The organism is Mesorhizobium sp. P2_D1, assembly GCF_056404455.1.
Window position 1 is genome coordinate 1 of the sequence record NZ_JBFUDZ010000017.1, and the last position, 56484, is coordinate 56484.

At 64.0% G+C, this 56484-nt stretch carries 55 protein-coding genes; 21 read left to right on the forward strand and 34 right to left on the reverse strand.

The genetic code is table 11. The annotated features are described in order from the left end of the window. Window positions 1–128: 128 nt before the first annotated feature. The 4 genes from AC1D0I_RS14520 to AC1D0I_RS14535 form a co-directional block, all read right to left on the reverse strand. Complete coding sequence (locus AC1D0I_RS14520) at window positions 129–1313, reverse strand: amino acid ABC transporter substrate-binding protein (protein ID WP_477395869.1); 1185 nt, start codon at window positions 1311–1313, stop codon at window positions 129–131. Window positions 1314–1358: 45 nt separating this feature from the next. Further along, the gene (locus AC1D0I_RS14525) at window positions 1359–2006 is read right to left on the reverse strand and encodes a hydrolase (RefSeq protein WP_477395871.1); all 648 of its coding nucleotides are present in this window, start codon (window positions 2004–2006) and stop codon (window positions 1359–1361) included. 134 nt (window positions 2007–2140) lie between these two features. Beyond that, complete coding sequence (locus AC1D0I_RS14530) at window positions 2141–2518, reverse strand: nuclear transport factor 2-like protein (RefSeq protein WP_477395873.1); 378 nt, start codon at window positions 2516–2518, stop codon at window positions 2141–2143. 179 nt (window positions 2519–2697) lie between these two features. Next, on the reverse strand, window positions 2698–3579 hold the full coding sequence (locus AC1D0I_RS14535; protein ID WP_477395874.1) for a helix-turn-helix domain-containing protein: 882 nt from the start codon (window positions 3577–3579) through the stop codon (window positions 2698–2700). A gap of 368 nt (window positions 3580–3947) precedes the next feature. Here AC1D0I_RS14535 and AC1D0I_RS14540 point away from each other — a divergent pair, with 368 nt between their 5' ends. The 3 genes from AC1D0I_RS14540 to AC1D0I_RS14550 all read left to right on the forward strand — a co-directional run bounded on the left by AC1D0I_RS14540 (window position 3948) and on the right by AC1D0I_RS14550 (window position 7084). Beyond that, window positions 3948–4829 carry an EamA family transporter gene (locus AC1D0I_RS14540; protein WP_477395876.1) on the forward strand — a complete coding sequence of 294 codons (882 nt, stop codon included), beginning with the start codon at window positions 3948–3950 and terminating at the stop codon, window positions 4827–4829. A 108-nt stretch (window positions 4830–4937) separates the two neighbouring features. Further along, window positions 4938–6329, forward strand: a complete 1392-nt coding sequence (locus tag AC1D0I_RS14545; protein WP_477395878.1) for an NfeD family protein — start codon at window positions 4938–4940, stop codon at window positions 6327–6329. Continuing rightward, window positions 6326–7084: a slipin family protein gene (locus tag AC1D0I_RS14550; protein WP_095091267.1), complete on the forward strand. Its 759-nt coding sequence runs from the start codon at window positions 6326–6328 to the stop codon at window positions 7082–7084. The genes AC1D0I_RS14545 and AC1D0I_RS14550 overlap by 4 nt, the downstream gene beginning before the upstream one ends. A gap of 44 nt (window positions 7085–7128) precedes the next feature. On the opposite strand, the gene AC1D0I_RS14555 is transcribed toward AC1D0I_RS14550, so the two are convergent. Further along, entirely contained in the window at window positions 7129–8058 is a 930-nt protein-coding gene (locus AC1D0I_RS14555) for a LysR family transcriptional regulator (RefSeq protein WP_477395880.1), read from the reverse strand. Window positions 8059–8155: 97 nt separating this feature from the next. Here AC1D0I_RS14555 and AC1D0I_RS14560 point away from each other — a divergent pair, with 97 nt between their 5' ends. Next, window positions 8156–9166, forward strand: a complete 1011-nt coding sequence (locus AC1D0I_RS14560; protein ID WP_477395882.1) for a zinc-dependent alcohol dehydrogenase family protein — start codon at window positions 8156–8158, stop codon at window positions 9164–9166. A gap of 225 nt (window positions 9167–9391) precedes the next feature. On the opposite strand, the gene AC1D0I_RS14565 is transcribed toward AC1D0I_RS14560, so the two are convergent. From AC1D0I_RS14565 to AC1D0I_RS14590, 6 genes are all read right to left on the reverse strand, one after another. Beyond that, a complete protein-coding gene (locus AC1D0I_RS14565) occupies window positions 9392–11686 on the reverse strand; it encodes a xanthine dehydrogenase family protein molybdopterin-binding subunit (protein WP_477395884.1) in 2295 nt (764 codons plus the stop codon). Then, window positions 11683–12666 carry an FAD binding domain-containing protein gene (locus AC1D0I_RS14570; protein ID WP_477395886.1) on the reverse strand — a complete coding sequence of 328 codons (984 nt, stop codon included), beginning with the start codon at window positions 12664–12666 and terminating at the stop codon, window positions 11683–11685. Before AC1D0I_RS14570 ends, AC1D0I_RS14565 begins: the two co-directional genes overlap by 4 nt. Further along, window positions 12663–13142 (reverse strand): (2Fe-2S)-binding protein, encoded by a 480-nt coding sequence (locus AC1D0I_RS14575; protein WP_184875278.1) that lies wholly within the window; start codon window positions 13140–13142, stop codon window positions 12663–12665. The genes AC1D0I_RS14570 and AC1D0I_RS14575 overlap by 4 nt, the downstream gene beginning before the upstream one ends. 174 nt (window positions 13143–13316) lie before the next feature. Beyond that, window positions 13317–15575: a xanthine dehydrogenase family protein molybdopterin-binding subunit gene (locus tag AC1D0I_RS14580; protein ID WP_477395888.1), complete on the reverse strand. Its 2259-nt coding sequence runs from the start codon at window positions 15573–15575 to the stop codon at window positions 13317–13319. Then, window positions 15565–16623 (reverse strand): FAD binding domain-containing protein, encoded by a 1059-nt coding sequence (locus AC1D0I_RS14585; protein WP_477395890.1) that lies wholly within the window; start codon window positions 16621–16623, stop codon window positions 15565–15567. Before AC1D0I_RS14585 ends, AC1D0I_RS14580 begins: the two co-directional genes overlap by 11 nt. Continuing rightward, window positions 16620–17117: a (2Fe-2S)-binding protein gene (locus AC1D0I_RS14590; RefSeq protein ID WP_477395892.1), complete on the reverse strand. Its 498-nt coding sequence runs from the start codon at window positions 17115–17117 to the stop codon at window positions 16620–16622. The genes AC1D0I_RS14585 and AC1D0I_RS14590 overlap by 4 nt, the downstream gene beginning before the upstream one ends. 289 nt (window positions 17118–17406) lie before the next feature. On the opposite strand from AC1D0I_RS14590, the gene AC1D0I_RS14595 reads away from it, so the two are divergent. From AC1D0I_RS14595 to AC1D0I_RS14620, 6 genes are all read left to right on the forward strand, one after another. Continuing rightward, the gene (locus tag AC1D0I_RS14595; protein ID WP_477395894.1) at window positions 17407–18018 is read left to right on the forward strand and encodes a TetR/AcrR family transcriptional regulator; all 612 of its coding nucleotides are present in this window, start codon (window positions 17407–17409) and stop codon (window positions 18016–18018) included. Window positions 18019–18022: 4 nt separating this feature from the next. Further along, entirely contained in the window at window positions 18023–18259 is a 237-nt protein-coding gene (locus AC1D0I_RS14600; protein WP_477395896.1) for a hypothetical protein, read from the forward strand. A gap of 107 nt (window positions 18260–18366) precedes the next feature. Continuing rightward, complete coding sequence (locus AC1D0I_RS14605) at window positions 18367–19119, forward strand: DeoR family transcriptional regulator (RefSeq protein WP_477395898.1); 753 nt, start codon at window positions 18367–18369, stop codon at window positions 19117–19119. A 102-nt stretch (window positions 19120–19221) separates the two neighbouring features. Further along, window positions 19222–19395 carry a hypothetical protein gene (locus AC1D0I_RS14610; RefSeq protein ID WP_477395900.1) on the forward strand — a complete coding sequence of 58 codons (174 nt, stop codon included), beginning with the start codon at window positions 19222–19224 and terminating at the stop codon, window positions 19393–19395. Window positions 19396–19412: 17 nt separating this feature from the next. Beyond that, entirely contained in the window at window positions 19413–20801 is a 1389-nt protein-coding gene (locus AC1D0I_RS14615) for a sugar ABC transporter ATP-binding protein (protein ID WP_477395902.1), read from the forward strand. Further along, window positions 20798–21802, forward strand: coding sequence for an ABC transporter permease (locus AC1D0I_RS14620; RefSeq protein WP_477395904.1), 1005 nt, complete (start codon window positions 20798–20800; stop codon window positions 21800–21802). Before AC1D0I_RS14615 ends, AC1D0I_RS14620 begins: the two co-directional genes overlap by 4 nt. A gap of 56 nt (window positions 21803–21858) precedes the next feature. Here AC1D0I_RS14620 and AC1D0I_RS14625 read toward each other — a convergent pair whose 3' ends face one another. Then, window positions 21859–22005, reverse strand: coding sequence for a hypothetical protein (locus AC1D0I_RS14625; RefSeq protein WP_477395906.1), 147 nt, complete (start codon window positions 22003–22005; stop codon window positions 21859–21861). On the opposite strand from AC1D0I_RS14625, the gene AC1D0I_RS14630 reads away from it, so the two are divergent. The 4 genes from AC1D0I_RS14630 (at window position 22004) to AC1D0I_RS14645 (ending at window position 25694) form a co-directional block, all read left to right on the forward strand. Next, window positions 22004–23038 (forward strand): substrate-binding domain-containing protein, encoded by a 1035-nt coding sequence (locus AC1D0I_RS14630; RefSeq protein ID WP_477395908.1) that lies wholly within the window; start codon window positions 22004–22006, stop codon window positions 23036–23038. The two genes, AC1D0I_RS14625 and AC1D0I_RS14630, sit on opposite strands and share 2 nt — an antisense overlap. 191 nt (window positions 23039–23229) lie before the next feature. Next, window positions 23230–24228, forward strand: a complete 999-nt coding sequence (locus AC1D0I_RS14635) for a bestrophin family protein (RefSeq protein WP_477395910.1) — start codon at window positions 23230–23232, stop codon at window positions 24226–24228. A 135-nt stretch (window positions 24229–24363) separates the two neighbouring features. Continuing rightward, window positions 24364–24837 carry a carboxymuconolactone decarboxylase family protein gene (locus AC1D0I_RS14640; protein WP_477395912.1) on the forward strand — a complete coding sequence of 158 codons (474 nt, stop codon included), beginning with the start codon at window positions 24364–24366 and terminating at the stop codon, window positions 24835–24837. Then, on the forward strand, window positions 24837–25694 hold the full coding sequence (locus AC1D0I_RS14645) for a sigma-70 family RNA polymerase sigma factor (protein WP_477395914.1): 858 nt from the start codon (window positions 24837–24839) through the stop codon (window positions 25692–25694). Before AC1D0I_RS14640 ends, AC1D0I_RS14645 begins: the two co-directional genes overlap by 1 nt. 36 nt (window positions 25695–25730) lie before the next feature. Here AC1D0I_RS14645 and AC1D0I_RS14650 read toward each other — a convergent pair whose 3' ends face one another. The 4 genes from AC1D0I_RS14650 to AC1D0I_RS14665 form a co-directional block, all read right to left on the reverse strand. Further along, window positions 25731–26003, reverse strand: a complete 273-nt coding sequence (locus tag AC1D0I_RS14650; RefSeq protein ID WP_095091279.1) for a hypothetical protein — start codon at window positions 26001–26003, stop codon at window positions 25731–25733. A gap of 142 nt (window positions 26004–26145) precedes the next feature. Continuing rightward, window positions 26146–27150 carry a zinc-dependent alcohol dehydrogenase family protein gene (locus AC1D0I_RS14655; protein ID WP_477395916.1) on the reverse strand — a complete coding sequence of 335 codons (1005 nt, stop codon included), beginning with the start codon at window positions 27148–27150 and terminating at the stop codon, window positions 26146–26148. Next, window positions 27147–27422: a hypothetical protein gene (locus tag AC1D0I_RS14660; RefSeq protein WP_477395918.1), complete on the reverse strand. Its 276-nt coding sequence runs from the start codon at window positions 27420–27422 to the stop codon at window positions 27147–27149. The genes AC1D0I_RS14655 and AC1D0I_RS14660 overlap by 4 nt, the downstream gene beginning before the upstream one ends. Before the next feature lie 229 nt (window positions 27423–27651). After that, a complete protein-coding gene (locus AC1D0I_RS14665) occupies window positions 27652–28404 on the reverse strand; it encodes a DUF899 domain-containing protein (protein ID WP_477395920.1) in 753 nt (250 codons plus the stop codon). A gap of 453 nt (window positions 28405–28857) precedes the next feature. On the opposite strand from AC1D0I_RS14665, the gene AC1D0I_RS14670 reads away from it, so the two are divergent. The 3 genes from AC1D0I_RS14670 to AC1D0I_RS14680 all read left to right on the forward strand — a co-directional run bounded on the left by AC1D0I_RS14670 (window position 28858) and on the right by AC1D0I_RS14680 (window position 31699). Beyond that, a complete protein-coding gene (locus AC1D0I_RS14670) occupies window positions 28858–30078 on the forward strand; it encodes a helix-turn-helix domain-containing protein (RefSeq protein ID WP_477395922.1) in 1221 nt (406 codons plus the stop codon). A 46-nt stretch (window positions 30079–30124) separates the two neighbouring features. Beyond that, window positions 30125–30757, forward strand: coding sequence for a Vgb family protein (locus tag AC1D0I_RS14675; protein ID WP_477395924.1), 633 nt, complete (start codon window positions 30125–30127; stop codon window positions 30755–30757). 111 nt (window positions 30758–30868) lie between these two features. Beyond that, on the forward strand, window positions 30869–31699 hold the full coding sequence (locus tag AC1D0I_RS14680) for an aldo/keto reductase (protein ID WP_477395926.1): 831 nt from the start codon (window positions 30869–30871) through the stop codon (window positions 31697–31699). A 50-nt stretch (window positions 31700–31749) separates the two neighbouring features. Here the strand turns inward: AC1D0I_RS14680 and AC1D0I_RS14685 are convergent, their stop codons facing one another. After that, window positions 31750–32295, reverse strand: a complete 546-nt coding sequence (locus tag AC1D0I_RS14685) for an autotransporter (protein WP_477395928.1) — start codon at window positions 32293–32295, stop codon at window positions 31750–31752. Window positions 32296–32397: 102 nt separating this feature from the next. Here AC1D0I_RS14685 and AC1D0I_RS14690 point away from each other — a divergent pair, with 102 nt between their 5' ends. Continuing rightward, the gene (locus tag AC1D0I_RS14690) at window positions 32398–33150 is read left to right on the forward strand and encodes a GntR family transcriptional regulator (protein WP_477395930.1); all 753 of its coding nucleotides are present in this window, start codon (window positions 32398–32400) and stop codon (window positions 33148–33150) included. 19 nt (window positions 33151–33169) lie between these two features. Here the strand turns inward: AC1D0I_RS14690 and AC1D0I_RS14695 are convergent, their stop codons facing one another. Next, entirely contained in the window at window positions 33170–33475 is a 306-nt protein-coding gene (locus tag AC1D0I_RS14695; protein WP_095091288.1) for a hypothetical protein, read from the reverse strand. 420 nt (window positions 33476–33895) lie between these two features. On the opposite strand from AC1D0I_RS14695, the gene AC1D0I_RS14700 reads away from it, so the two are divergent. Beyond that, the gene (locus tag AC1D0I_RS14700; protein ID WP_477395932.1) at window positions 33896–35398 is read left to right on the forward strand and encodes a helicase HerA domain-containing protein; all 1503 of its coding nucleotides are present in this window, start codon (window positions 33896–33898) and stop codon (window positions 35396–35398) included. 123 nt (window positions 35399–35521) lie between these two features. Here the strand turns inward: AC1D0I_RS14700 and AC1D0I_RS14705 are convergent, their stop codons facing one another. The 16 genes from AC1D0I_RS14705 to AC1D0I_RS14780 form a co-directional block, all read right to left on the reverse strand. After that, complete coding sequence (locus AC1D0I_RS14705; RefSeq protein ID WP_477395934.1) at window positions 35522–35803, reverse strand: hypothetical protein; 282 nt, start codon at window positions 35801–35803, stop codon at window positions 35522–35524. Between the two features lie 27 nt (window positions 35804–35830). Next, window positions 35831–35989 carry a DUF1127 domain-containing protein gene (locus tag AC1D0I_RS14710; RefSeq protein WP_477395936.1) on the reverse strand — a complete coding sequence of 53 codons (159 nt, stop codon included), beginning with the start codon at window positions 35987–35989 and terminating at the stop codon, window positions 35831–35833. Window positions 35990–36120: 131 nt separating this feature from the next. Further along, window positions 36121–36420: a DUF4242 domain-containing protein gene (locus AC1D0I_RS14715; RefSeq protein ID WP_477395937.1), complete on the reverse strand. Its 300-nt coding sequence runs from the start codon at window positions 36418–36420 to the stop codon at window positions 36121–36123. Between the two features lie 193 nt (window positions 36421–36613). Further along, the gene (locus AC1D0I_RS14720) at window positions 36614–38413 is read right to left on the reverse strand and encodes a winged helix-turn-helix domain-containing protein (protein WP_477395939.1); all 1800 of its coding nucleotides are present in this window, start codon (window positions 38411–38413) and stop codon (window positions 36614–36616) included. A gap of 297 nt (window positions 38414–38710) precedes the next feature. Beyond that, window positions 38711–39781: an adenylate/guanylate cyclase domain-containing protein gene (locus AC1D0I_RS14725; protein ID WP_477395941.1), complete on the reverse strand. Its 1071-nt coding sequence runs from the start codon at window positions 39779–39781 to the stop codon at window positions 38711–38713. A 3-nt stretch (window positions 39782–39784) separates the two neighbouring features. Then, on the reverse strand, window positions 39785–40279 hold the full coding sequence (locus tag AC1D0I_RS14730; protein WP_477226802.1) for a Rab family GTPase: 495 nt from the start codon (window positions 40277–40279) through the stop codon (window positions 39785–39787). 13 nt (window positions 40280–40292) lie between these two features. Further along, window positions 40293–43268, reverse strand: a complete 2976-nt coding sequence (locus AC1D0I_RS14735; protein WP_477395943.1) for an OmpA family protein — start codon at window positions 43266–43268, stop codon at window positions 40293–40295. A 94-nt stretch (window positions 43269–43362) separates the two neighbouring features. Next, the gene (locus AC1D0I_RS14740; protein ID WP_095091773.1) at window positions 43363–44028 is read right to left on the reverse strand and encodes a hypothetical protein; all 666 of its coding nucleotides are present in this window, start codon (window positions 44026–44028) and stop codon (window positions 43363–43365) included. Between the two features lie 528 nt (window positions 44029–44556). Beyond that, window positions 44557–45543, reverse strand: a complete 987-nt coding sequence (locus tag AC1D0I_RS14745) for an ABC transporter permease (protein WP_477395945.1) — start codon at window positions 45541–45543, stop codon at window positions 44557–44559. Between the two features lie 88 nt (window positions 45544–45631). Beyond that, complete coding sequence (locus AC1D0I_RS14750) at window positions 45632–46606, reverse strand: ABC transporter permease (RefSeq protein ID WP_477395947.1); 975 nt, start codon at window positions 46604–46606, stop codon at window positions 45632–45634. Further along, window positions 46603–48177, reverse strand: coding sequence for a sugar ABC transporter ATP-binding protein (locus AC1D0I_RS14755; RefSeq protein WP_477395949.1), 1575 nt, complete (start codon window positions 48175–48177; stop codon window positions 46603–46605). Before AC1D0I_RS14755 ends, AC1D0I_RS14750 begins: the two co-directional genes overlap by 4 nt. A gap of 213 nt (window positions 48178–48390) precedes the next feature. Continuing rightward, a complete protein-coding gene (locus AC1D0I_RS14760; protein WP_095091300.1) occupies window positions 48391–49425 on the reverse strand; it encodes an ABC transporter substrate-binding protein in 1035 nt (344 codons plus the stop codon). A gap of 163 nt (window positions 49426–49588) precedes the next feature. Then, window positions 49589–50503 (reverse strand): sugar phosphate isomerase/epimerase family protein, encoded by a 915-nt coding sequence (locus AC1D0I_RS14765; protein ID WP_477395951.1) that lies wholly within the window; start codon window positions 50501–50503, stop codon window positions 49589–49591. 139 nt (window positions 50504–50642) lie between these two features. Beyond that, window positions 50643–52181 (reverse strand): mannitol dehydrogenase family protein, encoded by a 1539-nt coding sequence (locus AC1D0I_RS14770; protein WP_477395953.1) that lies wholly within the window; start codon window positions 52179–52181, stop codon window positions 50643–50645. Further along, entirely contained in the window at window positions 52178–52960 is a 783-nt protein-coding gene (locus AC1D0I_RS14775) for an SDR family oxidoreductase (RefSeq protein WP_477395955.1), read from the reverse strand. Before AC1D0I_RS14775 ends, AC1D0I_RS14770 begins: the two co-directional genes overlap by 4 nt. A gap of 78 nt (window positions 52961–53038) precedes the next feature. Continuing rightward, window positions 53039–53926, reverse strand: coding sequence for a MurR/RpiR family transcriptional regulator (locus AC1D0I_RS14780; protein ID WP_477301660.1), 888 nt, complete (start codon window positions 53924–53926; stop codon window positions 53039–53041). Window positions 53927–54050: 124 nt separating this feature from the next. Between AC1D0I_RS14780 and AC1D0I_RS14785 the strand changes: the two genes are divergently transcribed. Beyond that, the gene (locus tag AC1D0I_RS14785) at window positions 54051–55235 is read left to right on the forward strand and encodes a Gfo/Idh/MocA family protein (protein WP_477395957.1); all 1185 of its coding nucleotides are present in this window, start codon (window positions 54051–54053) and stop codon (window positions 55233–55235) included. 93 nt (window positions 55236–55328) lie between these two features. Beyond that, the gene (locus AC1D0I_RS14790) at window positions 55329–56315 is read left to right on the forward strand and encodes a L,D-transpeptidase (RefSeq protein WP_477395959.1); all 987 of its coding nucleotides are present in this window, start codon (window positions 55329–55331) and stop codon (window positions 56313–56315) included. Window positions 56316–56484: the final 169 nt, after the last annotated feature.

Consider the following 56484-nt stretch of genomic DNA (forward strand, 5'->3'; position numbering starts at 1 on the left):
CGGTTACGCATGGAATGAATTGGAATTATTGGGTTTTGCGCGATGCAGCATGATCGCCGGCTTTTTCGTGGGTTGCCCGCACGGTTCGCTCCTCCCAAAGCCCAACGGGAAGCCGCAAGCAAAGCCCTTCACCCGGCAGAGCGGGCTTGCGCATAGGGAAAGATCAGCTCACCGGAGGCGAAGTCTGGTGGCGACACCACGATCTGCCTCGATCCGTTGCGGAACTGGCCAGCCTCATGGCCGGAGATGCCTTGGAACTGAACCTGGAGGACGCGTGGCCGCGCCCATTCGCCGTTCACCCCGAAGCGGACGGCGCCCATGACGGTGTCGAAGATCGCTTCGCGCGTGTATGCCGACAGGGCGGCGTCGTCGAAGCCGCCGGTCGCCTCGATTGCCTGGGCAACCACCTGCATCTGCGCAAAGGCGAGCGGCGCCATATAGTGCCCCAAGAGGTCGACGCCGGCATCGCCGGCTCGCGCCTGGTAAGTGTCCAGAAACTCCTGAACGCCGGGGAACATCATCCTGGAGACGGGGACCCAATATTCGTAGTTGACGAAGCCATTGAGCAGCGGGCCGAGCGCCGTCTTGACCGCCGTGTTCTGCGGCCCGATCATGCCGGCGCCAACCATCTTCGGGCGGAACCGGTGCGCATGGATGGCGCGCACCAAGTCGATCGAATCCTGAAGGTATGAACACAGAAACAAGAGGTCGCAGCCACTCTTGGCGACGGCATCAAGGACCGGCTTAAAATCGGTTGTCGTCAGCGGATAAGTGGCCTCATGAACGATGCTGAAGTCGTATTTGTCGGCGTTTGCCTTGGCGCCGAGAATGGGATTCCTGGAAAATTCCGCGTCGGCGGATAAGAGCGCCATCGTCGCGGGCCGAGGCCTCTGCTGCGCGGCGAGCGCGAAAAAGCCTTCGGTCAGTGCCGCGTTCGGATCCGGCCCGGTCGGGATCATGGCGAAATAGTTGGGATAGGCGAGCGCGTTGACGCCGAGGCCCATCAGGCCGACGAAGAAGCGCTGCCGTTCGATGATCAGCGGCATTGCCGGCAAAACCGTGTTGGTGCCGTAGCCGCCGATGACCAGGTCGACCTTGTCGTCGTCCATCATCCGCTTGTAGAGGCCAGGCACGAGCGAGGCGTCACCATGGTCATCGTGGCAGACGAGTTCTACAGGGCGGCCGAGCAAGCCGCCCCGTCGGTTGGTGTCTTCCCGCCAGATGTCATGCGCGAGCTGCGCCGACCGGCTGTTGCCCGCGAGCGGGCCGGTCAGCGACAGGCAGTAGCCGATGCGGATGGGCGCGGCGGACATGGCTAGCCTTTCTCGAAGTACGGGCCTCTTGACGTGCGGGCCTGTTCAGGCGCCGGCTTTGGCGCGGGTGGCGAGCAGCTGCATTTCCCAGGCGAAGGCGACGCCACTGGCACCGCCATGTTCGGCTACGACGCCGGCGACACCGGCGGCCGTGTCTTCGCGGGCCCAGTCGCGCTGCCATTCGCCCAGCACCGCCATCCAGGTGATCGGCACTGCGCCTGCGTTGACCATGCGGCGCACGGCCATGTCATGCGCCTCCAGCGAGACGCCRCCTGAGGCATCAGTGACGATGAACACGTCATAGCCTTCGCCCAGCGCCTGGATCGCCGGCATCGCCAGGCAAATCTCGGTGTAGAGCGCGGCGAGCACGAGCTGCTTGCGTCCGCTCTTCTTCACGATGTCGGTGACTTTGGGGTCTTGCCAGGTGTTGATAAAGGTGCGGTCGATCGGTTTCTGCTCCGGAAAGACATCCTGCAGCCCCTTGATGATGTAGCCGCCGCGCTCCTCGAGCACGGTCGTCAGGATCGTCGGTACATTGAAGACCTTGGCCGTCTTGGCCAGGCCAACGACGTTATTGACGACTATCGTCGGTTCGTGGCTGTTGAGATTGGTGAACTGATACGGTTGATGGTCGATCAGCACCAGGATGCTGTCTTCGGGGCGAAGCAGGGCTTCGAGGCCGGTTTTGGGCATGGGAAACTCCTTGGATCTGCGGGCGACTGGTTAAAGCGCGTCGTGTTGAAACGGCTCCAGTCGACGCGCTTTAAGTTTCTGTTTTTTGTGCATGTCGTTGTCCCAAACCGCTGCGCACTTTTGGGCGACATGCATCAGGCGCCGGCGGGATCGAGAAAAACGTAAAGGGAATGGATGAGGTCGCCCTGGAAATGCGCGACATCAGTGCCGGTCACGGCGACGGGACCGTTGGGCGGGCCGGATTGCCAGCGCAGCCGCCCGATGCCGTGGTGACCGACGGCAGGGCCGGTCGCCGTGAAGACGAAGTCTGCCGGCAGGCTCGACAGCAGCGCTTCCACCGCCTGATTGATAGCGATATGGCCCGTTGCCGCCGCATGCGGTTCATATAGCACCGCGTCGTCGGCATAGATTTTTGCAATGGCGCTCATCCGGCGGACGGCATCGCGCTCGCCGAACACGCGGGCAAGGTTAGCCTGCATCAGGGCATCATAGTCGATCGGTTCTGCGGTCATCTTCCACCTTCCGGATCAGGAGTTCCGGGGAGGCGGATGTCGCAAAGTGCTCAATCCGATGTCTCGCCTGCCCGGTCGAGGGACTATTGCTCCATCATAGGGCGCAACGCACTGTTCGATCCTGCTATTTCCAGCCTGAATCCGCTGTCGCCTTGCGATCGGCCGCTGTCACGTTGCGATCAGCTTTTGCGGTCGCGCCGCCACGTCGCCGGGGTCGCGCCGATGAGCTTGCGGAACGTGCGTCCAAAGTGCACGGCATCGGCAAAGCCGGTGGCCTCGGCCACCTGGTCGAGCGTGGCGCGGCTGTCGATGAGCAGTGCCTGCGCGCGCCGGATGCGGGCGTCGAGTTGCCAGCGATACGGCGCCATGCCGGTCGAGGCCTTGAACGCCCGACTGAAGTGCGATTGCGACAGGCCGGCCAGTGCCGCCAGCCGCACGAGGTCGACACGCTCGGGCAGGTGCGCATCGAGATGGTCGATGACACGCCGAAGCTGCCAGGGCGCCAGGCCCTTGGCGTCGGCGCCGGGCTCCAGCGGATCGACGAACAGTCGCGCCATGATCGCCACGGTCAGCCCATCGCCGTAGAGCTGCGCCGACGGATCGGTGTCGTTCACCACCTCGGCGAGCAGCTTGACCAGGGTCCAGATGCGGTCATCGGCAAAACGCAGCCGCGGCGTCGAGACCGCTTTGCGATCGAACCGGGTAGCCAGCCTTTCGTCCATGGCGGCGAAATCGAACATCAGCGTGGCGTCTCGAACGAAGCGGACGTCGGCGCTATAGCCCCACATCTCCATGCCGGCAGGGGCGAAGTCCATGTGCCTGGGCCTGTAGCCGGCGGGGCAAGGCTGGTTCTCGCGCAGCCGTGGTTCACACGGGCTGCCGACCTCTTCCAGCAGGGCAATTAGGCGGGTCTCCGTCCCGTGGGGAAATTGGTGAGCCACCCTGCCGGAGCCGCGCCATTCATTGACGTCGAGAGAAACGCCGTTCCAGGCCCGCCGCGCTGTCGACAGGCTGAGCACATTTTCGGGCAGAGGTGCGACGGCGTCGACGCGGGCGAGCACGGATCAAATCCTCCTGATGTCGAGAAGACCAGCCCTATGTAAGCGATGGAGCCTAAACCATAAGCGCCGTTGCGGCGAACACAGCGTCACCTGGTTCCACGGGCCGGCATCGGGCAACCGGCTCTTCCACCACGCCGGCAACCGCGGATCACCCCGCGGATGGCCGTCTGAGGTTCAAGGCCGGAGATCGTCGACGTCAAGACCGGCCCGCGGCTGGCATCGAGGCTGGCGACACCAGTGACCGGTTGGCGGTTGCCGGCGCCTTGCCCCATCAAGACGTCGGCGCTGTCTCACGACAGTCCGGCGCGTTCGGCCTATCGCGATGCCGCCAGGCGGGTTTGGTCCGGCGGCATGGAGGATGAGCCAAAGTGACATCGACGCCGGTTGCCCGTCGCGAAGCGGCCCCCTTGCCGATCGCCGCACTGATGGGCGCCATGGTGTCGATCCAGATCGGTGCCACCTTCGCCAAGGGCCTGTTCCCGCTGATCGGCGCGCAGGGAACGACGACGCTCAGGCTTGTCGTCGGCGCGCTGATGCTGATCGCCGTGCTGCGGCCGTGGCAGATGCGACCGTCGCGCGCCACCATGCCATGGCTGATCGCTTATGGCGTGACGCTGTGCGCGCTCAACCTTCTGTTTTACGCCGCGCTCGCCACCATTCCGCTCGGCATAGCGGTGGCGCTGGAGTTCTCCGGCCCGCTGCTGGTGGCGACGTTGACCTCGCGGCGTGCCAGCGACTTTGCCTGGATCGGGCTAGCGGTGGCCGGCATCTTGCTGTTGTCGCCTTTCGTCCATTCGCTGCAACCGCTTGATCCGACCGGGGTGATGCTGGCGCTGGCGGCCGGCGGCTTCTGGGTGCTCTACATCGTGCTCGCCCAGAAGGCGGGTGCTGAACTCGGCTCGCGCACCACAGCCTATGGCATGGCGATCGCAGCCGTGCTTGTGCTGCCCTTCGGTGCAGCACAAGCGGGAACCGCGCTGCTCGAACCGTCAATCCTGACCAGCGCGCTGCTCGTCGGGCTGTTCTCCAGTGCGCTGCCCTTCTGGCTGGAGATGGTGGCGCTGACCAGGATGCCGGCCCGCATCTACGGCACGCTGACCTGCCTCGAGCCCGGGCTGGGCGCGCTGGCCGGCTTCCTGTTCCTGCACGAAAGCCTGACGGCGCCGCAACTGGCCGGCATCGCCGCGGTGATTGCCGCCGCCTTCGGCACCGCGCTGACGTCGCGGCCGCCGGTCCCGTCACCGGAATAGCTCCCCACAAGGGAGATTGTGCGCTCAGCCGCGTTCGCATTCGCCGACGTCGCTCTCCTCTTGGACTTCGCAAAATACAACCCATATTGAATCCACGGAGCTTTGAGCGTGACCTTCGCGCGGGTGGCCCTTTTTGCCGCGGCCTTCGTCGCCGCAGCTGTCTTTTCTCCCTTCTCTTCGGCCGGGAGCGAGAAGGTTGCGCTGAGCGTCGCAATCGACGGCGCCATCGGGCCGGCAAGCACCAGGCAACTTGAGGAAGCGCTTGATGTAGCCGCCAAGCGGGGCGCCGAAGTACTCATCCTTCAGATCGATACACCCGGCGGGCTGGTCACCTCGATGCGCGAGATGATCGCCGATATCCTCGCTTCACCGGTGCCCGTCATCGGCTATGTCGCGCCGGCCGGTGGCCATGCCGCCAGCGCCGGCACCTATATCCTCTATGCCACCCATGTCGCGGCGATGGCGCCCGGCACCAATCTGGGTGCGGCGACGCCGGTCGAGATGGGCGGGCTGCCGTCGCTTCCCGGCGGCGACAAGGACAAGAGCGACAAGAACGACAAGGGCGACGAGAAGGACGCCACCGGGCGGCCGGCAGGCGATGCGATGATGGCCAAGGTGACCAATGATGCGGTTGCCTTGATCCGCTCGCTGGCGGAACTGCGTGGGCGCAATGGCGACTGGGGCGAGAAAGCCGTGCGCGAAGCGGCGAGCCTTTCGGCCAGCGCGGCGCTGCAGGAACATGTGATCGACTTCGTCGCCCACGACACCACCGAGTTGTTGCAACTGGCCGATGGGCGGACCGTCGATGTAGCGGGCAGGAAAGTGGTTCTGGCGACCAAAGGACTGCCGGTCGAGACGCTGGAACCTGGCTGGTTCATCCAGCTTCTCTCCGTCATCACCGATCCGAACGTCGCCATCATCCTGATGCTGGTCGGCGTCTACGCCATCATCTTCGAGTTCACCAGCCCCGGCGCGGTGGCGCCCGGCGTCATCGGGACCATCTGCCTCGTGCTTGGGCTCTATGCACTCAATCTCCTGCCGATCAATTATGCCGGCCTCGCCCTGATGCTGCTCGGCGTCGCCTTCCTCGTCGTCGAGGCCTTCAACCCCACCGTAGTGCTTGGACTCGGCGGCGTGGCCGCCTTTCTGCTTGGCGCCACCGTGCTGCTCAAGACCCAAGGTCCGGGCTTCGCCGTGTCATGGGCCGTCATCGGTCCCGCCGCCGCGCTGACGCTTGGGCTGGCGCTGCTGACGGGCACCTATGTCTGGGCGGCGCGCAAGAGCCTGCCCCGTGTCGGCGGTGAGGCCATGCGCGGACTGCCGGCCCAGATTCTCGACTGGCAGGGCGGCGAGGGCCATGTACTGGCCCAGGGCGAGCGCTGGCGGGCGAAGGCCGACGAAGCCATCGCACCCGGCGACAGCGTCGAGGTGACCGATGTCAGCGGCCTCGTACTGACCGTGCAGCGGCGCGACGCCGGAAGGAATGGAGCAAAGAAATGAGCATCGGTTACGTGGCCTATCTGTTGCTTGCGCTGGTCGTGGTCATGTTCCTGTCGGCGGCCATTCGCATCCTCAGGGAATATCAGCGCGGCGTCGTCTTCACGCTCGGTCGCTTCACCGGGGTCAAGGGTCCCGGTCTCATCATCCTCGTCCCCTTCATCCAGCAGATGGTCAAGGTCGATCTGCGGGTGGTGGTGCAGGATGTGCCGCCACAGGACGTGATTTCGCGCGACAACGTCTCTGTGAAGGTCAACGCGGTGCTCTATTTCCGCATCGTCGACGCCGAACGGGCGATCATCCAGGTCGAGGACTTCATGGCCGCCACCAATCAACTGGCGCAGACCACGCTGCGCTCGGTGCTCGGCAAGCACGAGCTCGACGAAATGCTGGCCGAGCGCGACAAGCTCAACAGCGATATCCAGGAGATCCTCGACCAGCGCACCGACGCCTGGGGCATCAAGGTCTCCAATGTCGAGATCAAGCATGTCGACCTGAACGAGAGCATGATCCGCGCCATCGCCAAGCAGGCCGAGGCAGAGCGGCTGCGCCGCGCCAAGGTGATCAACGCCGATGGCGAGCAGCAGGCGGCGGCCAAGCTGGTCGAGGCGGGCAAGATGCTGGCCGCCGAGCCGCAAGCCATGCAACTGCGCTATTTCGAGGCCCTGCACGACATCGCCGGCGAGCGCTCGTCCACGGTTGTGTTCCCGCTGCCGGTGGACCTGCTCAGCCAGTTCATGAAGCAGCAGGGAAAGTAGGGAGGAGCGTGTAATCATCCCCCTTTTGTGGGAGACCGGCGGCCTCACCGCAGCCAGGGCGGATCCGGCGCGAAGCGCTGGCCGATCCAGTCCGCGAAGGCGCGGGTCTTGGCGGCTTGTCCCTTGGCTGAGGGCGTGACGACATAGACCGCGCCTTCGTCGGCCAGCGTCCAGTCCTTCAGGATTGGCACCAGCCGGCCGTCGGCGAGCTCCCGGCCGACCAGCCAGTCGGTGCTCATCATCAGGCCGACGCCTTGCACGGCAGCCTCGACCAGCACCTCGGCGTCGTCGGAGACCAACGGCCCGGAAACCTCGACGCGCACGTGCCGGCCCTCGCGGTCGGTCATCTCCCAGGCCGGAAAGGTCTGGAAGCCGCTGAAGCCCAGGCAGGAATGTTCGAGCAGCGCCTGCGGTGTCTCCGGCCTGCCCCTTCTGGCGAGATAGGAGGGGGCGGCGCAGAGCAGCCGGCGCCGCGTCGCCACCTTGCGCGCCACCAGGCGCGAATCCTCCAACGCTCCGAGCCGCACGGCGACGTCGAAATTCTCGGCGACCAGATCGACGAAGCGGTTGGAGAATTCCGCCTCGATGCGGACATCGGGAAATTCGGCAAGGAATTGAGGCAGCAGCGGCCCGATCCACATGCGCCCGAATGTGCCGGGCAGCGCCAGCCGGAGCAGGCCGCGCGGGCGGCCGCCGGCATGTGCCGACGCGGCGGCCTCGGCCTCGTCGACAGCGGCGAGGATGGCGCGCACGCGCACCAGGAATTCGGCACCCGCTTCGGTCAGCGACACGCTGCGCGTCGTGCGATGGAGCAGCCTGACACCCAGCCGCTCCTCCAGTGATTGCAGCCGCCGCGACAGGATGGTCGCGTCGCGCCCCACACGCGCCGCCGCTCTGGTGAAAGAGCGCGCCTCGGCGATGGCCGCGAAGGCCGCCATTTCGGCAAGGGCCACTGGTTCGTGGGATTGCTGCATAACTCGCAGTATTCAAATGCAAAAGGCAATGATTATCTAGAGATAGCGCAGCAGCTAAGTTCACTCAACCCATCAATCGACCCACCGGAGTGAAACCATGAAAGCCATCGAACTAAGCCAACCCAGGCTGGACGCCTTCCGCGCCGCCACCCTGGCCACYCCCGAACCGCAGCGCGGCGAGGTGCTGATCCGCCAGCGTGCGGCGAGCCTCAATTTCGTCGATGTCGCGGTGGCGAGCGGCAATTATCCAGGACCGAGCTTTCCGCTCATCCCCGTCGCCGACGGCGCCGGCGAGATTGTTGCGCTGGGCGAGGGGGTTACGAGACTGGCCGTCGGCGATCGCGTCGTCGCCCACGCCAAGCCGCGCTGGATCGGTGGCCGGCCGCGCCCTTACGAGATGACGCAGATGCGCGGCATCTCGCTGCCGGGGTCGCTGGCCGAATATGTCGCGCTGCCGGCCAATTCGGTCGTGCCGGTGCCGGCGCATCTCTCCTTCGAGGCGGCCTCGACGCTGCCGATCGCCGGCACCACCGCCTGGAACGCCATCCGCGCCGCCGATGTCGGGCCGGGCTCGGTCGTCGTGCTGCTCGGCACCGGCGGGGTCTCGATCTTCACCTTGCAGCTTGCGAAAGCCGCCGGCGCCACCGTCATCATCACCTCGTCGTCGGACGAGAAGCTGGAGCGGGCGAAAGCACTCGGCGCCGATCATCTCATCAACTACCGCGCGACGCCCGACTGGGACGGCAAGGTGCTGGAGCTGACCGGAGGCCTCGGCGCCGACCTCGTCGTCGAGACCGGCGGCACCGCGACCTTCGCCCGTGCCATCAACGCCACCGCGCCCGGCGGGACGCTGTTCACCGTCGGCTTCGTCACCGGAGCCGAGGCCACGGTCAATCTGCTACCGATCATCATCAAGGCGTTGAGGGTGGTCGGCAACAACACCGGATCTGTGTCCGACCTTCACGACGCCGCTCGCGCCATCGGTGCAGCTGGGATCGAGCCGGTCGTCGACAAAGTGTTTTCGCCCAACCAAGCGGCCGAAGCCTACGCCCACATGGCCGCCGGCGGCCTGCATTTCGGCAAGCTGGTGTTCGGGCTGGAGTGGTGATCGGCGAAGATGGCGGAGCTGCCACTCTCCCCCTTGCGGGAGATGCCCGGCAGGGCAAAGGGGGGTGGGAAGGATCGCCAAACTTCGCGGTTACCACCTTCAACCGGAAATCACTGGACGGCGCGATTGTGATTGGGTTGAGATGCCGGCGGGACAGTACCCCCTCTGGCCTGCCGGCCATCTCCCCCGCAAGGGGGGAGATCGCAGCTTCGTCGCCGTCGCCCCCTAAATCAGCTTCTCCAGCGTGATCGGCAGGTCGCGCACGCGTTTTCCGGTGGCGTGGAAGACCGCGTTGGCGATCGCGGGTGCCACGCCGACGATGGCGAGCTCGCCGACACCCTTGCCGCCGAGCACCGAGGAGTGCAAGTCGGGAATGCCGACCGAGATCACTTCGATGTCTGGAATGTCGGCGTTGGTCGGCACCAGATAGTCGGCAAGGTTGTTGTTGACGATGCGGCCATGGCGGCGGTCGACGATGCCTTCCTCGAGCAGCGCCTGGCCGATGCCCATGATGATGCCGCCCTTCCATTGGCTTTCGGCGAGTTTGGGGTTGTAGAGCCGACCCGAATCCAGCGCCGATACCACGCGCGACACGCGCACCGTGCCGAAATCCTCGTCGACACGCACCTCGATGAAATGCGCGCACCAGCTGTGGCGGGAATAGTCGCCCTCCGTATGCGGCAGCGCCATGGCGATGGTGGTGTAGTTCTTGTAGCGATCCTGCGCCGTCGAATTGGCCGGCATGGTGTCGCCGGTTGCTTCGATATGGTCGCGGCCGACGCTGCCGAGCAGTTCGGCGATGGAGAGATCAGGGCCGTCACCGCGCGGCGATGAGATACGGCCGTTGGCGACCACCAGTGTGTTGGCCTGCAGCGCGTGGAACGGCGAGCGCGGATCGCTGATCGCCAGCCCCACCAGCTGGTCGAGCGCCGAGGTCGCCGCCTTGTAGACGGCGCCGGTCATCACGCCGGCCAACCGCGATCCGCCGGCGACGCCGGCGCGGGGGAAGCGCGAGTCGCCGAGCTTCACCACGACACTGTCGGCCGCCACGCCGACCGTCTCGGCGGCGGTCTGCGCCAGGATCGTGTAGGTGCCCTGGCCCATGTCGATCGAGGAGCTTTCGACCTCGACCGAGCCATTGGCGAGAATGCGCACGATCGCCTCGCCATAGGCGCGCCGCACCGGATAGGTGCCGGCGGCGACACCCCAGCCGATCAGCTGGTTGCCGTCCCGCATCGAGCGCGGCTGTGGTGTCCGCCTTGCCCAGCCGAAGCGTTCTGCGCCAGCAGCAAAAGCCTCGCGCAACTGCCTGGTAGACCAGGCTTTTTTGGCGTGTGGRTCCTGCTCGGCATAGTTTCTCAGGCGGATCTCCAGCGGATCGATGCCGACCTCATAAGCGAGTTCGTCGATGGCGCTCTCGATGCCGAAGGCCGAGGGGTTTTCGCCCGGCGCGCGCATGGCGCCCGGCACCACCGAATTCACCCGCACGACATTCTGCTTCGAGGAGAAATTCGGCGTCGCGTACATGATCGAGGTGACCGATCCCAGCGGCTCGACCCACATGCCGTCCATCGACGTCTCGTTGATGCCACGATGCACGATCGACTGGATTATTCCTCCCGCATCTGCGCCGATCGTCACCGTCTGGCGTGTCGCCGCGCGCCCGCCGTAGCCGGTGAATGTCTGCGGCCGCGTCATCACCAGCCTCACCGGCCGGCCGAGCATCTTGGCGGCACTTGCCGCCACCGCGCCATGGCTGAGCGCCAGCGCCTTGGAGCCGAAGCCGCCACCAATATAGGGCGAGACGAGCCGCACATTCTCGAACGGCACGCCGAACCATTCGGCATAGGTGCGCGCCATGCCGTCCAGCCACTGGCTAGGCTCCCATACGGTGAGCTTGTCGCCTTCCCACTGGGCGATCAGGCCATGCGGCTCCATCGGCGCCTGGTATTCGCGCGGCGTGTTGTAGGCGGCGCAAATCCTGACCGGAGCCGAGGCGAAGGCTGCCTGGGCGTCGCCCCATTCCTTGGTCATGGCATCGATCGGAATGCCGTCGCCGGCCTTGGCGTCGCTGAGGTCGACGATGGAAGGGGTCTCGTCATAGCTGACCTTGACCAGTGCCGCGGCCGCAACCGCCTGCTCGAAGGTTTCCGCGACGACCGCCGCGACATGCTGGCCTGAGAAGGTGATGTCGCGCGCCAAAGGGCAATAGGGCTTATCGGGCGGCGGTGTACCGAACCAGTCAGAGGCAGTCCTGAGGCTGATGATGGTGTCCGGCGTCAATACCTTGAGCACGCCGGGCGCTGCTTCGGCCTCGGCGGTATCGATCGAGCGCACCTTGCCTGATGCAATCGTGCTTTCGACCAGCACGGCGTAGGCGAGCCCTTCGAGCTGCTGCTCGACGGCATATTTCGCGGAGCCGGTGATCTTGGCCGGGCCGTCGACGCGCGACAGCCGGCCGCCAACGGCGTCGGCGCCGCCATCGGACGCATCACCATGTCTCATGTTGTGAACGGTCATGCGGTTTCTCCCATTTTCAGGATGGCGCGGGCGACGACGCGCGGCGCCAGTTCGATCTTGTAGTGGTTGGCGCCGTTGTCGACGGCGCCTTCGACGGCGAGCAGGCTGGCGGCGCGGACGGCGTCCGGTTCCAACACCTTGCCTTTCAGCGCCTGTTCCACGGCCCGTGCCCGCCACGGTTTGGTCGCGACGCCGCCCAGCGCCACGCGCAAATCCCGGATGGTGCGCCCGTCAGCCTCGAACTCGATGCCGACGGCAGCACTTGCCGCGGCGAACTCATAGGATTGGCGGTCGCGGATCTTCAGGTATGTGGAACGCCGGGCGGCGGCGGAGTTGGGAATCTCGATCGCGGTGATCATCTCGCCCGGTTCGATCGCGTGTTCCCTGTCGGGCGTGGCGCCGGGCAACAGAAAGAAATCGTCCACCGAAACCCGACGCTCGCCGAGATAGACGATCGCGTCGAAGGCGACCAGCGCGGTGGCGAGGTCACCTGGATACATGGCAATGCAGGCTTCGCTGGTCCCGAGTACGGCGTGTCCCCGCGTGACTCCGCCGATAGCCGAACAGCCGCTTCCGGGTTCCCGCTTGTTGCAGGCCGGGAAATTCGCTGGATCGCGGAAGTAGGGGCAGCGCGTGCGCTGCATCAGATTGCCGCCGATGGTCGCCATGTTGCGGATCTGCGCCGAAGCCGCCTGCCACAGCGCTTCGGAGACGGCGGGGAAGTGGCTCTTGATATCGGCATGGTCGGCGACATGGCCCATTTTGGCGAGTGCGCCGACGGTGGCGCCACTTGCGCTCACTTCGATCTTGTCCAGCCCCTTGAGATGGGTGATGTCGACGAGACTGTCGGGCTCGGCAACACCGCATTTGGCGAGATCGATGAGCGTGGTGCCGCCGGCGAGCAGCATCGCGCCGGGCAGGGCGGCTGCCTGGCGTGCCGCCTCGATCGAGCCGGCACGCAGATAGGAAAAATCTCTCATGACTGGACCTCCAGGGCTGCCTGGCGGACAGCGGCGACAATGTGCGGATAGGCGCCGCAGCGGCAGAGATTGCCGGCCATGTATTCGCGGATTTCTTCGTCCGAGCCGGCATGGCCCTCGCGGATGCAGGCGACCGCCGACATGATCTGGCCGGGCGTGCAATAACCGCACTGGAAGGCGTCCTGCTCGAGGAAGGCAGCCTGCACGGGATGCAGTTCGCCCTCCCGTGCAAGCCCCTCGATGGTGGTGACGGTGCGGCCCTCGGCCTGCGCGGCCAGCGTCAGGCAGGCCAGCACGCGCTCGCCGTCGACATGCACGGTGCAGGCGCCGCACTGGCCGTGGTCGCAGCCCTTCTTGGTGCCGGTCAGGCCGAGCCGGTCGCGCAAGGCGTCGAGCAGCGTGACGCGCGGCTCGAGCTGCAGGGTGTGGCGATCGCCGTTGATGTCGAGATGGACGGGAATTGTCGTTTTGGTCATGGGCGTCTGGCTCCAGTTGCTTGACGCGAGGTCGATTGAGCTGATGTTGGGCGGGCGAGGAGAGCCGGCAGGCTTGCCCGTCTCTCCCACCTGTCCGTCCCTTCGCTTTCGGTCCGGGCATTCGTCGTTGGAAAGCCAGGCAACTGGCTTCCTGTCCGTTTTACGGATCACTCGTCATCCCAGCAGGTCCTCGATCCGGATTGGAAAGCGCCGGGGGCGCACGCCAGTTGCATGCCAGACCGCATTGGCGACGGCGCCAGCCGTGCCGGTGATGCCGATTTCGCCAACGCCCTTGATGCCGAGCGCATTGACGTAAGGGTCGTCCTCGTGGACCAGCAGCGCCTCGACCGACGGCACGTCGGCATTCACCGGGACATGGTATTCGGCGAGGTTGGCGTTCTGGATACGGCCCGAGCGCCGGTCGGTGACGGCTTCCTCATGCAGGGCGAAGGAGACGCCCCAGATCATGCCGCCATAATACTGGCTGCGTACCAGCCGCGGATTGATGACCCGCCCGGCGGCAAAGGCGCCGACCAGTCGGGTGACGCGGATCTGGCCGAAATCGGGATCGATCTTCACTTCGGCGAACACAGCGCCATGCGCGTGCATGGCATAGGCCTCCCGCGACGACGGGTCTGGGGTTCCCGTGCCACGGCCATCGATCTCGGCGAGCCCGGCACGGGCCAGGATCTCGCTGTAGCTTTCACTGCGATTTTCATCGTCGCGCCGGTAGAGGCGGCCGCCACGGGCCAGCACGCCCTCGTTGCCGGCGCCGAACAGCGGCGAGGCTTCATGGCCGGTGGCGAGATCGGCGAGCCTGGTGATGACGGCGGCTCCGGCATTGTGGATCGCCATGCCGGCTGTGGCCGTATGGCCGGAGCCGCCGGCAATGCCTGCGTTGGGCAGGTCGGAGCTGCCGGCCCTGAAATCGACCTGGTCGATGTCGAGCCCCAGCCCGTCGGCGGCGATCTGGGCGAAGGCGGTCCAGGCGCCTTGCCCCATGTCCTGCGCGCCGGTCTCCATCAGGCCGCTGCCGTCGGCCCTCAGCACCGCACGTGCCTCAGCCTGGAACATGATCGCCGGAAAGGTCGCCGTGCCCATGCCCCAGCCGGTTAGAAAGCCATCCTTGTCCGGCATCAGGCGCGGCTGGAGCGGACGGCGGTGCCAACCGAAGCGCTCCGATGCCTGCGCGTAGCATTGGCGCAGCGCCTTGGACGAAAACGGCTTGCCAGTCATCGGCTCGACCTCGGCATAATTGCGCAGCCGAAACTCCAGCGGGTCCATGCCGCAGGCCGCGGCCGCCTCATCGATGGCGCTCTCCAGCGCGATCGAGCCGGTGGCTTCACCCGGGGCGCGCATGAACAGCGGCGTGCCCGTGTCCAGCCGCACCGCCTCGTGCGAAGTGGCGATGGCCGGGCTGGCATAGAGCGTGTGCGAGGCATCGGCGGCCGGTTCGAAGAAATCGTCGAACGTGCTCGATGCGGTCTTGGCGTGATGGTCGATCGCTGTTAGCCGCCCTTCGCTGTCCATGCCCATGCGCAAGGTCTGGCGCGTGGGCGCGCGATGGCCGACGGGCCCGTACATCTGCTCGCGCCGCAGCACCAGCTTGACGGGACGACCGACTAGACGCGCCGCCAGAATGCCGAGCACCTGCGGCCCGGAGATCATGCCCTTGGAACCGAAGCCGCCACCCAGGAAAGGGCTGCGGATGTGGATATTTTGCGGCGCGATGCCGAACAGGCCAGCGATGCGGCCCTGTGCCATGGCAAGGCCCTGGCTCGGCGTGTCGATCGACAGGCTGTCGCCATCCCAGGCGGCGACGATCGCATGCGGCTCCATGGCGTTGTGGTATTGGGCCGGCGTCTCGTAGGTCGCCTCGATCCGCGTCGCCGCCGACTTGAGACCGGCCTCGACATCGCCCTTGTGGTGCACCGCAGGACTGCCGATGCCGACACCGCCCGGGACAAAGCTTTCGGCGCCGTCGAGGCCAACGCGCGCTGGCTGCGCTTCATAGCGCGGCGACAGCAGTGCGGCGCCCTCGGTCGCCGCCTCCAGCGTTTCGGCAATCACCACGGCGATGGTCTGGTTCGGGTAGCGGATACGATCGTTCTGCAACAGGTCGAGCCGGAACATGAAGGGATTGTTCTTGGCATCCGGATCGGTGGCGAGCGACGGCCGGTTCTTGGGCGTCATCACCTCGACCACGCCCCCGTGCGCCTTGGCCGCCTCGACATCCAGCGAGACAACGCGGCCGCGCGCGATGCCGCTGACGGCCAGTACTGCGTAGAGCATGCCGGGCGGATGATTGTCGGCGGCGTAACGGGCGGCACCGGTGACCTTGAGAAAACCATCGCGGCGGGTCAGCGGCTGGCCGATGCTGGAGCCCTGCCGGAGATGGGCGGGTTGCTGATTGAGGCTGAGTTCAAGCGTCATGGCGCACTCCGGGAATGGAGGAAAATGGGGAGGCAGGAAGGGCTGGCAGCCGTCCAGGGGTTCCCGCCAGGGCAGACATCAGAGCCCTGACCACGATGCGGCGCGCGAGTTCGATCTTGAACGCATTGTCGCCGGAGGGACTGGCATCGGCCAATGCGGCGTCCGCCGCACGGACGAAGCTCGTCTCGTCGGCATCGGCGCTAAGCAGGACCGCTTCCGCCGAACGCGCCCGCCATGGCTTGGCCGCTACCCCGCCCAGCGCCAGCCGCGCCTGGCGGATCTTGCCGCCTTCGACGACAAGGGCAGCGGCGGCCGAGACAACAGCGAACGCATAGGAGGTGCGTTCGCGTACCTTGAGATAGCGGGCATTGGCGGAGAAGGAGGCAGCCTCCGCCGGCAGGCGCACCCCAACGATCAGGTCGCCGGGCTCCAGACCATTCTCCCGCTGCGGCGTCTCGCCGGGAAGCCGGTGGAATTCCTCCAGCGTCACATGGCGTCGGCCCTTTTTGCCCTCGATCTCGACTACGGCGTCGAGCGCCACCAGCGGCACGCAGAAGTCCGACGGATGCGTGGCGATGCAGGCGTCGCTCCAGCCGAGCACGGCATGCAGCCGGTTCTCGCCACCCAGCGCGTCGCAGCCCGCGCCTGGGTCGCGTCTGTTACAGGCGCTGGCGGTGTCGTAGAAATAGCTGCAGCGCGTGCGCTGCAACAGATTGCCGCCGACGGTGGCGGCATTGCGAAGCTGGGCCGAGGCGCCCGACAGCAAGGCCTCCGCCACCGCCGGATAGGATCTGGCGAACTCTGGATCATGAGCGAGGTCAGCATTGCGCACCAGCGCGCCGATGCGCAGGCCGCCATCGGCCAGCCGCTCAATGCGGTTGAGCTCCGGCAGGCGCGAGATGTCGACGATACGCTCGGGGCTGGTGACGCCGCCCTTCATCAGGTCGAGCAGGTTGGTGCCGCCGGCGAGATAGGCCGAACCCGGCTCGGCCGCCGCCGTAATGGCGTCGGGAATGGTGGTGGGCCTGTAATAATCGAAGTTCTTCACGCCGCGGTCCTCCGGTCGGCTTTGGCAAGTTGCTCCTGGGCTTCCAGGACCGCCTCGACGATGCCTCCATAGGCAGCACAACGGCAGAGATTGCCGCTCATCCCCTCGCGGATGCGCTCGGGATCGTCGCCGGCCTGCGCCTCGGCGATCAGACCGAGCGTGCTCATGATCTGACCCGGCGTGCAGAAACCGCATTGGAAGCCGTCATGGGCGATGAAGGCGGCCTGCACCGGATGAAGGTCTTCACCGTAGGAGACACCCTCGATGGTCAAGACCTTGGCGCCATCATGGCTGACAGCCAGCGCCAGGCAGGAGTTGATGCGCTTGCCATCGACCAGTACCGTGCAAGCGCCGCACTGGCCGCGGTCGCAGCCCTTCTTGGTGCCGGTGAGTTCAAGCCGCTCGCGCAGCAGGTCAAGCAGTGTGACGCGTGGATCGACCTCCAGTTCGTATCGGTGTCCGTTGATGGTGAGAGCGAGGGGAAGGCTGGTCATGGGCGTCTGGCTCCAATTGCTTGACGCGGATGGGGATGATCTGGTGCCTTGCCGGGGAAGAGCAAGGTCAACTTGCGGTTAGGTTGGCTAACCCCCCGGTATGGGGAGATTGCACTCATCGGTCTTCACCGACCTCCCAGGGGCGGGGGAGGCTACTTTCAGCACGTGACATACCGGTTCGCCTCATTATATGATAAAGGTGCTCCACTAAAACGGAGGCGCCTCCGTTTATTACGTGGGGGCTGACCCGGCCGGGTTCAAGCCCCCCCGCCACACCGTGGAGAAAAAATTGGCCGCCGAGCCGTCCGTCATCGCCGAAGAGAAGGTCGAAGAGGCTAAGCCGCTGCGCGCCGACGCGCAGCGCAACCGTGACAGGCTGGTCGGGGTGGCGGCCGCCGTCTTTGCCGAGCGTGGCATCGACGCCTCGCTGGAGGAGATCGCGCGCCGAGCCGGCGTCGGCATCGGTACGCTCTACCGGCATTTTCCGACCCGCGAGCACCTGGTCGAGGTGGTCTACCGGCGCGAGGCGGAGGCGCTGTGCGCGGCTGCCGGCGAGCTCGCCGGAAAACATCCGTCCGATGTAGCGCTGGAGCAGTGGATGCAGCGCTTCGTCGACTATATCGCCACCAAGCGCGGCCTGGCGACCAGCTTGCGCATCCTGCTGACCACCAATTCGACGCTGTTCTCCGACACGTCGGGCCGGGTCTCGCAGGCCTTGCGGCAACTGGTCGAGGCTGCTGTGGCCGAAGGCACGATCCGCGGCGATGTCGACGCTTCCGACGTGCTGCACGCACTGTCGGGCATCTATTCGGCACCCGACACCCCGCAATGGCGCGACCGCTCACGCCGGCTGGTGTCGCTGCTGATGGACGGTCTGCGGTTCGGGGCGGGGAAGGGGTGACCCCGTGGATAGTCTCATCTTGGTGCTGACAAGGTTCGTCAGCGGAGAAGACACCAGCCTGGCCGCTGCCAACAGCCTGGAAGTGCTGCTCGACGAGGCCTATCCGGACGACGAGCTTGTCCAAAGTGCCGTTGTAAAGCTTGCGAGCTACAGGCCCGGTGGTGGCCAGTTTCTGTTCGACACGCCGGAAATTCAACGTCGGCTGCTTCGTCTTCGCGACTATCTTTCGCATCGCACCTGATAAGACCGCTCTCTTGCATGACTGGGCGGATTCGCAAACCGCGCTTGCAACTGAGTGAGAGCGGTTGTTAAATTCCTCACATTTCAGGTGACCGACAGGCCCAACGCATGACTGCTCGCAAAGCGCAAAGGACAGCCCGGCTGATCCATCTGCTGTCGGAACGGCGGGTTATCCATCTGAGCGAAGCGGCAACGCTGCTGGGCGTCTCGGAGATGACCGTGCGGCGTGACATCGCCACCAATCAGGGGCAGATCGCCTTTCTCGGCGGGCATATATTGGCGGCGGCCGAGATCGATACCGACGCTCCTTACGAACTGGCGACCGCGGCCGACAGCCATGCGGCGGCGAAGCGCGAAGCCTGCCTGCACGCGGTGCGGAAGATACGGCCCGACGAGACGATCTTCATCGATTGCGGCACGACGCTGATCCATCTGATCGACCTCATTCCAGATGATTATCGAATAACGGCAATATGTTACGCCATGAATGTCGCGGAACGCCTGACCCGCAAAGCCAATGTGACGATCATCATGCTGGGGGGCGTCTATCATCCGGCGTCGGCGTCCTTCTCGGGCGCGCATGACTTCGACATTTTGAAGAGCGTCGGCATCAATGCAGCCTTCCTGTCGGCTGCCGGCGTCGATGCCAAACGTGGCGCTACCTGCGAGCATTTCCACGAGGCGGTGGTGAAGCAGAAGGTGATGGGCCTGGCGCGCGAAAACTACCTCGTCGTCGACAGCAGCAAGATCGGCAAGCTCAAGCGCGCCTTCTTCGCGCCGATGGACGGTTTCGACGCCGTCATCACCGAACATGGGGAGGTAGGGCCGGAATCATTCCAACTGCCGCCTGACTCCGTTTGACATTTCGCTGGCCTGATGGAAAAGTCACAAAAAAAGTAAGAGAAGTCTCAAAAGACAATCTCGATCGGGGTAGGGGACGCGGCAACGGAAGGAAATGCAGGCGTGATGATCGAACAGGGTTCGATTTCGCCATCGTCCGGGACTCCCTTGCTGCGCGTCGAGGGCGTCAGCAAGCGGTTCGGCGGTGTCAATGCGCTGCGCGGCGTCAGTCTCGAAATCAAATCCGGTGAAGTGCACGCCCTGCTTGGTGAAACGGGGCCGGCAAATCGACGCTGATCAAGATTCTAAGCGGCGTGCATGTGCATGATGGGGGCTCGATCGCGATCAATGGCGAGCCTGTCTCGTTCGCTTCGCCCGCCCAGTCGCGTGATGCCGGCGTGGCGGTGGTCTACCAGGATCTGAGCCTGGTCGAATCGCTTTCGGTTGCCGACAATCTGATGCTGGGACGAGAGCCGAAGACCCGCTTTGGCTTCCTGAAAAAACGCCAGCTGGTGGCGCAGGCCGAAGCCTTCCTCAAGTCTCAGAACATCCCGCTCGATGCCCGCGCCCTGGTCGGCCCGCTGCCCTTTGCCTATCGCCAGATGACCGAGATCGCCAAGGCGCTGATGGGCGACGTTCGCCTGCTCATCCTCGACGAGCCGACCTCGGCGCTGACCGACGATGAAGAGAAGATCCTGTTCGAGGCGATCCGTGCTGTTGCCGCACGGGGCGTCGGGGTGATCTACGTCACGCATCGCCTCAATGAGGTCTTTCGGATTTCGAACCGGGTGACCGTATTCCGCGACGGGCAGAACGCCGGAACCTTTGTCACGTCGCAGACCAATATGAGGCAATTGGTCGGCGCGATCGTCGGGCCGGATCACGCCGTTCTGAAGGCGGGCACCACGGCAGCGGGGCAAAGCGTGATGTCCTCTGCCCGCCCTGGTTCCCCTGAAAAGCCCGTGCTCGAATTAAGGGGCGTCAGCAATGACAGGCTGGACCGGGCCAATCTCGAACTGCGCAGCGGCGAAATCCACGGCCTTGCCGGCCTGATCGGCAGCGGACGCACCGAAATCCTGCAGACGATCTTCGGGCTGCTGCCCGTCCAGTCGGGCGATGCCAGCCTCGACGGCGTTTCGCTGAACGGAACCAATCCGGCCGCGGCGATACGGCGAGGCATCGCGCTGGTGCCGGAGGACCGGCACGTCCAGGGCCTGGTCCTCGAACATTCGATCGAGCGCAACCTGACCCTGCCACGGTTGCCGTATTTCTCGCGCCTAGGCTGGCTGCAGCGCCGCTCGGCGAGCGAGCACGCCGACGCCGCAATGCACCGGCTGGCCGTCAAGGCGCCAGGCGCATCGACCATGGTGAAGAACCTGTCCGGCGGCAACCAGCAGAAGGTCGTGTTCGGCAAATGGAACGAGCCACGGCCGCGCGTGCTTCTGCTCGACGAGCCGACGGTTGGTGTCGATGTCGGTGCGCGCGAGGAGATTTACGGCGTCATTCGTGCCGCGGCCGCGGCGGGAAGCGGTGTGCTGCTGGTGTCTTCGGACCTTTCCGAACTGCTTCAGCTCTGCGACCGCGTCTCGATCGTCGTCGATGGCACGATCACGAAGACGATCTCGAAACAGGAATTCGGCAGCGCCGAGGATCTCCATCACCTCATCCAACTTTCGCAGCCATCGCAAAAGCACGCGGCATGACCGAGACCCAAAGCCCGGCAAATCCACCAGTGGCAAGGGGGGCAGCCGCCAACCAGCCAGGTGGTCGCTCGGCGCTGCAGCATCTGCTTCAGGGCGAGCGACCCTATATGCTTTACGTCGCCTTCGCCGTCATGCTGATCGTCTTCAGCCTGGCGTCGCCCTGGTTCCTGTCGATCGACAATTTTCTCAACATCGGCCGCCAGACGACGCTGGTCTCGATCATTGCCGTCGGCATGACGTTCGTCATCATCTCCAGGCAGATCGACCTGTCCGTCGCCTCGACGCTGGCGCTTTCGGGCATGAGCGCGTCGCTGGCCATGGCTTTCGTCGCCAACAACTGGGTCGTCGGCGCGCTAGCGGGATTGGGCACTGGGGCGCTGATCGGGCTGATCAACGGCGTCTTGACCACCCGCCTCGAAATCCCGTCCTTCCTGGTGACGCTGGGCACGTTGAGCGGCGCGCGCGGTCTGGCGCTGATGGTCACCAACACCAAGCCGGTCATCATCACCAACGATTATTATTTCGCGATCTTCGGCGAAGGCTCGGTGCTGGGCATCCCGGCGCCGATCCTGTGGACGCTTGGCGTCACGATCGCAGGCATCCTGCTGCTCCACTACAGCGTCTACGGGCGGCGCGTCTATGCGGCGGGCGGCAACCCGACGGCCGCACTCTATTCCGGCGTCCATATCAAGCAGGTCACCACGCTGGCCTTCGTGCTGACCGGGACGCTCGCCGGGCTGGCATCGCTGATCCTGTCGGCGCGTTCGCACGCGGCACGGCCCGATGTCGTGCAAGGCATGGAGCTCGATGTCATCGCCTCGGTGATCCTCGGCGGCTGCAGCCTGTTCGGCGGTCGCGGTTTCGTGCTGGGCACGCTGCTCGGCAGCCTGATTATCGGCACGCTCAACAATGGGCTGGTGCTGCTTGGCGTCAGCTCGTCGCTGCAACTCGTCATCAAGGGAGCAATCATCGTCGCCGCGGTCGCCTTCACGAGGAGGTAGGGCGCGCACCCGCGGATATCGCAGAAAATTGCCGGCTCCAAACGGCACCAGAAACGTCAACGATCAACGGAGGAAGTCATGAAGCACTCGGCACGAATCCACTCGCTTTTTTGCACATTGAGCATCGCCGCCAGCGCGTTCGCGCTGTCGACGTCCATAAGCCTCGCGCAAACGCCGGAAACCTGCGTTACCGGCGTCGACATGGCCACCCTCGGTCCCAAGGGCATTGTCGGCCAGGGCCCGCACGGTGAAAAGGCAGCCTCGCCCGACGAGCTGAAATTGAGCGACGACCAGGCCGCCAAGGTTAAGGCCGGGAAGTTCAAGGTCGGCATTTCCATGCAGACGGTGAACCTCGACTGGTCGCAACTGCAGGTGCAAGGCATCAGCGAAACGCTGGCCAAGTATGGCGTGACCGTGACCGGTGTCGCGTCGGCCGAATATCAGGTCGACAAGCAGATCGCCGATATCGAGAACACCATCCAGCAGCATCCCGACGGCATCATTTCCATCCCAGTCGACTTCACCGCGACGGCGCCGACCTACAAGAAGGTGGGCGAGGCCGGCATCAAGCTGGTGTTCATGGACAGCATCCCGGTTGGCCTCGAATCTCCAAAGGATTTTGCCTCGATGATCTCGGCCGACAGCCAGGGCAACGGCCAGATCGCGGCGCAGATCCTGTCTTCCTGCATGCCGAAGGGCGGCACGATCGGCCTGGTGAATTTCGGCGTCGACTATTTCAGCACCAACGAGCGCACCAAGGGCGTCGGCGAGTGGATGAAGAAGAACCGGCCCGACATCGTCATGAAGCAGGTTGATTTCACCGATCCCTCCAAGGTGTCGCAGATCGCCGGCGACTTCCTCACCGGCAATCCCGATGTGAAGGGCCTGTTTGCGGTGTGGGATCAGCCGGCGCTCGACACGCTGTCGTCGATGCGCGCGCAAGGCATCGACATTCCGATCACCACTGTCGATCTCGGCCTGCAGTCGGCGATCGAAATCGCCAAGGGTGGGCCGCTGAAGGCAACCGGTTCGCAGCGCCCCTATGACCAGGGCGTCGCCGAAGCGCTGGCGATGATGAAGGCGCTGATCGGTGAACCCACGCCCGCCTGGGTCGGTGTCCAGTCCTTGCCGGTGGTGCAGTCCAACGTGCTGGAGTCCTTCAAGACCGTGTTCCACAAGGATCCGCCGGCCGAACTGGTCGACGCCTGCAACAGCGCCAAGCCGAAGTGCAATTGAGGTAGGTGAAAGGCCATGGGCACGGGGCGACCCCTTGCCCATGTTTTTTGGTAAGATTGGACGCGACGCGCTTTGGGAAATCGGCCTCGCAACAGTCGGCCTCATGCCAAGACGGCCATTCATGGTGAGCAAACGGTATGCTAGGCGTGATGGCTTGATTCGCTTGTCGTCCACGCTTTCGAGGGCACCCGATGTATGTAGGCCGTTCCTACAAGGTGGTAGATTTCGCTCTCTGGTCGCGGGGCAGTGTCATCTACATGGTGGTGGTGAGCGCACTGGCCGTGGCGGCCTACCGTGTGCCGGGCGTCACCGGGTTCTCAGTGCCATGGTCGGTGGTGCTCGTGCTCGGCACCACCGTGTCACTCGTTGCCGGGTTCAAGAATTCGCAGGTGTTCAGCCGCAGCAGTGAAGCGCTGCAAGCCTTTGCGCAAATTACAGCCAGCAGCCGGTTGTGGTCCAATTTCTGCAGGGACTTCAACGATGTGCCGACAGCCAGGCAACTCATCTACCGCCATCTCGCCTGGTTGACGGCCCTCAGGTTCGCCCTGCGGCGGCCGATGCCGTGGGAATCCATGGGACGGGCGGTCAATGTCGAATACCGGCGGCGTTACCATATCCAGGAGGATGCGGGCTCGATCGCCGACGAACTGCGTCCGCTGTTGGGCGAACAAGCCAACGACGTCGTGAAGTCGCCTCATCCGGCGATAATCCTGCTCGAAATGCAATCGGTCCAGGTCAATGCCTTGTTCAAGGAGGCCAAAATCCCTCCGCAGGTCTATGTCGAACTCGTCAAGCTGATCCGCGACTTCCATGATCAGCAGGCGCGCTGCGATCGCATCAAGAACAATCCATATCCCCGGCAATACGCCATCGTCAGTTCCTTGTTCGTTATGATCTTTTGCACCTTGCTGCCATTTGGCGTCGTTCCAGTCTTTGCGGACATGGGCAAATTGGGTGGCGCACTCGGCCCGATCGCGATCTGGCTCACGATCCCGTTCAGCACACTCCTGGGGTGGGCATACATGTCTCTCGACCAGGTCGGCGAGAGCAGTGCCAACCCTTTCGAGGGCAACGCCAACGATGTTCCGATCTCGCAAATCTGTCGCGACATCGAGATCGAACTGCGCACCGGGCTTGGGGAAGTTGATCTCCCCAAGCCATTGCTGCCAGTCAACGATATCGCGACCTAGGCAAACGTCACCGACGCCCGATATCAGGTGCAGGCGCGGCCGCTCGCGCTGGCTGGCGATAAAAACCTGGCGTGAATGTCACACTGGCGGATTCTGAGTCGTCATGAGGTCGGCACCAACAGAAGGAAGCCAATCATGACCGCAAAACTTGATCTCTTCGCCGCTGCCCCCTCGCTGATGAAGGAATGGCAGCGCGCATCCTTCGCCATTTCCTCCAGCCTCGAGCCCAGCCTGGCCGAGCTTGTGAAGATCCGTGCATCCCAGATCAATGGCTGCGCCAATTGCCTCAACATGCACACGGTGTTTGCACGCGAGGACGGCGAAACCGAGCAGCGCATCTACCTGCTGTCGGCGTGGCGCGAGGCGCCTTGCTACACCGACCGCGAACGCGCCGCGCTCGGTTGGACCGAGGCGCTGACGCGGATTTGCGAAGGTCATACGCACGAAAGCGCCTACGAGGCCCTGGAGGCCGAATTCACGCCGGAAGAGCAGGTCAAGCTCACCTTGATGATCAATGTCATCAATGGCTACAACCGCCTTGCAGTCGGGTTCAGTGGCTGGGCCGATCCGGCGGCGATAAGATCCGCGGCCAAGGCGGCGGCCGCCTGATGACGGGCGCAGGGACCGAGCGTGCGGCGGCGGCCTTCGATCCGCTGCGTCCGACGCTGATGCGCGTCGCCTACCGCATGCTTGGCTCCGTAGCGGACGCCGAGGATGTCGTGCAGGAGGCCTTCATCCGCTGGATGCGGGCCGACCGCGGTGAGGTGCGTGAGCCCGCGGCATTCCTGCGCCGCACGGTCACGCGGCTTTGTCTCGACCAGCTCAAATCCGCGCGCCGCCAGCGCGAGACCTATGTCGGTCCCTGGCTTCCCGATCCCGTTGTGGAAGAGGACGAAGTGGAAGACGTCACTCTGCCGATGATGCTGGTGCTGGAACGTCTTTCGCCGCTCGAGCGGGCGGCCTTTCTGCTGCACGATGTGTTCGGGCTGGGATTCGACGAGGTCGCGGCCGCCATCCAGCGCGAACCCGCCGCCTGCCGTCAGCTCGCTGCCCGCGCGCGCACCCATGTCCGCCAGGCGAGACCGCGTTTCAAGGTGGAAAGGCAACGCGGCCTCGAGCTTGCCGAGGCCTTCTTCGCCGCCTCGCGTAGCGGCGACATGAAGGCGCTTGGCGCGATGCTGTCGGCCGATGTCAGCGCCCATGCCGATGGCGGCGGGAAGCGTCCGGCAGCCACGGAAGTGGTCCTGGGGTTCGATGCCGTGATGCAGCAATACGAGCGTGTGGCGGCCTGGCTGCAGAAGAACGCCTCGACGCTTGTTCGTGTCGGTTTCGTCAATGGACTGCCCGGCTTCATCACGCTGGAAGCCGATGGCGAACTGCAGACGACCGCACTCGACATCGAAGACGGAAAGATCGCGGCAATCTATGTGGTGCGCAACCCCGACAAGCTCCGCCACTTGCATTAAAGCGCGTCGCGTTGARACGGATTCAGGCGACGCGCATTAACCCTTGGCTTCGACCAGGATCACCAGCGATTCCGGTACCACGCCATCGTAGACCATCGCGTCAGCGGCTTTCTGGCTCTGCATCATTGTCGCAAGGGCATCCATGTCCGGGACGTCCATCATCAGGGCCACTCGTTTCGGATTCTGCGGATCGACGAACGTGCGGATGTTGGTGATCCCCAGCGCGCCGAAAAGCTCCTTGCGCTTGGGTGAACTGAGCCAGTGCTTGCTGTCCTTCGTGATGTTGTGATGGCCAATTACGGTTGGCATGGCATCCTCCCCAAGGCGACGCCGGCGGTCGATATCGCCCGCCTGTTGTGCGATCCACCTGTGCAGTCAGTCAGCGCCGTTTCCTCCGGGCTGTCAATTAGCTGTTGCTGATGGATGTGCGGGGATGCCGCTTTCGGGGCGCTCAAAGTTCGAGGCAGACCTTGCCGAAATGCCGTTGGGATTCGTAGTGCGTGAAGGCACCGGCGATGTCCTCAAGCGCAAAACTGCGGTCGATGATGGGCTTCAGACGGTTGACCTCCATGGCCCGGATCATGTCCTCCTGGTCCGCCCTGCTGCCGATCGAGATCCCGCTGATGCGGAGCTGGTTCGAAAACAGGGCCGGGATCGACACTTCCGCCGCAAAGCCGGTCAGGACGCCGATCAGCGCAATATGGCCGCCCGTCCGGCAGGCCGCTATCGACTGCGTCAGCGTAGCGGGGCCGCCGACCTCGATCACGTGATCGACGCCGCGGCCGTCCGTCAAATCCCGGGCCTTTTGGCCCCAGTCCGGCACGCCCTTGTAGTTGATGACGGCGTCGGCGCCGAGGCGCCTTAGCCTTTCCAGCTTCTGCTCGTCGGAAGACGTGGCGATGACCCTGGCGCCGGCGGCTTTGGCAAATTGCAACGCGAACAGCGATACGCTGCCCGTGCCGAGGACCAGCACGGTGTCGCCGGGTTTCACCTTGCCGCACACAACCAGGCCGCGCCAGGCGGTGACGCCGGTGCAGGTGAGCGTTGCCGCCTCCACATGCGTGTAGCCCACCGGGGCCTTGGTGAAGGCGTGTGCCGGCATGCACACATATTCGCTTGCAAAGCCGTCGAAACTTTCTCCCGGTATGTCGCGCCTGGTCGCAGGCGTCATGTCACCGCCCAGCCACCATGGGTAGAAGGTGCTGACGACGCTGTCTCCAGCCTTGAACGCATCGACATCGTCGCCGACTTCGATCACCTCGCCCGCGCCATCGGACAGCGGAACGCGGCCGTCGGCGAGCGGCATCTTGCCTTGAACGACGAAATCGTCACGCAGGTTCAACGAGCAGGCCCGGATCCTGACCAGCACGTCACCCGGTCCTGTCTGGGGACGGTCTTCCTCCACCAGTTCGAGGTTGCCCAAGCCACCCGGCGCTCTCAGCCTGACCAGTTTCATTGCCGGACCGGCCGGCCGGACATCACCCTCAGCCACGGCGCCAGATGGAAGGCACTCATCAGGAGATACATCACCGGCATGCTGGTCAGCGGTGTGGAATTGGCGCCTAGACACAACATGGCCGCATCGCCACCTTGGATACAGCTGAACAGCGCCATCAGGGCGAAGGTGGGTGCCGCGGCGAGGCACAGCCAGTCGGCGAGGCCAGGGGTGGCCGGGTTTGTGTCTTCAGCAGGGATCGCGCCGCTGGCACCGGTATGGATATCGCTCATGGTCCTTTTCCCTTCATGGTTATGCCTTGTTGCGTGCGACCTGCTCGCCAGGACTTGGGTTCCTCGCCCCCACGAGAGTGGGGGAGAGGTGGCTCGGCGAAGCCGAGACGGAGAGGGGGCCGCGTCCTACGAAAGCCCCCTCTCCGGCCGCTTCGCGGCCACCTCTCCCCGCCTTTGGAGGGGGCGAGGAACCCAAGCTGGATGGCGGCCGGACACTCTCAGCAGATCCTTACTGGCCGTCCTTGTCCCTGAACGCCGCTTCGCCGGCAGCTGACACTTCGGCCCATTTCTTGTCGGGTGCGGCGTCGTAATTGTCGTGCCAGTTCCACCAGCTGTAGAGCGGGGTCTGCGGATAGCCTTCGGGCGAGTCTTCCCAGATCTCCTGGCGGCCGAGCGGCGTTGCGTCGAGGTAGCTCCACACGGTGCCCATTGCCTCGTCGCCGCGGCTGTTGATGAAATACGTGCGGAATACCCGGTCGCCGTCATGGATGAAGACGTTGTGGCCGTGCCATTCGTCCACGCCGAAGTCTTTGTCGAAGCTATCGGTGATGGTGTACCAGGGCATCTCCCAGCCCATCCGCTTCTTCAGCCGCGCAATGTCGGCCTGCGGTGCGCGCGAGGCATAGGCAAGCGTGGTGTTGCGGGCGTTGAGGTGGGCGAGATGGCCGACTTGGTCGGCACCGAGCGAACAGCCACGGCAAGCGTGATCGGGCCAGCCATGAACCCCCGGCTCGAAGAAGGCGCGGTAGACGATCAGCTGGCGGCGGCCTTCGAACAAATCGAGCAGGCTCGCTTTGCCATTCGGCCCTTCGAACACATAAGCCTTGTCCACTTCCATCCACGGCATGCGCCGGCGCTCGGCGGCCAGCGCGTCCTTGGCGCGCAGTGTGGCCTTCTCCTTCACCAGCAGTTCTTCGCGCGCGGCTTCCCACGCCTGCTGTGAAACGATTGGTGGGGTCTTCATTGCGGTGTGCTTGGTCATTGCTCGTCTCCTTTGTCAGTCTGTCGCGCCAGCCCGGCGCGTTGTTGCTTGCGGATCGTGAGGCAGGGTAGGGCGATGAAGCGCCGCGGTGGGAGTTACAAGTGTGACGGGATTTGAATGGGCAGGCCCGCCGCAGCAGGGGTGGCGCCCGGCGCGCTCGACCGTGTCGTTCGTCGCGAGGAGAGGCAGATCGTTGGAGTCAGGCATTGTCAATTGTCCCTTATGAGATGCTTAATATCGATACCTGAGATGCTCAGGCTAACGAGTGCCGATATTGGCGTCAACGGCGGCCACGGCGCCTTCCGCCTGTCCTGATGGCTAGGTCATCATTCAAGTCATTGCTGTTTTCCCTGGTGTGCCGCCTGTTGCCGATACGGCTTGCTGGTTGGCGGTCATGACTTAAGTTAGGGCGGGCAGTGCAGGGGTGGGAGTTACAAGTGTGACGGGATTTGAATGGACTCGCTGATCACGGCAGCGGCATTGGCGCTGGCCGCGGGCGATCCACTCAGCGCGCTGGACCGCGTCGCCTTGCGCGAGGACGCGCCGGCCCTGGCGCTGCGCGGCATCGCGATGGCGCAGCTCGGCGACCTCGACCGTGCCAAGGCGCTATTGCGGCGGGCCGCGCGCGCCTTCGGTCCGAAGGAGGCGGTGGCGCGCGCCAGATGCGTCGTCGCCGAGGCGGAGATCGCACTGGTCTCGCGGGACCTGGGCTGGCCCGCCAAATCGCTGGATGCGGCGCGGGCGACGCTGGAAAAGCATGGCGACCGGCTGAACGCCGCGCATGCCGGCCATCTCAAGGTACGGCGACTGTTGCTGATTGGCCGCCTCGACGAGGCAGAAGACGTGCTGGCCGGGCTCGACCCGGCGCCGCTTCCGCCGGCCTCGAGAGCCGCGCACGAACTGGCCGTCGCCGGCATCGCGATGCGGCGCCTCAAGACAAGGGCCGCGCGTACCGCGCTGGAGTGGGCGCGACACGCCGCCCGCCGGGCCGGCATTCCGGGGCTGATGGCCGAGGTCGACAACGCATTCCTGGCGCTGGACGCGCCGGCGGCGCAGCTGATCGCGCGAGGCCAGCAGCGCCCCTTGCTGCTCGAGGAGGTCGAGGCGCTGCAGGCGTCGCCGGCGCTGGTGGTCGATGCCTTGCGCTATCTCGTTCGCCAGCAGGAAACCATGGTCTCGCTGGCAACGCGCCCGGTGCTGTTTGCACTGGCGCGTACGCTGGCCGAAGCATGGCCGGCGGACGTGTCGCGGGCGACGCTCATCGCACAGGCTTTTGGCGGCAGGCACGCCGATGAATCGCATCGGGCCCGATTGCGGGTCGAGATCGGCCGGTTGCGCGCCGAACTGAGCACGCTTGCCGACATCAATGCCACGAGCCAAGGCTTTGCGCTGGCGCCGCGCCAGGCGCCGGAAGTGGTGGTGCTGGCACGGCCGATCGAGGAGCGGCACGCTGCGGTGCTGGCCTTGCTTGCCGATGGTGAATCCTGGGCGAGTTCTGCGCTGGCGCTGGCCCTTGGCACCGGCCAGCGCAGCGTGCAGCGGGCGCTGGAGCAACTCGGCGAGGCCGGCAAGGTGCAGTCGTTCGGGCACGGCCGGGCGCGCCGCTGGATGACGCCGCCTGTGGCCGGTTTCACGACGACCTTGTTACTCCCGGCCCCGCTGCCAAACGGTTAGAGCATGATCCCCGAAAATGCCCGATCATCTCAGTGAGGACAAAGACATGAAACATTCAGCGGCCGAAATCCTGCGCGAATACGGACCCTTTCCGGGCGTCGACACCGTGCACGGGGTAAGCTTCGACGGGCGCAACGTCTGGTTTGCCTCCGGTGAGAAACTGAACGCCTTCGATCCGGAAAGCGGGCAGGCGCTGCGCTCGATCGATGTCGCCGCGCACGCAGGCACCGCCTATGACGGCCGTCATTTCTTCCAGCTTGCCGGGGATCGCATCCAGAAGATCGACCCCGACACCGGCAAGGTGCTGGCCTCCATTCCGGCGCCCGGCGGCGGACGCGACTCCGGGCTCACCTGGGCCGAAGGAACGCTCTGGGTGGGCCAGTACCGGGAGCGCAAGATTCACCAGATCGACCCCGAGACCGGGGCAATCCTGCGCACCATCGAATCCAACCGCTTCGTCACCGGGGTGACCTGGGTCGACGGCGAGCTGTGGCACGCCACCTGGGAGGGCGAGCAGAGCGACCTGCGCCGCGTCGACCCGCAAACCGGCAAGGTTCTGGAGAAGCTCGACATGCCGGGCGGCATGGGCGTCTCGGGACTGGAATCCGATGGCGGAGAACGCCTGTTCTGCGGCAGCGTATCCGCCGGGGTGGTGCGGGCGGTGCGCCGGCCGAGATGAGCTCGCAACCGGCGAATTCGACCGCCGTCGACTGGTCGTTGCTCCCTGTCGAACCTAGATAGGGCATGCGCCGGGCGGACCGCCCGGATCATCTTTTGCAAAGGACCAGCCATGCCTGAACAGATACCGTTGAACGACGGCTCCGCCATTCCCCAGCTCGGACTTGGCGTGTGGCAAGTCGACCAGGATATCACCGCCCGGGTGGTGGGTTGGGGGATCGAGGCCGGCTATCGTCTGATTGACACCGCCGAGGGCTATCGGAACGAGGATGGGGTTGGAGAGGCGATCCGCAGCTCCGGTGTGCCAAGAGGCGAGCTGTTCATCACCTCCAAGCTGCGCAACGGCGCACACCAGCGCGATGCGGCGCTGCGCGCCTTCGACGAGACGATGGAGAAGCTCGGCATCGAGCAACTCGACCTGTTCCTGATCCACTGGCCGGTGCCTAGCCAGGACAAATATGTCGAGGCGTGGAAGACGCTGGTCGAACTCAGGCAGGCCGGCCGCATCAAGTCGATCGGTGTTTCGAATTTCAACCAGGACCATCTGGAGCGGATCATCGGCGAGACCGGCGTGACGCCAGTGGTCAACCAGGTCGAGCTGCATCCCCAGTTCCAGCAGCGCGGTATCAGGGACTTTCATGCCAGCCACGACATCCGCATCGAAAGCTGGAGCCCGCTGGGCAGCGGTCGGCTGCTGAACGACCCGACCATTGCGGGCATTGCCGACAAGCATGGCAAGTCCGCGGCGCAGGCGATCATCCGCTGGCACCATCAGGAAGGGCTGATCGTCATTCCAAAGTCGATCCGCAGGGATCGCATAGCAGCCAATTTCGATGTCTTCGATTTCGAGCTGGATGCGCAGGACCTGCAGGCGATCCGGGGAATGGATTCGCCAAACGGCCGCACCGGCCCAAACCCCGCCACGGCGTCGTTCCTGTTCTGAGGGGAAGGCTCTCCCTTCCCCCCCTTGTTTGTGGGAGAAGGGCGCCTGCCTCAAGATCGCTCGATGGGCTGAGCGCCGGCCAGATAGCGATCGTTGTCAAACGGCTCGGCTTGATTGCTTTGCAGATCCCAGAGTTGTCGGTGGGTCGCCGGGAGATCGCCCAGATAGACATGAAGCGCGCCGGACCGTGCGCTGCCGGTGTTGGCGACCGAATGCACGGTATGCCGGGGCAGGTGCAGCACGGTGGGCGCGGTGGAGTCCTGCCGTCGCGGGGCATCGAGCTTGCTGGCGGCATCGGGATAGATGAAGTTCGTCTCGCCACCCCTGTAGATGCCGATCAGCGCGTCCATCAGGTGGTTGTGCGGCGGGTACTGCAGACTGGGCGACAGCGTGATGTGATAGATCGTCAAATTCCGGCTTGCATGGAGAAGCACCTCGTCGTCCTCTTCTTCATGAACGAGCACCCCCAAGGCATGGAGACGGTTCGTATGGTCGCCCAACACCGCCCTTATTCGTGCGAGGGGATCGGGACTTCCGGCAGCGTTGACGATATCATCGACAACCGCGTAGAGAGGCGAGCCAACCGGAACAGCCATTGCCAGTTATCCCTTTTGAGGTGACCAGATGATCATTCTGAGATGCTCAAGGCTACTTAAAGTCGATGGCGGCGTCAACCGGATCGCCAGAACGGAACAAGCATGACTCCTCGTGATTTGACTGCCGCATCGACGAAACCGGCACTGTCCACTGGCACGGCCGCGGCCCCGTCGACCGCCGATCTGCTGCGCAGCGAGCAGGCGTACGAGCAGGTGAAGAGCGACATCGTCGCCTGCGTGCTTCGCCCCGGTGAAACGCTGACAGAAAAGCAGATTGGGGATCGATACCTGATCAGAAAGGCGACGATCCGCGCGGCGCTGACCCGGCTGATGCAGGAGGGCCTGGTCAGGAGCGAGCCGCGACGTGGCTATGTCATCACGCCACTGACGCTGCGCGATGTCACCGAGATCTTCGATGTCCGCGGTCTGATCGAGCCGGAAGTGTTCAGGGTGGGTGCGTCGGGCCTCACCGAGCGCGGGCTCGAAGATGTCAGGCAGGCGGCCAGGAAGGTGCTGAAGCCGGAGACGCTGCGCAGCCACGTTGCATTCCTGGCGGCGGATCGTGCCTTTCGTCTTGCCTTGGCGGAGCTGTCCGGAAATTCACGCCTGGCGCAGTTGCTGGGCCAGATACTCGACCAGTCGGAGAGGGCTCTCCACCTCGGATTCAGGTCGCGCGACTTCACGCAGCTGATCATCGGTCAGCAGAAGGACCTGGTTCATGCCTGCGAGGTGAGCGACGTTTCCGGCATCGTCAAGCTTGCCCGATTGCAGTGCCTCAATCTCAAGAAGCAGGTGCTCGAAGCCCTGCTGGCGGGCGCCAAGCTCCGGGAAACCAATCTGCAAGACTTCGCTTGATGGCCCGAGGCTTCGCGCCTCAAATCCCCGAGCCGTCGAGCTGCTGTGCGTCGTCGCCCTCCCAGGGGGCCGGCATGGAGGCGCGGCTGAGATTGGCTGTCGGCAACGGCATCCAGCATTTCAGTTCCGGTTCGGCGTATTCGACGACGCGTCCCGGCGAGGAGTCCGACGCGCGCCAGCCTTCGCTGGCGAACTGGTCGGCGCGCGACCAATAGGCGAGGTCGACTTCCGCCGGCCCCTGTTCGGACGGGCGAACCGTGACCAGGATGCGGCTGCCATCCCTCGGCGCCGTCGACATGTGGCGCCACCGTTCGGGCTCGTCCATCGCTTTTCCTCCTCGCACTTCCAGCGTCGGCGAAGTGTCGCCTCGCGCTCCGGGGCGGTCAACCCAAAGTTTGCGCCAGCGGGCTAGTCTCGACGATGTCGGAACTTGGCGGGATCAGGCGAGGTTGGCGACCGACATATACTGCGAGAGGGAACTTGAAAACGTCGGTCGCCAGGGGGCGGTTGGGACGCACCACGTTGGGGACGCGATGCAAGGTCAGGCTAAGCGGATGCGGCGCGGCTTCAATCGGAACGCCGTCACATGGTGAACAGGTGGTTACTATCCACAGGGTTTCCTTGTTGTCGATGATCCGGAGACGGTTCCTTGGCCTGTGCGCAACACGGCGCGGGCGGCCATGCGCGCTCGACGGGCTGTGATCGGGTTGATAAGCCCGTCTGCGAAAGGAGCGCCTGAGTCGAGATGACCGTTGCGATCGAGATGGGACACACGACCGCAGGCGCCGCGGCGACGCTCGATCTCGAGGAGCTGCTGGCGACGCGCCTTTTGGTGCAGGGCAATTCGGGCTCCGGCAAGTCGCATCTGTTGCGGCGGCTGCTGGAGCAGAGCGCCCCCTGGGTCCAGCAGACCATCATCGACCCCGAAGGCGACTTCGTGTCGCTAGGCGACCGTTTCGGCCATCTGGTGATCGATGCCGAGGAGCATACCGAGCGCGGCCTGCAGAGCGCCGGCGAGCGGGCGCGCATCCACCGAGTCTCCACCGTGCTCAATCTCGAGGGGCTCGACGCCGAGAATCAGATGCGGCGGGCCGCCGCCTTCCTCGGCGGGCTGTTCGAGGTCGCCCGCGACCATTGGTATCCGATGCTGGTGGTGGTGGACGAAGCGCAGCTGTTCGCGCCGGCGGTGGCCGGCGAGGTTTCGGACGAGGCGCGCAAAATCTCGCTTGGCGCGATGACCAATTTGATGTGCCGTGGCCGCAAACGCGGGCTTGCCGGCATCATCGCCACCCAGCGGCTGGCCAAGCTCGCCAAGAACGTCGCTGCCGAGGCGTCCAATTTCCTCATGGGCCGCACCTTCCTCGATATCGACATGGCGCGCGCCGCCGACCTTTTGGGCATGGAGCGGCGCCAGGCGGAGGCATTTCGCGACCTGGAGCGCGGCCAGTTCATGGCGCTCGGTCCGGCGCTGTCACGCCGGCCGCTCGGCCTGCGCATCGGCCCGACCGACACCAGCCCGCGCAACGGCACGCCGCGGCTGATGCCGCTGCCGGAAGCAGCGCTGGAGGACGCGCGCGCCATCATCCTGGCAGCGCCGCCGCCCGAGACGGTGCGGCCGCAGCGCCGGTCGTCGCCGGACCTGCTCGATCAACTGATGGCGGCGAAGTCGGCGGCACTCGAAATCCGCCCCGAGCCGGTGGAGCCGCAAATCAGCGCGGAGGACCTGGCCGAGCGCCGCGAGCGTGTGGACCGTGTGCTGCGCGCCATCCTGGCGCAGCCCGACGCGGGCTTCCGTGTCATCGGCGTGCTTTATCAAGAGTTCGTGGTGCGCTGTCGCATTGAGGGCCTTGCCTCGGTGGTGCCCGATCTGCCGGAGTTCCGCCGCATGCTGACACGCGCCCGCGCCGGGCTCGGCTCCGACATGGCAGCAGGGGATGACGCCTGGCAGGACGTCTCGGTGCGCGCCTCGCTGCTGCCCGACGATATGCAGGGCGTGTTCATGATGATCGCCAGGGCGGCGAAGGAGGGCTGGCCTTGCCCGAGCGACGCTGCGATCGCCCGCGCCTATGGCTCCCATTCGCTGCGCCGTGCCCGGCGTCTCCTCACCTACATCGAGGAGCAAGGCCTCATCGTCTGCCAGCTCGACGGGGTAGGCCGGCGTACCGTGACGCTGGTCGAACTCGCCTGGGCAACGGCCCCGGGCGACCCCAACGCTGAGGAGGCGGAGCAGGGACACCTGGCGGTGTGAGGCGGCAGCCTCAGGTTTCCGGCCTGCCGCGAATTTGCGCCAGTGCCGACAGTCGCCAGCAACCACACGGTCCGAAACCATGCGCCTCATACTTGATGTCTCGGTTTCGAGCGCCAATGTCGTTCAAGAGTGGCCATTTYGCATGCGCCCGCCGGCATTTTCCCGGCGAGAGTATGACCGCAGCTTGACGTACCGAGACGTCAAGATGCGGCCGATCTGGATGAGGTTCAGAAGTACAAAGAAAACATTCCAGCCGACCACGTTCATGAGCGGCGCCGGCTGGCTGTAGAAATACACGGCGAGACAGATTGCTGCTGCAGTCGTCAGTATCCGCAGCCGCAAAATATCCAACGTGAAGTAAGCGACCACATACATGATGTTCGCCATGTTTATAAGAATTTCCATTTTCCAATTCCATCTAGTTGCGAACGATCAAATACGATCGTGCTTCAGATGCTCTCGAACGGCATACGAGATTGCATCGCGTCGAAGGCCTATGTCCTTCAGGATATGGTCGGGCAGAGCGCGCAAAGCCCTCTCGGTTCTGCGAGCCTTCAGCCCAATCGAAACATGCTTGAGGTAGTGAAACATTGTTTTCTCCACGTGTTAGGATTAGGGGCGCTGGTATGCGGGCATGCCGCCTCCAAGCGCCGTCTGTTCATTGCCTTTTGGTTGCGTGATGCTGCCCCACGCTGAAGACGTGAGGCAGCAACTGGACTCCGTCAGGCGGCTGCTGTTGAAATCGGATCGTTTTGAAGGATGACGGTGTCGGCCACCGGGTAGAATTCCTCTCCCGGCATGCCGACGCGCTTGGCGTGATCCCGGATGGCCTCGCCGTCTTTCGCCTCGTAGATGCAGAAGGTGCCGATGCGCCCATCGGGTTCATTCACCACGTAACTGCGGATCCAGCGGACTTGGCCCGGCATCTGTTCCTTGGCGACCTTCGCTGATTTCGCGCCGGCGGCTTCGAGTTCCTGCAGAGATGCCCATGCGCTAGGGCGACGGATGACATAGAGGCTCACGATTTTTCCCTTTCGCTATCGCGCCGACCCATTGTCGGCGCCGCTGGTGCCATGCGTGTCTGCATGACGGGGAAAAATTACCTGCTGAGGGGACTGACCGTCCTTATCTCGAGCTTATCTTTGGCTGATCTTCGCCCTGGCTCGGCGGCAAGAGCTGATCCGTAGCCCATCGCGGCAGGCAAGCGAGCGGCGTTCAGGTGATGAGCTCTTGCCTGGGGCCATCGATGAGCGATTGGCTATCGGGCAAGAGGCTGTGGCGAAGCAGTGCGGCTTCTTGGTCCAGGCGCTGCGATCCCAGGTGACGAGCCGATCTTTCTGCCGCCGTGATTTCTACTTTCGCGCCGCTGACGTCGCCCGAGCCGAGCAGAGCTCTTGCCAACTGCAGGCGGATCCTCGCCGCATGATAATCGACACCGGCGCTTGTCCAGAGTTGCCGGGCCAACAGCAGAAGGCGATTTTTGTTCGGGTCGTCTGGCTTGCAGAGTGCAGCCTTTGTTTCGGCTATCAGCGCCTGCGTCGCCGGTTGTCGCCAGCGTTGTGGTTGTGCATCGATTTCGGTCAGATAGATTGATGCTTGGTTCGAGCGTCCGCCGCGTGCTGCAATGCAGGCTGCATTGACCAACAGGTTTCCTCGCCGCTGAAGATGGAACCATGACACCCCTTGTAAGACACGGTCAATCGCAGCGAGCGCACCTTCCAAGTCGCCGGTTTCGAACAACAGCAAGGCATTGCCCGGCTCCGCGTCCCAGCCGAGTGCATAGGCCTGATCGTAGTCAGCTCGCGCCGACGCGAGATCGCCGATCATGGCGAAAATATCGCCACGGACCCGAAAGCCCTCGCCAAGCGACCACGATTCTTCTGCAGAAAGTTTAGGAAGCGCCTCATTTATGCAAGCCAGGGCCTCAGGCAAAATCTGTTGCGCCGCAACCACTTCGGCACGATGAAGGTCACAGGCTCCCGATGTTTGGGCAAAGCTTGCGGTACACCAGCTTTCAAAACCTTCGCTCCACTGGCGAGCACGCGACCAATCGGCGAAGGTCCTGCAGCTCCAGAGGATGTTGCAATAGACCAGGCTACCGGTGATCGGGTCCACCTGGCTCGACAACGCGATCGCCGCCGCATGGTTTTGCTGCTCGTTGCCCTCCTCGATCTTGCCAAGCGCCAGATTGTAAAATCCCTTGTAGGTCAGGGTCAGGGCTCGCAGGCCAGGGTCATCGCAATGTTCAGCTATCGAGTGGGCGGCCGAAGCCAACTGAAGCGCTTCCTCAGGGCGGCCGCCTGAGGACGCAAGACGCGACTTCATCCATAGCAGATACGATTCCGTGCTCGCGTCCTTGGACTGAGAAAGAAGCGAAGCAGCACGTTCCAGCCATCCCTCCGCAACGGCAGCCGCTCCCCGTTCGGCTTGGATCTTGGCAAGTGTCACAGCGGATCTGGCGGCGCGCGCTGAATCCCCAGCCTCGATATGAGCAGCAACGGCGCGGGTCAGCACAGGGATCGCCTCGGTCGGCCGCCCTCCGCATTCAACGACCAAAGCCCAAAGATCGATATCCGCCGGAGAGAGAGCCTCGATATCCGCAAGACCTGCGAAGAGCTTTGCGGCCGCGCTCCAATCGCGTGCCGACGCTAGCCTGCGAGCCTGCCCAAGGTTGTCGTCTCCCGCGAACGTGGCAGGCCGCACGTAGCCCAATCCTGGCTCATCGATTGCGAAGCGATAGCCGTGGCGGACGTAGCTGTGTATCGCTTCCTGCAATCCGCCCGCTGCAAGGGCCTTGCGTGTAAGGCTAACCACCCGTTGAAGCGAAGCTTCTGTCACAATGACATCCGGCCAAAGAGCGTCCATCAACTCCTCTTTGGGTACAACTCTGCCTGCGTTGCGAACCAGATATACGAGCAAGTCAAAGACAAGCGGCTGGATTTTCTGCCCAACGCCCTCCAGGGACAGTTTGCGGGCAGCTTCATCAAGTTCGAATTGTCCAAACGAATGGTGCATCGCCGTCTTCCGATGCTGCAGTCTACCTTATCGATCTCAGATATGGGAGCGGCCCCGTTCTAGTTGACGGCAACCCGACTTAAGCTTGCAAAGAGAAGCGCCCGTGACTGTCATTCTTTTGGTTCACGGAGCGTGTCTTGCCGGGTGGGCTTGACGAAAGATGCTCAGACAATCCGAGATCACCCAGGACACACCTTTGGCGGTCGCACGGCGGTCGACTGCTTCGCGCACCCTCTGTGGACATTCACTGGCTTGAAATGAAAAAACGCTGCAGGGTTGGCACTGCTCAGCGGCAAATCAGGCCCGGAGCCGCCACATGCGCACACGACCTGTGCCCCGCAATTCCGTTTCCTCGAGTGGGTCGCAAGCGAAATCTGGTCCAAGCAGTGTGTGAGTTGCATCCGAAATACGGATTTCATCGGGCTCGGCGGACGTTTGAATCCGTGAGGCGAGATTGACGGTGTCGCCCCACAGGTCATAGGCAAACCGCTTTTTGCCTATGACGCCGGCGACGATCGGTCCGGAGTGAATTCCAATTCTCAGTCTTAGCGGCTCTCCCGCGAACCGTTCGCGCCGACCCGCCTCGCGCAGTTCAAGTGCGTAGTGCGCAAGGGCTTCCGCATGATCGGATCGCGCGGCGGGCAGGCCGGCGACCACCATCACACAATCGCCGATCGTCTTGATCTTTTCGCAGCCATATCGTTCCGAGAGCTGATCCGCCACCTTGAAAAAGTAATTCAAGATAGCGAGCGTCGTCACGGCTCCGACGCTTCGCGCTCTTTCCGTAAAACCGACGATGTCGGCAAAAAGCACACTCACCTCCGCGTGGTTGTCCGCAATCTGTTCGTGCGCCTTTAGCCGCTCCGCGATCGACGCCGGAAGAATATTGAGGAGCAGGGTTTCGGCGCGCTGGTATTCACGCGACAATCCCTCCTGGCTCTCCCTCAACGCCTCGTTCGTCGATCGTAATTTCTCGTTGAGTTGACGCTCCCTCTCTTGCAGGAGCGTCATTTCATAAGCCTTCTGTTGAAGCCGCTGCCTGTTGTCGCGTTCGGCGGTGGCGTCAAGAACGAGCAGCCACACGCAGTCATCGTCAGCAAAAAGATGAAGGTCCGCGACACGCCCGCCGGGCAGTTCGACCATGGCCATATGAAATGGAAGCTCCGGGCAAGGCAGCAAGCCTTCCATGAATTCAAGCTGGTCGCTAACTGGTTTGCCGATGCGAAGTGATGAGAGCCCGTAGTGCTTAAGGTTGCCGCCCTTCGCAGCGATGGAAAGCTCCGCGTCAATTTTCAGATATGCGACAGAGTGCTCACGGTAGAAGAAGTTGAAAATCCAGCTTCTGACTTCTCTTGGCAATCCATGCATGGTCTATTCGGTGACCATCGAAGCAAGCTGACGAAACGCGTCATCGACACATTCACCCGAAAGCGCGCTTGTCAGATAGATTTGCCATCCAAGTTGCCTCAGTCCGTCAATCTCACTATCCGGTATTGCCCACCGATCGGCCAGATCGGATTTGTTGAACAGCAACACGAACGGCATAGGCCCGAATTCGGCCTCGACCCGCTCGCGCAGCGTGAGCGCCACGGCAAGAGTGGCGGCGCGGGTTCCATCGACGACAAGCACGAGCCCGGTCGCACCTCGCACATAGCTGACGCGGAATGAGCCGATATCGTCTTCGCCGGCCAAATCCCACAAAATCAGATCCACGGTTTTGTCCGCGAGTACGACACTCTTCTTGTCGATTTTCACTCCCACCGTGGTCAAGTAAGTTTCCGAAAAGATGCTTTGCACGAACCTGCGCACCAGGCTCGTCTTTCCGACAGCGAAGCCGCCCAACATGCAGATCTTTTTTTGCAGCATCGTGGGCCCCGCCCTAGTCCAGGTTTACCGTAACCGAAACCCGACGATTGGTGGAGCTCCCAGTTTGAATATTTTCAGGTACCAACGGCTCGAAAGTGCCCGCGCCCCGAACCAGCAGCAGTTCCGGAGGGACGCCGCGCTTGTTGAGAAGCGCGCGAACTGTCTCGGCGCGGGCGGCGCTGATCGACGCGTTCGCCGTCTCACGGCCAGTGGCGTCCGAATGCCCGGTTAACATGAACCGCGCTGTTACGCCTGACTTGCGGGCATTCTGGGCGAATTCCTTTATTTGATCCGCCAACCTGTCGAGAACCGGCACCTGCTCTGGTCCCGGCACAACTTTGCCGGACGAGAAGAAAATATCGGTCGTCTGGATGGCTTCTCTCAAATAATTAAGTTCTGCAAGGTTCAGCTCACGCAGCTGCGAGACATCCAGAACCACTCCGTCCGCCGAAAGTTGCTCGGAGGCGGCCTGCGCCCGGGTGATCCAGGCGGCAGGAGCCTCACCCACGACAACGATGCGACCCTGGACGATCGAAACCTGAACCGATTTCGGCGGGGTCAGCGACGCCGTCAGCCGCTTCACCACGAACTTCGGATCAAGGCTCTGATAGAATTGCCACTGTGAATGAACGCGGGCAGGATCAACCTCCGTTCCGGACAGCAGAGCTTGCGGGTCGGCGGCAAGCGGGTCTCTCAGGCCGGAAATGTAGAAATGTCCACCCCTCGCTGTTTGTTGGGCGACGATGATTCCCGGTTGAGCCTCAAGTCGCGACACATAATATTGCCAGTGCTCTGCCGCTCGTGCGTCGGGGCTCACATCACGAACCTTGGAGATGTCGAATTCCGGTCCGCCTGCCGAAAGCTGTCGGGCTGCTGCGCGCGCCTTGTCTATCCAGGTGTCGGGAGCCTCACCCTCGGCAACGATGCGATCATTGACGATTGAAAGTCGTACTGTATCCGGCGGATACAGCGACGCTGTCAGCCGCTTCAACACGAACTCCGGCTCAAGGCTCTGATAGAATTGCCACTGCGAATGAACCCGGGCGGGATCGACCTGCGTTCCGGACAGCAGCGACTGCGGGTCGGCGGCAAGCGGGTCTCTCAGGCCGGCAATATAGAATTGGCCATCGCGTATCTTTTGATCTGCAACGATGATGCCCGGCTGGGTCCCCAGTCGCGACACATAGGCCTGCCAGCGCTCCGCCTCGCGTGCTTCGGGGCTTACATCGCGGACTCTGGAGATATCGAAGACCGGCCCGCCTGCCGAAAGCTGCTGGGCCGCGGCCTGCGCCCGGTTGATCCACGTGTCGGGAGCTTCACCCTCGGCAACGATGCGATCATTGACGATCGAAAGCCGTATCGAATCCGGCGGAGCCAGCGACGCCGTCAGGCGCTTCAACACGAACTCCGGCTCAAGGCTCTGATAGAATTGCCACTGCGAATGAACCCGGGCGGGATCTACCTGCGTTCCGGACAGCAGCGACTGCGGGTCGGCGGCAAGTGGGTCTCTGAGGCCGGCAATATAGAATTGGCCATCGCGTATCTTCTGATCTGCAACGATGATGCCCGGTTGGGCCCCCAGTCGCGACACATAGGCCTGCCAGCGCTCCGCTGCGCGTGCTTCGGGGCTAACATCACGAACCTTGGAGATATCGAAGACCGGCCCGCCTGCCGAAAGTTGTTGGGCGGTGGCACGCGCCCGGTCGATCCACGTGTCGGGAGCCTCACCCTCGGCAACGATGCGACCGTTGACGATCGAAAGTCGTACTGTATCCGGCGGGGCCAGCGACGCCGTCAGCCGCTTCAACACGAACTCCGGCTCAAGGCTCTGATAGAATTGCCACTGCGAATGAACTCGAGCGGGATCGACTTGCGTTCCGGACAACAGCGACTGCGGGTCGGCGGCAAGCGGGTCTCTCAGGCCGGCGATATAGAATTGGCCGCCGCGCATCTGGTGTTCCGCAACGATGATGCCCGGCTGGGTCTCCAGTCGCGACACATAGGCCTGCCAGCGCTGCCCGGCTTGCCAGGAAAGAAAGAACCAACCGCCTGCGGGTACCAAAACCAGCAGGACTGCAGCCACCACCAGCCACGGAAATCCCTCGTTTGAATCCTCGTGCTTCAGTTCAACACAGGTCTGTAGCTGCGCCTCTACGCCGGCCAACTGCGAACTGTCGCCGTCAAACTGCTCTAGAGCTTCTGAGCTCTCATCGTGGATGCGAAGCAGTACGTCGCGAATTATTTCATGTAATTCCTCTGGCGGATTTCCGCGGATCACCGCAACCAAGGTCGCAAACGGTCCAACTTCCGACCAAAGACGAAGCTCCCCGAAACGGATAGTGTCCAGTCCGCTCTGTTCTTTCTCGTTGAATGAGTCCTTCACAAAATCTTGAATTGCACTAAGCATCGAAGAAATTAGTTGAGGGTCTTCGCTCGTTGCATTTTCGGCGGCTACATGTGTAATCAATAGCCCGGAATTGCGGTTAATGAGAAAGACATGCTCTACTTGATAGGAGAGGGAATGCTTAAGGACAACTTCTGAGAAGCTCGTTCCTGTCCTCCAAGCTTCAAATCTCCACTTAAGTCCATGCCAGGTAAATATATGCCTTAAAGATTCGTTCAGCGACTGAAAGGTCTGGTCGATCTTTTCGCCGATCGACTTGCGAATAGCCGGCAGAAACACCGGGTATAATATATCCGTCAGCGTGCGCGGGTTCTTCTGGATGGACCGTCGCACGGCCCGCTCGACAACTGGCGCAAAGGCCTCGCCGAGTTGCGCATGAGACGCCGATGCGGCTGCGCTGGGGAGAACGTCCCCCACTGCGGCCGCAAGCTGCTCGGGTTCGTCGAGCAGGTGCGTAACGCGTGAAAGCTCAGAAATTTCGCGGCCGACCAGCAGCTCGCGAAGTGTGTCCATGCGATGGTCGGCGGCTGGAACGTCGAAATGCGCATGATTGTCCGGATCGACGTTCCGGGCAATTTCGACCAACAGCCTAGCCAGAGCCTCGCGATCAATCTCGGTATCGTTCGAGGCTGTACTTTGAGGAAGGTTGACTGGGTCGACGGTTGACGTCAAATTCCGATCAACTCACTTTCCAGCTGCGTTCCGAGTTGTTCTTGTTACCTACGGGATCCTGATTCAGACATTTTGCAACCTCGACAAACAGGCCAGCCAAAAGATTTCGGTCGGTCTTGACGTTGCTAAGATCGGAGAACATTTTCTCCATGATCATCTGAACGGTTTCATTCTTTTGCTTGATATCCTCACGCAGCGAATGATCATTTCGATTCATCCGATCCGCAACATCGCGCTCAAGCTCGCTCAATTGATCCGACAACGCGCGCACCTGCTTTTCAAGTGCCTGATTTTGCTCGCGAAGGTTCCGGTCAATCTCCTTGTCGGCCTCGGCTCGTGCGTCTTTTTCGTTCCGCAATTGCGCCGCAAGCGATTCGACCTGCTTCTTTGCATTTGACTCGTACATTTCGAGATTGCGCTTGGCCTCGGATTCGACATCCTTGAAGCGCTGCAAGAACCGTTCTTCAAGCTTGGAAAACCGGCGGTCATAGTCCTGCATCTGGTTGCCGAACAGCAGATCGCGTATCTTGTCGACACCTACAGCGTCGCCGGAGCCTCCGCCCTCGCGAGCCTGGGCCGCCATGAAGTTCAGCCCGTTACCCTCTGCATTACCCATCAGATTTACGTCCGCTTTAACTGCTGGAGAAGCGGCATTCGCAGATTCCTTGGCCATCTTTTTGCCCCAATTGCCATAGTGCAAAACTCGGAAACAGATAAATATGTCAGTAAATTAGCAAGGCTGCAAGCTAGAATCTTCTTAGCTTAAGCCGATCCCAGCGTCCCCTTTTCGCCTCTTGGACCAGCAACAAAGGCACGAGTTCCGATTGGTGTCACTCTTGTATTTCTTTGTAGTGGCGGCCAAAACCGGCTAAGCCAATCGCCAGTTGGATGAAGTCTACTTGCCAAGGGAGTGAGACAAAGTCGGCTATAGCTGCTGGAGCGCAAATGAGCTTCCAAGAGTCTTTCGATCCATCGCAGCTCGCTGACATGTCGGCTCGCATATACTGCGTCACATCCAGCTGTATACTGCGACCACCGGCTTGCGATGCGGGCCCAAAGCTGGAAGGAAGGGTCTTCTTTCGGGACGGAGAATGGCTGTTCGAGAATGCCGGGGACAGCGACCGTTGTCGGCGGCAAGGCTGCCTGTTGCCTCTGTGGCCGAAACGCGGCGCGAAGCGGAAATTCGCTTCCGCGCCCACCCCTACCTTTCCTCCACAATCCTTAGATACGCCGCCGTCACGAACAGCACAATCAGCCCGAACAAGATCCGCCTGGCCCCTTCCGGCATTTGCAGGATGGTCAGCAGCGTCGTCAGCACGGTGAGGATCAGGGCGCCGATGATGGTGCCGGTGTAACCGCCGCGGCCGCCGAAGATCGAGGTGCCGCCGATCACGGCTGCCGCCACCGAAGGCAGCACCAGCGGTTCGGCGAGCGACAGGGAGGGGGCCTTGATCAGGCCGATATAGAGCAGGCCGGTGATGCCGGCGAGCACGCTGGAGATGACGTAGAGCGCCGTGATGACCTGCCAGTATCGCACGCCGGAGAGGCGGGTCGCGCGCTCATTGTCGCCGACGGCGTAGAGCAGGCGGCCGAAGCCGGTGCGGCTCAAGGTGAAGACGATGAGTGCGGCCAGCGGCACGAACAGCAGCAGGGCGTTGGGTACGCCATATGTCAGGCCGGTGCCGAGCCAGGCGAGGAAGTCTGGGATCCTGGCGCCCGACGCGATCACCGTGCGCTGGTAGACCTGCAGGCAGCCGGTGCCGATCAGGCTGGTGCCCAGCGTCATGATCAGCGGATGGACGCGGAAGACGCCGACGCCTATGCCGTTGACCAGTCCGATCAGCACCGCCGGCATCATCGCCAGCGCGAAGGCCACCGCCGGGTCCTGGTTGACGATTTGCGTGGCCATGATGAAGGCGCTCATCGTCGCCACCGTGCCAATCGACAGGTCGATGCCGCCGGTCAGCATGGTCATGGTCTGGCAGCCGGCGAGGATCGCCAAGGGAATGGCGAATTTGATGGTGTTGGCGATCCAGCGTTCGTTGACGATGCCGGGGCGCAGGATCTGCAGGATCACCACCAGGATGACGAGCAGGATGATCAGCGGGATCAGCGGTCGGTCGGCCATAAAGCGCTTTACGCGGCGGCCGAAGGGGACAGGTTGGGGAGAGATCGCGGTTGTGCTCATGACGCTCGTGCTCGCGATTGGTTTCGCCCGATGTTGGTTCGGTTGACGGGAGGGGATAGTGCTCCACGACGCCCCATTTCATGCCCGCTCATGACTGCCGGCTCCGCATGGTGATGAAGGCGCCGAACATCACCACGGCGACCATGATAGCGCCTTCGATGATGGCGGTGACGTTGGGGTCGATGGCAAGCAGCGTCAGGTCGGTGCGCACCAGCCGCAGCACGAAGACGGCGACGATGGGGCCGAGGAGGCCGCCTTTGCCGCCACCGAGTGCGACGCCGCCGAGAACCACCGCCGCGACGCTGGCGAGCAGATAGGGGCCGGGAATGGGCGCACCGATGCCGGTGCTCATGGTCAGCGCCAGCCCGCCAAAAGCGGCAAACAGGCCCGACAGCGCATAGGCGATGATGCGGGTGCGCGCCACCGGGACGCCACTGCGGAACGCCGCCAGCTCGCTCGAGCCGATGGCATAGATGGAGAGGCCGAGGCGTGACCGCCTGAGCGGTATCCAGATGATGCAGAGGCAGACGATGAGCAGCAGCAAAGCCTTGGGCAGCCAGGCATCGATGCCGTCGGGCAGGCCGGGTATCGACACCGTGCCCGAGATCAGCGCCTTCAGCCATTCGGCCGCCGCACCGCCCGGCGCATCGAGCACCAAAAGGGCAGCGCCTTGCAGCACGAACAAAGTGGCCAGTGTGACGACGATGTCGGGCACCCGGGTGACGACGATCAGCATTCCGTTGATGGCGCCGAGCACGAACCCCACGGCGAGCACGAACGGCACCACGAACAGCGCATATTCTTCGCTGGCGCCTGACATCATCGAGGCGGCGGTGACGCTGGTCAGCGCCATCATGGCGGCGACCGACAGGTCGATGCCGCCGGCGATGACGACGACGGTCTGGGCGGCGACCGCGAAGGCGTAAGGCAGCACGGCGCGTACGAGCGAGCCGAAATCGCCGCTGCCGTAGGCCGGCTGGATCAGTTTTGTGATGACGAACAGGACGATGAAGAGGACGAACAGGCCGGCGACCCAGCCCTGGCGGCGCAGGAAGTGGCTCATGGCGTCGCCCCCGGCGTGTTCGAATCCGAGGAACTCGCGCTCTCGGCGGAAGAAGAGTGGGGATCGGCCAAAATGCCGATGTCGGCCTTGGCGCCGCGCGGCAGGCCGTAGGCGGCGCGCATCAGCGCCGGCTCGTCGGCCTCCTCGACCGCGAAGATGTCGACGACGCGGCCCCCGAAGATCACGATGACGCGGTCGCAGACACGTTGCACCTCCTCCAGTTCGGAGGTGTAGAACAGCACCGACTTGCCGTGGCCGGCGACCTCTCGCAGCAGTTTGTAGATCTCCTGCTTGGTGCCGACATCGATGCCGCGCGTCGGGTCGAAGCACAGCAGGGTCCGTGTGTCGGCGGCGATCCAGCGGGCGATGGTCACCTTCTGCTGGTTGCCGCCGGACAGGCGCTGCACTTCCCCCTGCGCGCGGGTGTCGATCTGCAGCCGCTCGATGGCGCTGATCACCTTGGCGCGCTCCTGTCGCATGGCAATCGGCCCCCAGTTGCGCAAGGCGGCACTGAAGGGCAGCGCGATGTTCTCGCGCACCGAGCGCTGCATGGCCAGCGCCTCGGCGCGGTCGCCTGGCACATAGGCGAGGCCGGCGCGGATGGCGTCGATCGGGTGGGAGAATTTCGCCGGCTGGCCGTCGACCTCTATTGCGCCGCCCGATGGACGGATCGAGCCGGCAAGAGCGGCGAACAGCTCGTCCTGGCCCTGGCCTTCAAGCGCGACGACGCCGGCGACCTCGCCATCGGCGAGATCGAAGGAGACGTCGTTGAGCTTGGTTCCGACGCGCAGATTGCGCACCGCCAGCCGCGGGCGGGCAGGGGCGACTGCGGCCTTCTGGCTGGCGCTGCGGGCGGCGACATGGGTCTTGACGATGCGTGTGCCGAGCATCAGCTCGACGATCTTTTCCTCGACGCCGGGCACGATGTCGACGACGCCGACGGTCTCGCCGTCGCGCAGTACGGTGGCGCGGTCGCACAGCGCCGAGATCTCGACGAAGCGGTGGGAGATGAAGATCACCGCGCGGCCGCTGTCCCCCTGGCGGCGCACCACTTCCAGCACCTTTTCGGCAAGGTTGGCGGGCAGCGCCGCCGTCATCTCGTCGAGCAGCAGCACGTCGGGCTCGACGGCCAGCGCACGCGCCAGGTCGAGCACGCGCAGCACGGCCAGCGGAATGTCGCGGGCGGTGTCGCGGATATCGAGATCGGGAATGCCGAGTTCGCGCACCCAGGCGCGGAACGGCTCGACCGGCGTGCCGGTCAGCCTGAGATTGGACAGCACGTCGAGATCGGGGATCAGCGACGGCTCCTGGTAGACGGGCAAAAGGCCGGCGCGGCGGGCGGCGGCGGGCGAGCGTATGTCGCGGGCCTCGCCACGGATCAGGATACGCCCGGCATTGGCAGGAATAGCGCCGGTCAGGATCTTCACCAGCGTCGACTTGCCGGCGCCGTTGGCGCCCATCAGCGCGTGCACCTCGCCTGGCAGCACCGAAAGCGATGCGTTGCGCAGCGCGGCAACGGCGCCGTAATTCTTGGCGACGCCGGTGGCGTCGAGGAGCGGGTTGCTGGTCAAATCCGGAGGTTCTCGGGTTGCGTGCTCGGATCACTGCGAATGTCAGCGCCGCCCCTCACTGTCCTGCCGGACATCTCTCCCCCTAAACGGGGAGAGAGAAGCTGTCCGCAACGCCGGCGACGACGTCCCTCTCCCCGTCTCTATACGGGGAGAGGATGCCGGCAGGCAGGTGAGGGGCGGCGCCGACCGACGGCCGTTAGCGAAAGCCCAGACTTACTCGCCCGGGCCCTTGCAGGCGACGATCTGGTCCTTGGTGTAGGTGGTCCAGTCCGGGATCGAGATCGAGACCGGCCATTCGGGGCTCAGCGACGGGTCGGCGGCGGCCTTCAGCTTGGCCTTGCCTTCGTCGGTGGCGTTCTCCCACAGCTGCGGCTCGACCAGCACGGTCTGCTGTGCCGGCTTCTTGCCGTCGAGGATCTGCAGCGCCAGCGTCACGCCAGCGCCGCCGATCGAACCGGGGTTGGTGACTGCGGCGCCGACGAGACCCTTGACCGAACTCAACTGGCCGACGAAGCCGGCATTGTCGGCACCGACGATCGGCACCAGCGGCGCCTGCGACTCGACCAGCGCGTCGACGATGACGTTGTCGATGCCGGAGGTCCAGATGCCGTTGATCGGCGTTCCCGTCGAGAGGAAGGAAAGGATCTGCTGCTTGGCCTGGTCCTGCTGCCAGCCGGTGAAGACTTCCTGTGCGACCTTCACGTCGGGGAATTCGGCCAGCGCCTTCTTGAAGCCCTTGTCGCGGTCGCTGTCCGCAGACGCGCCGGCGGCACCGCGCATGTAGAACACTTCGCCCTTGCCGCCCATCTGGCCGAACAGCCATTTGGCGCCGAGATAGGCGTACTGCTCCTGATTGTTGGAGATGATGTAGGCCGACGGTTCGGTGACCGCCTGGTCGACGGCGACGACGACGATGCCGGCCTTGGTGGCTTCCTCGAGGCCCGCCTTGATGCCGGCCGGATCGGCCGGGTTGACGACGATGGCGTCGACCTTGGCGCTGATCAGGTTGCGGATGTCTTCGAGCTGGCCGGCCGCATCGGTGTTGCGGTGGGCGATGTTGAGCTTGGCGACCTCGCCGGAGGCCAGTGCCTGCGCCTTCATGGCGCAGACCATCTCCTCGCGCCAGCCATTGCCCTGCACGGTGTTGGAGATGCCTATGGTGTATTTGCCTGCGGCGGACGAGGCGCCCACTGAGGCCAGGAAGGCCGCGCCGGCAAGTAGCGGGACCATGGTCAGATATTTCTTCATTTCAGACTTTCCTCCACATTGTTTTTCAGTTCAGTTCCAAGCCGTTAAACCGCGTCGCGCAGAAAGAGATTCACGCGGCGCGCCTGAAGTTCTTGTGCTTGTTCCATGCATGTCGTTGTCCCAAAATCGCTCCTCCGCGCTTTGGGCGACATGCATTGCGCCGTCATTTCACGAACGGACGCAGCACGTCGCGGGCAAGCAGAAAGCCCCGCTTCACCTGATCGTCGCTGCCTTCAAATCGCCTGTCCTCGTGTTCGATGATGATGGGTCCGTCATAGCCGGCCCGGTAGAGGCCGGAGAAGAAGCCGCTCCAGTCGACATCGCCGAGCCCCGGCATGCGCGGCACCTGCCAGCCTATGCCAGCCGAGAGGATTCCGCGCTCGTAGAGTCCATCATGATCAATCATCAGGTCCTTGGCATGGGCATGCAGCATGTAGGGGCCGAATTCCCGGATGAAGCGGGCCTGGTCGATCATCTGCCAGACCAGGTGCGAGGGGTCGAAATTCATGCCGACATCGCCGCCCCACGCTTCCAGGATGCGGCGCCAGACCTGCGGCGAATAGGCGATGTTGTGCCCGCCCGGCCACTCGTCATAGCTGAAGATCATCGGGCAGTTCTCGAAGGCGAGCTTGACGCCATGGCCGCGCGCATGGGCGACGATTTCGGGCCAGACCTTGAGCGCCTCCTGCCAGTTGACGTCGACGGTCTTGGCGGCATCGCCACCGCAGAAAGTGTTGACGACAGTTACGCCCATATTGGCGGCCAGCACGATCACCTTCTTCAGATGGCCGATGACAGCCTCGCGGTGGGCGGCGTCGGGGTGCAGCGGGTTGGGATAGTAGCCGAGGCCGGAGACCGAGAGGTTCTTCTCCGCCAGCGAGGCGACGATCTCCCTGGCCTGCGCGGCGGAAGTCGAGGCGGCGTCGATGTGGCTGGTGCCGGCATAGCGGCGGCTGGCGCCTGACGATTTCGGCCAGCAGGCGATTTCCAGCGCCTCGAAGCCGACGGAGCTTGCCCAGCCGGCGACCTCGCCAAGCGGCGTCTCCGCGAAGGGTGCGGTGAGCAGTCCAAGTTTCATCATGCCTCCCCTGAGCAGTTCATCGTTTCACGGAACGAGGAACCGTTCTATCCCTTTGTTTTTGACGCAATTCCGGGCGGAAAGCCGTTTCACACTTTTCCTGGAATTGCTCTCGTCGTGGCTTCATGACCGACTTCCACTATGCCGATTGTGCGGGCCGCTTCAACCGTACCGCGTCGCCCTGTTCCAGACTGTGCCTGACGGCGGCCATCGGATCGTCCGACAGCAGCTCGCCGAGCGTTGATGTGACGGACCTGCGGAACACATCGTTCGCGGCAAGGCCGGGCTCGAAAATCGTGTCGATGGCAAGGATGCCGGCCACCAGTGCCTGTGGATCGCGGCCGGTTGCGTCCGATATGTCGGCGACCTTGCCGGCATAGGGGTCCGACACCGGCCAGCGTTTGCCGAACCGTGCCGAGGCCTGGATCAGGTAGGCCATCCAGCCGGCGACCGGGAGCGCCAGCAGCGCGATGCTTTGGCCCTGGCTCAGGCGGTCGCGGATCGGGTTGAGCAAGCGCTGGACGATCTTTTGCGAACCGTCGGTGGCAATCTGGTGGTTGCGGTGGCGGATCGCGATGTTGCGCAGCCGGCCGAGGCTCTGCGCGACATAGGCCAGCGGTTCCATGCCCGGCACCGGCAGCAGCGTCGGCAGCGTCTCTTCGACAAGCATGCGTTGCACAAAGGCCAACAGCAGCGGGTCGGCGATGGCATCGAATGTGTGTTCGAGGCCGGCCAGCACGCCGAGCGTGGCGAGCGTCGTCTGGGCGCCGTTGAGCACCCGCATCTTGAGATGTTCGAACGGCGTGACGTCGTCGACGAAGCTGGCGCCGACCCGATCCCAGCGCGGCACGCGGCCGGCGAATTTCTGCTCGATCACCCACTGCCGGAACGGCTCGCCGACGACGACCGCGGCATCTCGGTAGCCGAAACGCTGCTCGACGCCGTCGAGGTCGGCTTGCGTGACCGCCGGCGCGATGCGGTCGACCATGGCCGACGGGAAGGCGGCGTTGGCCGAGATCCAGTCGGCAAGGCCGTTGCCGCGCCGTTCGGCAAAAGCCTGCACGACATTGGCCAGGATAGTGCCATTGGCCGGGATGTTGTCGCAGGAGAGCAGCGTCAGCGGCCGGCCATGTGTCGCCCGGCGCAATTCCAGCGCCCGCGCCAACTGGCCGGGCACACTGCGTGGCGTCTCGGGGTTGGCTAGGTCGTGGACGATGTCGGGATGGTCGAGATCGAGTTCGCCGCTGGACGGGATGTGGCAATAACCTTTCTCGGTCACCGTCATCGTCACCACCTCGATGTCGGATGAGGACAGCACATCTAGCGCGGGTGCGGCACTCGCCTGGCTGTCGACGACCTCTATGATGCTGCCGATGACGCGCGCCTCGACATTGCCGTTCTCGCGGATCAACCGCGTGTAGAGACCACCTTGCCGGCCGAGTGTGTCGTCAAGGCTGGGTGGCCGGATGTTGATGCCGACGACGCCCCAGCGGTCGAAATGGCTGGCCAGCAGATCGTCGGTGTATTCTGCCTGGTGGCAGCGGTGGAAGGCGCCGACGCCGAGGTGCGCCATGCCGGGCGCGAGCGCCGCGCGGTCATAGGCCGGCTTCTGGACGATGGTTGGCAACCGGGCGAGCAGCGCCGGTCCAAGTGTCTCGGGGGAGGCAGCAGCCCTCACCGGTTCGCTCCGATCACCCACTGTTCCTGGTCGATCAGCGTGCCGGTCATGGGTCCGGCCGCGTCGGAAAGCAGGAAGACGGCGAGGTTCGCCACATCGCTCGTCGAGAACAGGCGGCCGAAAGGCTGCGAGGCCTTGGCGGCGTCGAGCCAGCCCGGACCGTTGCCAAGCGTCTCGGCCTGCATGGTGCGTTCGGCCGGTGTGTCGGTCCAGCCGACATTGATGCCGTTGACGCGGATGCGGTCGAAGCGATGGGCGTTGGCGGCGTTCTTGGTCAGCGTCGCCAGCGCGCCCTTGGTGGCCGAGTACACCGCGAGCTCCGGCGAGCCGCAATGGGCATTGATCGACAGGATGTTGACGATGGCGCCGCCCTGGCCGCGCTTCTTCATATCGGCAATCGCCGCCTGCATGAGGAAGAATGGTGCGCGCGCATTGACGGCGAAGAGCGCTGCCCAGTCATCGAGGTCGGCATCGAGGAAGGACGCGCGGTCGGTCAGGCCGGCGGCGTTGACAAGGCCATCGATGCGGTCGAAGCGATCGATGCAGGCTTGCGCCAGCAGGGCAGGGGCTTCGGGGTCGGAGAGGTCGGCGGCGACGAAAACCGTGGGCGTTCCGAGCCGCGAAAGCTCGGCTGCGACGGCATCGCCGCGCGCTTTCTCGCGACCGGTGACCAGCAGACCACCGGCGCCCGAACGCGCAAGCGTTTCGGCAATTGCTCGGCCAATGCCTTGCGTCGCGCCGGTGACCAGCACCACCTTGCCTTTGAGCTGAAGCTCCATTCCTCCTCCCGGAACAAAGTTTCTATTTTTCGAAATATGGAACGTCAATTCCCGGCAGTCAATTGTGCCAGCGGCGCCTCATTGGCCGCGGCGCGCGACGACTGCGTGGACCAGCGCCATGCCGACGGCCAGCGACGCCGCCAGCGAGCGGAAGCCGGCAAAGTCGGATTCGACCACCTCCAGCCAGGTGTCCGACAGCCGGATGAGCGGGCTGAAGGTGCTGTCGGTGATGGTGACGATGCCGGCGTTGCGCTCATGCGCCACGGCGACGAGGTCGGGTGTGATCGAATTGTAGGGGCTGAAGGACACCGCCAGCACGGCGTCCTGCCTGCCGATGCAGCCGACCTGGTCGAGCGCGGTGGAGCCGACATTGTCGACCAGCACGTTGCGCACGCCCTGCTGCGAGAGCGTCAGCGACAGATAGGTGGTGACGGGGAAGGCGCGCTTGGAGCCGATGACATAGATCAGGTCGGCGGCCGCCAGCAGCGTCACCATCTTCTCGAAACTCTCGATGTCGAAATCGCTCTCGACGCGGCCAAGCGAGGCCTGTGAGGCGCCGACCATGCCGTGCAGGAAATGCAGGTCGGCGTTGGGTTCGCTCCGTTGCTCGCCGCGTCCGTCCGGCCACGACCCCTTGATATGGTCCTTGAACAGGCCCTGGAAATCGGAAAAGCCGGCATAGCCGAAGATCTGGGCGAAGCGCACCAGCGTTGAAGGCTGCACGCCGGCCTGTGCCGCCACCTGCGCGATGGTGCCGAGCGCGACGTCGCTCGGATGTTGCCACAGGAAGATCGCGACCTGGCGCAGCCGCTTGGGGAAATGCACGGTGCCGGACGACAGCACCGCGCGCAACTCCTCATAGGTCTGCGGCTGGATGTAACCGAGTGCCGCCAGCGAGCGTCCGCGTTTGCGGGTCGCCGCCTCGTCGGCAACGGACCGTCCCGATGTTTTGCCTGCCCCACTCATGATTTCAGGCTAGCGCGGCACGATCGTTTTACAATATGGAAATTGGAAATCGGGTTCGAAAGCGCTGGCGGCGTCATCGGCTTGCACCCCTCAGAAATCGCCTGTCCGGAGGAGTTTGAAAATCATGGTCTATGCAACTTCGGACGGCTCGACACGCCAACGCTTGCGGGTCGGCATGGTTGGTGGCGGCCGCAATGCCTTCATCGGCGCCGTGCACCGGCTGGCCATGCGCCTCGACGACCAGATCGTTCTGGTCGCCGGGGCGCTGTCCTCCGACCCGGAGAACGCCGCCGCATCGGCCGCCGAGATCGGTATCGCGCCGGAGCGCAGCTATGCCGATTATCGCGTGATGGCGCAAGCCGAAGCCGCGCGACCGGACGGCATCGAGGCCGTCGTCATCGTCACGCCAAACCATCTGCACGCACCGATCGCGACAGCCTTCCTCGAAGCCGGCATCGACGTGATCTGCGACAAGCCGCTGTCGACGACGCTGGCCGACGCGCAAGCGCTGGTGGCGCTGGCGCGGGCGAAGAAACGCCGCTTCGTCGTTACTCTCAACAACACCGGCTACGCCATGGTCCGCCAGGCGCGCGAGATGGTGGTGGCCGGCGAACTCGGGCGCATCGTGTCGGTGCATGGCGCCTATATCCAAGACTGGCTGACCAGACCGATCGACGCCGAAGGCCAGAAGCAGGCGGAGTGGCGCACCGACCCGGCGCGCGCTGGGCAGTCGGCGGTGCTGGCCGATATCGGCGTGCATGCCTTCAATCTGGCAAGCTACATCTCGGGTTGTGAGGCCGAGGCGGTTTCGGCCGACCTGTTCACCGCCGTGCCGGGGCGCCGGCTCGACGACAATGCCCATGTGCTAGTGCGCTGGACCGGCGGAGCGCGCGGCACAATCCTGGCCAGCCAGACATCGCCCGGCCACTACAATGATTTGTCCGTGCGCATCTATGGCGACAGAGCCGGGCTGGAATGGTCGGGCGCGCGCCCGGAGGAATTGCGCTTCTCCATCTACGGCGAGGAAACACGCACGCTGGTGCGCGGCGGCCATGGCTCAACGCAAGAGAGCCGGCGGGTGTCGCGCATGCCGGCGGCGCATCCTGAAGGTTACATCGAGGCCTTCGCCAATTTCTACCGCGACGCCGCCGATATCATTCGCGCGCATCGCTCGGGCGCGGCGGTCGATCCGGCCCGGGCGGCGCAAGTGCCTGACGTCGTCGATGGCGCGCGCGGCGTAAAGTTCGTCGCGGCGGCGGTGGAGTCGAATGCGGCTGGTGGAGCGTGGACGCAAGCCCGGTTCGGGTGAGAGCCAGGCGCGACCCGATCTGCCCAAACATGACCGCTTCTATCCGGGCCGGAAAGCCTCTAGACTGACGGCTGGTCATGACGAGGGGGCGGCATGGGGCTCGACAGACGGCATTTGGTGCTTGGCGCCGGCGTGCTGGCGTTGTTGCCGGCGGCGCGAAGCTTCGCCGCCGAGACGCTTGAGGACATCAAGGATCTCAAGCCCGGCGAGTTCACCTGGCATCCGGAACGCCAGAAGAAGGGGCCGGTCGCCATCATCGTCTCCTTGCCGCAGCAACGCGTGCATGTTTATCGCAACGGCGTGCGCATAGCAGTCTCGACCTGTTCGTCCGGCAAGCCCGGGCATGAGACGCCGACCGGCATCTTCGTCATTCTCCAAAAGGACAAGGACCACAAGTCGAGCACCTACAATGATGCGCCGATGCCGAACATGAACCGGCTGACATGGTCGGGCATCGCGCTGCATGCCGGCAATCTGCCGGGCTATCCGGCCTCGCATGGCTGCGTGCGGCTGCCGCTCGCCTTTTCCAGCAATCTGTTCGGCATCACCCATATCGGCACGCCGGTCATCATTTCGGGCGCGCGCGGCGACCCGGCCGAACTGACCAATCCCGGAATGGTGCTGGGTGGCTACGCGGCCGGGCAGTTCCAGAACGTCGTCGCTTCCAAGGACGGCCACAAGCGCGCCGCCGACTGGGTCGAGCCGGAGGATTTCCCGGTCACCTCGATCATCGCCTCGTCGGGCGACAAGCAGATCATGCTGATCGAGAACGGCGTGGTCGTCGCGCAGGCGCCATTGACCATCACCGGGTCCGGCGGGCTTGGCAGCCATTTGCTGACCTTGCAGGTGGCCGGCGCCGCCAACGACTGGCAATGGGTCGACATCAGCCGCAGCGCCAGTTCCGGCTCGTTCTTCAACAATGAGCAGGACATGCTCAAGCGGCTCAGCACGCAAAAGAGCTTCCTCGACGCCATGCAGGCGAGGATGCATCCGGGCATGGTGATGGTGCTCACCGACGCGCCGCTGCATCCCGACAGCCGCTCCGGCCAGGACTTCGTCGTCATGTCGGCGACGGACTGAGGAGGTTTCCGCTTACGGCGGTCGCGCACGAGGGCGACTTTGACCCAGCTTGAGTGGCTTGATCCGAGGCGGATGCGCTGGGAGGGCAGGTTCAACAGGGGCCGTTGCCTCGGCCCGAGCCAGGCGCGTTGCGGTCAGCGGTTCTGATCCCATCCTGCCCGAATATTGC

Bases quoted from the DNA above. Each gene is read 5' to 3' on its own strand.
- AC1D0I_RS14520 (WP_477395869.1), bottom strand. From the start codon at position 1,313: ATGTCCGCCGCGCCCATCCGCATCGGCTACTGCCTGTCGCTGACCGGC.
- AC1D0I_RS14530 (WP_477395873.1), bottom strand. From the start codon at position 2,518: ATGACCGCAGAACCGATCGACTATGATGCCCTGATGCAGGCTAACCTT.
- AC1D0I_RS14550 (WP_095091267.1), top strand. From the start codon at position 6,326: ATGAGCATCGGTTACGTGGCCTATCTGTTGCTTGCGCTGGTCGTGGTC.
- AC1D0I_RS14555 (WP_477395880.1), bottom strand. From the start codon at position 8,058: ATGCAGCAATCCCACGAACCAGTGGCCCTTGCCGAAATGGCGGCCTTC.
- AC1D0I_RS14570 (WP_477395886.1), bottom strand. From the start codon at position 12,666: ATGAGAGATTTTTCCTATCTGCGTGCCGGCTCGATCGAGGCGGCACGC.
- AC1D0I_RS14575 (WP_184875278.1), bottom strand. From the start codon at position 13,142: ATGACCAAAACGACAATTCCCGTCCATCTCGACATCAACGGCGATCGC.
- AC1D0I_RS14580 (WP_477395888.1), bottom strand. From the start codon at position 15,575: ATGACGCTTGAACTCAGCCTCAATCAGCAACCCGCCCATCTCCGGCAG.
- AC1D0I_RS14590 (WP_477395892.1), bottom strand. From the start codon at position 17,117: ATGACCAGCCTTCCCCTCGCTCTCACCATCAACGGACACCGATACGAA.
- AC1D0I_RS14605 (WP_477395898.1), top strand. From the start codon at position 18,367: ATGACTGCTCGCAAAGCGCAAAGGACAGCCCGGCTGATCCATCTGCTG.
- AC1D0I_RS14620 (WP_477395904.1), top strand. From the start codon at position 20,798: ATGACCGAGACCCAAAGCCCGGCAAATCCACCAGTGGCAAGGGGGGCA.
- AC1D0I_RS14630 (WP_477395908.1), top strand. From the start codon at position 22,004: ATGGCCACCCTCGGTCCCAAGGGCATTGTCGGCCAGGGCCCGCACGGT.
- AC1D0I_RS14625 (WP_477395906.1), bottom strand. From the start codon at position 22,005: ATGTCGACGCCGGTAACGCAGGTTTCCGGCGTTTGCGCGAGGCTTATG.
- AC1D0I_RS14635 (WP_477395910.1), top strand. From the start codon at position 23,230: ATGTATGTAGGCCGTTCCTACAAGGTGGTAGATTTCGCTCTCTGGTCG.
- AC1D0I_RS14640 (WP_477395912.1), top strand. From the start codon at position 24,364: ATGACCGCAAAACTTGATCTCTTCGCCGCTGCCCCCTCGCTGATGAAG.
- AC1D0I_RS14645 (WP_477395914.1), top strand. From the start codon at position 24,837: ATGACGGGCGCAGGGACCGAGCGTGCGGCGGCGGCCTTCGATCCGCTG.
- AC1D0I_RS14650 (WP_095091279.1), bottom strand. From the start codon at position 26,003: ATGCCAACCGTAATTGGCCATCACAACATCACGAAGGACAGCAAGCAC.
- AC1D0I_RS14655 (WP_477395916.1), bottom strand. From the start codon at position 27,150: ATGAAACTGGTCAGGCTGAGAGCGCCGGGTGGCTTGGGCAACCTCGAA.
- AC1D0I_RS14660 (WP_477395918.1), bottom strand. From the start codon at position 27,422: ATGAGCGATATCCATACCGGTGCCAGCGGCGCGATCCCTGCTGAAGAC.
- AC1D0I_RS14665 (WP_477395920.1), bottom strand. From the start codon at position 28,404: ATGACCAAGCACACCGCAATGAAGACCCCACCAATCGTTTCACAGCAG.
- AC1D0I_RS14670 (WP_477395922.1), top strand. From the start codon at position 28,858: ATGGACTCGCTGATCACGGCAGCGGCATTGGCGCTGGCCGCGGGCGAT.
- AC1D0I_RS14675 (WP_477395924.1), top strand. From the start codon at position 30,125: ATGAAACATTCAGCGGCCGAAATCCTGCGCGAATACGGACCCTTTCCG.
- AC1D0I_RS14680 (WP_477395926.1), top strand. From the start codon at position 30,869: ATGCCTGAACAGATACCGTTGAACGACGGCTCCGCCATTCCCCAGCTC.
- AC1D0I_RS14685 (WP_477395928.1), bottom strand. From the start codon at position 32,295: ATGGCTGTTCCGGTTGGCTCGCCTCTCTACGCGGTTGTCGATGATATC.
- AC1D0I_RS14690 (WP_477395930.1), top strand. From the start codon at position 32,398: ATGACTCCTCGTGATTTGACTGCCGCATCGACGAAACCGGCACTGTCC.
- AC1D0I_RS14695 (WP_095091288.1), bottom strand. From the start codon at position 33,475: ATGGACGAGCCCGAACGGTGGCGCCACATGTCGACGGCGCCGAGGGAT.
- AC1D0I_RS14700 (WP_477395932.1), top strand. From the start codon at position 33,896: ATGACCGTTGCGATCGAGATGGGACACACGACCGCAGGCGCCGCGGCG.
- AC1D0I_RS14710 (WP_477395936.1), bottom strand. From the start codon at position 35,989: ATGTTTCACTACCTCAAGCATGTTTCGATTGGGCTGAAGGCTCGCAGA.
- AC1D0I_RS14720 (WP_477395939.1), bottom strand. From the start codon at position 38,413: ATGCACCATTCGTTTGGACAATTCGAACTTGATGAAGCTGCCCGCAAA.
- AC1D0I_RS14725 (WP_477395941.1), bottom strand. From the start codon at position 39,781: ATGCATGGATTGCCAAGAGAAGTCAGAAGCTGGATTTTCAACTTCTTC.
- AC1D0I_RS14730 (WP_477226802.1), bottom strand. From the start codon at position 40,279: ATGCTGCAAAAAAAGATCTGCATGTTGGGCGGCTTCGCTGTCGGAAAG.
- AC1D0I_RS14740 (WP_095091773.1), bottom strand. From the start codon at position 44,028: ATGGCCAAGGAATCTGCGAATGCCGCTTCTCCAGCAGTTAAAGCGGAC.
- AC1D0I_RS14745 (WP_477395945.1), bottom strand. From the start codon at position 45,543: ATGAGCACAACCGCGATCTCTCCCCAACCTGTCCCCTTCGGCCGCCGC.
- AC1D0I_RS14750 (WP_477395947.1), bottom strand. From the start codon at position 46,606: ATGAGCCACTTCCTGCGCCGCCAGGGCTGGGTCGCCGGCCTGTTCGTC.
- AC1D0I_RS14760 (WP_095091300.1), bottom strand. From the start codon at position 49,425: ATGAAGAAATATCTGACCATGGTCCCGCTACTTGCCGGCGCGGCCTTC.
- AC1D0I_RS14765 (WP_477395951.1), bottom strand. From the start codon at position 50,503: ATGAAACTTGGACTGCTCACCGCACCCTTCGCGGAGACGCCGCTTGGC.
- AC1D0I_RS14775 (WP_477395955.1), bottom strand. From the start codon at position 52,960: ATGGAGCTTCAGCTCAAAGGCAAGGTGGTGCTGGTCACCGGCGCGACG.
- AC1D0I_RS14780 (WP_477301660.1), bottom strand. From the start codon at position 53,926: ATGAGTGGGGCAGGCAAAACATCGGGACGGTCCGTTGCCGACGAGGCG.
- AC1D0I_RS14785 (WP_477395957.1), top strand. From the start codon at position 54,051: ATGGTCTATGCAACTTCGGACGGCTCGACACGCCAACGCTTGCGGGTC.
- AC1D0I_RS14790 (WP_477395959.1), top strand. From the start codon at position 55,329: ATGGGGCTCGACAGACGGCATTTGGTGCTTGGCGCCGGCGTGCTGGCG.